Annotated in this window: 52 protein-coding genes, 4 tRNA genes and 1 pseudogene; 16 read left to right on the top strand and 41 right to left on the bottom strand. The window is 42.5% G+C overall.

The annotated features are described in order from the left end of the window. The first annotated feature begins 278 nt into the window (after positions 1 to 278). A complete protein-coding gene (locus tag ACQCVE_RS04650; protein ID WP_426843378.1) occupies positions 279 to 461 on the top strand; it encodes a hypothetical protein in 183 nt (60 codons plus the stop codon). Between the two features lie 291 nt (positions 462 to 752). Continuing rightward, positions 753 to 1,793 carry a zinc-binding dehydrogenase gene (locus ACQCVE_RS04645; RefSeq protein WP_426861844.1) on the top strand — a complete coding sequence of 347 codons (1,041 nt, stop codon included), beginning with the start codon at positions 753 to 755 and terminating at the stop codon, positions 1,791 to 1,793. A 51-nt stretch (positions 1,794 to 1,844) separates the two neighbouring features. On the opposite strand, the gene ACQCVE_RS04640 is transcribed toward ACQCVE_RS04645, so the two are convergent. From ACQCVE_RS04640 to ACQCVE_RS04625, 4 genes are all read right to left on the bottom strand, one after another. Beyond that, on the bottom strand, positions 1,845 to 2,726 hold the full coding sequence (locus ACQCVE_RS04640; protein ID WP_426861843.1) for a Cof-type HAD-IIB family hydrolase: 882 nt from the start codon (positions 2,724 to 2,726) through the stop codon (positions 1,845 to 1,847). Positions 2,727 to 2,851: 125 nt separating this feature from the next. Then, positions 2,852 to 4,414: a diguanylate cyclase gene (locus ACQCVE_RS04635; RefSeq protein ID WP_426861842.1), complete on the bottom strand. Its 1,563-nt coding sequence runs from the start codon at positions 4,412 to 4,414 to the stop codon at positions 2,852 to 2,854. Positions 4,415 to 4,525: 111 nt separating this feature from the next. Continuing rightward, the gene (locus tag ACQCVE_RS04630; RefSeq protein WP_426861840.1) at positions 4,526 to 4,768 is read right to left on the bottom strand and encodes a hypothetical protein; all 243 of its coding nucleotides are present in this window, start codon (positions 4,766 to 4,768) and stop codon (positions 4,526 to 4,528) included. A gap of 75 nt (positions 4,769 to 4,843) precedes the next feature. Next, positions 4,844 to 5,476, bottom strand: coding sequence for an HNH endonuclease family protein (locus ACQCVE_RS04625; RefSeq protein WP_426861839.1), 633 nt, complete (start codon positions 5,474 to 5,476; stop codon positions 4,844 to 4,846). A 675-nt stretch (positions 5,477 to 6,151) separates the two neighbouring features. Here ACQCVE_RS04625 and ACQCVE_RS04620 point away from each other — a divergent pair. Further along, positions 6,152 to 6,622 carry a hypothetical protein gene (locus tag ACQCVE_RS04620; RefSeq protein ID WP_426861838.1) on the top strand — a complete coding sequence of 157 codons (471 nt, stop codon included), beginning with the start codon at positions 6,152 to 6,154 and terminating at the stop codon, positions 6,620 to 6,622. A 79-nt stretch (positions 6,623 to 6,701) separates the two neighbouring features. Here the strand turns inward: ACQCVE_RS04620 and ACQCVE_RS04615 are convergent, their stop codons facing one another. From ACQCVE_RS04615 to ACQCVE_RS04590, 6 genes are all read right to left on the bottom strand, one after another. After that, on the bottom strand, positions 6,702 to 6,866 hold the full coding sequence (locus ACQCVE_RS04615) for a hypothetical protein (protein WP_426861836.1): 165 nt from the start codon (positions 6,864 to 6,866) through the stop codon (positions 6,702 to 6,704). A 212-nt stretch (positions 6,867 to 7,078) separates the two neighbouring features. Further along, positions 7,079 to 8,083 carry a FecCD family ABC transporter permease gene (locus tag ACQCVE_RS04610; RefSeq protein WP_426861834.1) on the bottom strand — a complete coding sequence of 335 codons (1,005 nt, stop codon included), beginning with the start codon at positions 8,081 to 8,083 and terminating at the stop codon, positions 7,079 to 7,081. A 15-nt stretch (positions 8,084 to 8,098) separates the two neighbouring features. Further along, entirely contained in the window at positions 8,099 to 9,088 is a 990-nt protein-coding gene (locus ACQCVE_RS04605; RefSeq protein WP_426861833.1) for a FecCD family ABC transporter permease, read from the bottom strand. 38 nt (positions 9,089 to 9,126) lie between these two features. Then, positions 9,127 to 10,059 (bottom strand): ABC transporter substrate-binding protein, encoded by a 933-nt coding sequence (locus ACQCVE_RS04600; RefSeq protein ID WP_426861832.1) that lies wholly within the window; start codon positions 10,057 to 10,059, stop codon positions 9,127 to 9,129. A gap of 672 nt (positions 10,060 to 10,731) precedes the next feature. Further along, complete coding sequence (locus ACQCVE_RS04595) at positions 10,732 to 10,896, bottom strand: hypothetical protein (protein ID WP_426861830.1); 165 nt, start codon at positions 10,894 to 10,896, stop codon at positions 10,732 to 10,734. 429 nt (positions 10,897 to 11,325) lie between these two features. Then, positions 11,326 to 11,589 (bottom strand): hypothetical protein, encoded by a 264-nt coding sequence (locus tag ACQCVE_RS04590; protein WP_426861828.1) that lies wholly within the window; start codon positions 11,587 to 11,589, stop codon positions 11,326 to 11,328. Positions 11,590 to 11,786: 197 nt separating this feature from the next. On the opposite strand from ACQCVE_RS04590, the gene ACQCVE_RS04585 reads away from it, so the two are divergent. Beyond that, positions 11,787 to 12,362 carry a hypothetical protein gene (locus tag ACQCVE_RS04585; protein ID WP_426861827.1) on the top strand — a complete coding sequence of 192 codons (576 nt, stop codon included), beginning with the start codon at positions 11,787 to 11,789 and terminating at the stop codon, positions 12,360 to 12,362. Positions 12,363 to 13,124: 762 nt separating this feature from the next. On the opposite strand, the gene yiaA is transcribed toward ACQCVE_RS04585, so the two are convergent. The 4 genes from yiaA to ACQCVE_RS04565 all read right to left on the bottom strand — a co-directional run bounded on the left by yiaA (position 13,125) and on the right by ACQCVE_RS04565 (position 16,726). Next, positions 13,125 to 13,595 carry an inner membrane protein YiaA gene (gene yiaA / locus ACQCVE_RS04580; RefSeq protein WP_426861826.1) on the bottom strand — a complete coding sequence of 157 codons (471 nt, stop codon included), beginning with the start codon at positions 13,593 to 13,595 and terminating at the stop codon, positions 13,125 to 13,127. Positions 13,596 to 13,728: 133 nt separating this feature from the next. Continuing rightward, positions 13,729 to 14,472: a TcaA NTF2-like domain-containing protein gene (locus tag ACQCVE_RS04575; RefSeq protein WP_426861825.1), complete on the bottom strand. Its 744-nt coding sequence runs from the start codon at positions 14,470 to 14,472 to the stop codon at positions 13,729 to 13,731. 93 nt (positions 14,473 to 14,565) lie between these two features. Then, positions 14,566 to 15,993, bottom strand: coding sequence for a hypothetical protein (locus ACQCVE_RS04570; RefSeq protein WP_426861823.1), 1,428 nt, complete (start codon positions 15,991 to 15,993; stop codon positions 14,566 to 14,568). Positions 15,994 to 16,465: 472 nt separating this feature from the next. Continuing rightward, positions 16,466 to 16,726 (bottom strand): hypothetical protein, encoded by a 261-nt coding sequence (locus ACQCVE_RS04565; RefSeq protein ID WP_426861822.1) that lies wholly within the window; start codon positions 16,724 to 16,726, stop codon positions 16,466 to 16,468. Between the two features lie 218 nt (positions 16,727 to 16,944). Here ACQCVE_RS04565 and ACQCVE_RS04560 point away from each other — a divergent pair, with 218 nt between their 5' ends. After that, positions 16,945 to 17,907 carry a bile acid:sodium symporter family protein gene (locus ACQCVE_RS04560; protein ID WP_426861820.1) on the top strand — a complete coding sequence of 321 codons (963 nt, stop codon included), beginning with the start codon at positions 16,945 to 16,947 and terminating at the stop codon, positions 17,905 to 17,907. A gap of 193 nt (positions 17,908 to 18,100) precedes the next feature. On the opposite strand, the gene ACQCVE_RS04555 is transcribed toward ACQCVE_RS04560, so the two are convergent. Beyond that, positions 18,101 to 19,102 carry an HNH endonuclease gene (locus ACQCVE_RS04555; RefSeq protein ID WP_426861818.1) on the bottom strand — a complete coding sequence of 334 codons (1,002 nt, stop codon included), beginning with the start codon at positions 19,100 to 19,102 and terminating at the stop codon, positions 18,101 to 18,103. Positions 19,103 to 19,437: 335 nt separating this feature from the next. Here ACQCVE_RS04555 and ACQCVE_RS04550 point away from each other — a divergent pair, with 335 nt between their 5' ends. The 5 genes from ACQCVE_RS04550 (at position 19,438) to ACQCVE_RS04530 (ending at position 22,740) form a co-directional block, all read left to right on the top strand. Continuing rightward, positions 19,438 to 19,836: a hypothetical protein gene (locus ACQCVE_RS04550; protein WP_426861816.1), complete on the top strand. Its 399-nt coding sequence runs from the start codon at positions 19,438 to 19,440 to the stop codon at positions 19,834 to 19,836. Beyond that, a complete protein-coding gene (locus ACQCVE_RS04545) occupies positions 19,829 to 20,002 on the top strand; it encodes a hypothetical protein (protein WP_426861815.1) in 174 nt (57 codons plus the stop codon). Before ACQCVE_RS04550 ends, ACQCVE_RS04545 begins: the two co-directional genes overlap by 8 nt. A gap of 57 nt (positions 20,003 to 20,059) precedes the next feature. After that, positions 20,060 to 20,959: a GIY-YIG nuclease family protein gene (locus ACQCVE_RS04540; protein WP_426861814.1), complete on the top strand. Its 900-nt coding sequence runs from the start codon at positions 20,060 to 20,062 to the stop codon at positions 20,957 to 20,959. Between the two features lie 85 nt (positions 20,960 to 21,044). Beyond that, a complete protein-coding gene (locus tag ACQCVE_RS04535) occupies positions 21,045 to 21,380 on the top strand; it encodes a hypothetical protein (protein ID WP_426861812.1) in 336 nt (111 codons plus the stop codon). Between the two features lie 223 nt (positions 21,381 to 21,603). Next, on the top strand, positions 21,604 to 22,740 hold the full coding sequence (locus tag ACQCVE_RS04530; RefSeq protein ID WP_426861811.1) for a DUF2075 domain-containing protein: 1,137 nt from the start codon (positions 21,604 to 21,606) through the stop codon (positions 22,738 to 22,740). Between the two features lie 180 nt (positions 22,741 to 22,920). Here the strand turns inward: ACQCVE_RS04530 and ACQCVE_RS04525 are convergent, their stop codons facing one another. The 26 genes and pseudogenes from ACQCVE_RS04525 to ACQCVE_RS04400 all read right to left on the bottom strand — a co-directional run bounded on the left by ACQCVE_RS04525 (position 22,921) and on the right by ACQCVE_RS04400 (position 49,288). After that, positions 22,921 to 23,088, bottom strand: a complete 168-nt coding sequence (locus ACQCVE_RS04525) for a hypothetical protein (protein ID WP_426861810.1) — start codon at positions 23,086 to 23,088, stop codon at positions 22,921 to 22,923. A 284-nt stretch (positions 23,089 to 23,372) separates the two neighbouring features. After that, positions 23,373 to 24,125, bottom strand: coding sequence for a hypothetical protein (locus ACQCVE_RS04520; RefSeq protein ID WP_426861808.1), 753 nt, complete (start codon positions 24,123 to 24,125; stop codon positions 23,373 to 23,375). Positions 24,126 to 24,264: 139 nt separating this feature from the next. Next, positions 24,265 to 25,485, bottom strand: a complete 1,221-nt coding sequence (locus tag ACQCVE_RS04515) for a hypothetical protein (RefSeq protein WP_426861807.1) — start codon at positions 25,483 to 25,485, stop codon at positions 24,265 to 24,267. Between the two features lie 2 nt (positions 25,486 to 25,487). Continuing rightward, the gene (locus ACQCVE_RS04510) at positions 25,488 to 25,901 is read right to left on the bottom strand and encodes a hypothetical protein (RefSeq protein ID WP_426861806.1); all 414 of its coding nucleotides are present in this window, start codon (positions 25,899 to 25,901) and stop codon (positions 25,488 to 25,490) included. A 320-nt stretch (positions 25,902 to 26,221) separates the two neighbouring features. Beyond that, positions 26,222 to 26,407, bottom strand: coding sequence for a hypothetical protein (locus ACQCVE_RS04505; RefSeq protein ID WP_426861804.1), 186 nt, complete (start codon positions 26,405 to 26,407; stop codon positions 26,222 to 26,224). 621 nt (positions 26,408 to 27,028) lie between these two features. Continuing rightward, positions 27,029 to 30,112 (bottom strand): type I restriction endonuclease subunit R, EcoR124 family, encoded by a 3,084-nt coding sequence (locus ACQCVE_RS04500; protein WP_426861802.1) that lies wholly within the window; start codon positions 30,110 to 30,112, stop codon positions 27,029 to 27,031. A gap of 14 nt (positions 30,113 to 30,126) precedes the next feature. After that, entirely contained in the window at positions 30,127 to 31,407 is a 1,281-nt protein-coding gene (locus ACQCVE_RS04495) for a restriction endonuclease subunit S (protein WP_426861801.1), read from the bottom strand. Beyond that, on the bottom strand, positions 31,407 to 33,968 hold the full coding sequence (locus ACQCVE_RS04490) for a type I restriction-modification system subunit M (RefSeq protein ID WP_426861799.1): 2,562 nt from the start codon (positions 33,966 to 33,968) through the stop codon (positions 31,407 to 31,409). Before ACQCVE_RS04490 ends, ACQCVE_RS04495 begins: the two co-directional genes overlap by 1 nt. Before the next feature lie 876 nt (positions 33,969 to 34,844). After that, positions 34,845 to 35,852: a hypothetical protein gene (locus ACQCVE_RS04485; RefSeq protein ID WP_426861797.1), complete on the bottom strand. Its 1,008-nt coding sequence runs from the start codon at positions 35,850 to 35,852 to the stop codon at positions 34,845 to 34,847. Positions 35,853 to 36,276: 424 nt separating this feature from the next. Then, positions 36,277 to 36,514 (bottom strand): annotated as a pseudogene (locus tag ACQCVE_RS04480) (23S rRNA (pseudouridine(1915)-N(3))-methyltransferase RlmH); the annotation flags it as partial. A 144-nt stretch (positions 36,515 to 36,658) separates the two neighbouring features. Further along, entirely contained in the window at positions 36,659 to 36,850 is a 192-nt protein-coding gene (locus ACQCVE_RS04475) for a hypothetical protein (RefSeq protein ID WP_426861795.1), read from the bottom strand. Positions 36,851 to 36,900: 50 nt separating this feature from the next. Then, on the bottom strand, positions 36,901 to 37,380 hold the full coding sequence (gene rlmH / locus ACQCVE_RS04470; RefSeq protein ID WP_426861794.1) for a 23S rRNA (pseudouridine(1915)-N(3))-methyltransferase RlmH: 480 nt from the start codon (positions 37,378 to 37,380) through the stop codon (positions 36,901 to 36,903). Positions 37,381 to 37,463: 83 nt separating this feature from the next. After that, positions 37,464 to 37,619, bottom strand: a complete 156-nt coding sequence (locus tag ACQCVE_RS04465; protein ID WP_426861793.1) for a CxxH/CxxC protein — start codon at positions 37,617 to 37,619, stop codon at positions 37,464 to 37,466. Between the two features lie 246 nt (positions 37,620 to 37,865). After that, a complete protein-coding gene (locus ACQCVE_RS04460) occupies positions 37,866 to 39,080 on the bottom strand; it encodes a S1C family serine protease (RefSeq protein WP_426861791.1) in 1,215 nt (404 codons plus the stop codon). Positions 39,081 to 39,150: 70 nt separating this feature from the next. Next, complete coding sequence (locus ACQCVE_RS04455; protein WP_426861789.1) at positions 39,151 to 39,945, bottom strand: MBL fold metallo-hydrolase; 795 nt, start codon at positions 39,943 to 39,945, stop codon at positions 39,151 to 39,153. A 17-nt stretch (positions 39,946 to 39,962) separates the two neighbouring features. Next, a complete protein-coding gene (locus ACQCVE_RS04450; protein WP_426843287.1) occupies positions 39,963 to 40,757 on the bottom strand; it encodes a two-component system regulatory protein YycI in 795 nt (264 codons plus the stop codon). Continuing rightward, complete coding sequence (locus tag ACQCVE_RS04445; RefSeq protein WP_426861787.1) at positions 40,744 to 42,096, bottom strand: YycH family regulatory protein; 1,353 nt, start codon at positions 42,094 to 42,096, stop codon at positions 40,744 to 40,746. Before ACQCVE_RS04445 ends, ACQCVE_RS04450 begins: the two co-directional genes overlap by 14 nt. After that, on the bottom strand, positions 42,093 to 43,925 hold the full coding sequence (gene walK / locus ACQCVE_RS04440) for a cell wall metabolism sensor histidine kinase WalK (RefSeq protein ID WP_426843289.1): 1,833 nt from the start codon (positions 43,923 to 43,925) through the stop codon (positions 42,093 to 42,095). Before walK ends, ACQCVE_RS04445 begins: the two co-directional genes overlap by 4 nt. 5 nt (positions 43,926 to 43,930) lie before the next feature. Further along, a complete protein-coding gene (yycF, locus tag ACQCVE_RS04435; protein ID WP_426843291.1) occupies positions 43,931 to 44,644 on the bottom strand; it encodes a response regulator YycF in 714 nt (237 codons plus the stop codon). Positions 44,645 to 44,828: 184 nt separating this feature from the next. After that, positions 44,829 to 46,250 carry a peptidoglycan DD-metalloendopeptidase family protein gene (locus ACQCVE_RS04430; RefSeq protein ID WP_426861785.1) on the bottom strand — a complete coding sequence of 474 codons (1,422 nt, stop codon included), beginning with the start codon at positions 46,248 to 46,250 and terminating at the stop codon, positions 44,829 to 44,831. 246 nt (positions 46,251 to 46,496) lie between these two features. Then, positions 46,497 to 46,569 (bottom strand) — tRNA-Phe (locus tag ACQCVE_RS04425). Between the two features lie 98 nt (positions 46,570 to 46,667). Then, a tRNA-Asp gene (locus ACQCVE_RS04420) sits at positions 46,668 to 46,744 on the bottom strand. A gap of 16 nt (positions 46,745 to 46,760) precedes the next feature. After that, positions 46,761 to 46,835: transfer RNA gene (locus ACQCVE_RS04415), tRNA-Glu, on the bottom strand. A 12-nt stretch (positions 46,836 to 46,847) separates the two neighbouring features. Beyond that, positions 46,848 to 46,920: transfer RNA gene (locus tag ACQCVE_RS04410), tRNA-Lys, on the bottom strand. 464 nt (positions 46,921 to 47,384) lie between these two features. Continuing rightward, positions 47,385 to 47,927, bottom strand: coding sequence for an N-acetyltransferase family protein (locus tag ACQCVE_RS04405; RefSeq protein ID WP_426843293.1), 543 nt, complete (start codon positions 47,925 to 47,927; stop codon positions 47,385 to 47,387). Between the two features lie 68 nt (positions 47,928 to 47,995). Then, on the bottom strand, positions 47,996 to 49,288 hold the full coding sequence (locus ACQCVE_RS04400) for an adenylosuccinate synthase (RefSeq protein WP_426843294.1): 1,293 nt from the start codon (positions 49,286 to 49,288) through the stop codon (positions 47,996 to 47,998). Between the two features lie 984 nt (positions 49,289 to 50,272). Between ACQCVE_RS04400 and ACQCVE_RS04395 the strand changes: the two genes are divergently transcribed. The 6 genes from ACQCVE_RS04395 to ACQCVE_RS04370 all read left to right on the top strand — a co-directional run bounded on the left by ACQCVE_RS04395 (position 50,273) and on the right by ACQCVE_RS04370 (position 57,416). Beyond that, complete coding sequence (locus ACQCVE_RS04395; RefSeq protein ID WP_426843296.1) at positions 50,273 to 51,283, top strand: LacI family DNA-binding transcriptional regulator; 1,011 nt, start codon at positions 50,273 to 50,275, stop codon at positions 51,281 to 51,283. 176 nt (positions 51,284 to 51,459) lie between these two features. Continuing rightward, entirely contained in the window at positions 51,460 to 52,773 is a 1,314-nt protein-coding gene (locus ACQCVE_RS04390) for an ABC transporter substrate-binding protein (protein ID WP_426843297.1), read from the top strand. A gap of 59 nt (positions 52,774 to 52,832) precedes the next feature. Continuing rightward, on the top strand, positions 52,833 to 53,738 hold the full coding sequence (locus tag ACQCVE_RS04385) for a carbohydrate ABC transporter permease (protein ID WP_426843298.1): 906 nt from the start codon (positions 52,833 to 52,835) through the stop codon (positions 53,736 to 53,738). A gap of 59 nt (positions 53,739 to 53,797) precedes the next feature. Further along, on the top strand, positions 53,798 to 54,637 hold the full coding sequence (locus ACQCVE_RS04380; RefSeq protein ID WP_426843373.1) for a carbohydrate ABC transporter permease: 840 nt from the start codon (positions 53,798 to 53,800) through the stop codon (positions 54,635 to 54,637). 14 nt (positions 54,638 to 54,651) lie between these two features. Further along, entirely contained in the window at positions 54,652 to 55,998 is a 1,347-nt protein-coding gene (locus ACQCVE_RS04375) for a GH1 family beta-glucosidase (RefSeq protein ID WP_426843299.1), read from the top strand. Between the two features lie 71 nt (positions 55,999 to 56,069). Beyond that, positions 56,070 to 57,416, top strand: a complete 1,347-nt coding sequence (locus ACQCVE_RS04370; RefSeq protein WP_426843300.1) for a glycoside hydrolase family 30 protein — start codon at positions 56,070 to 56,072, stop codon at positions 57,414 to 57,416. Positions 57,417 to 57,671 lie beyond the last annotated feature (255 nt).

The following is a 57,671-nucleotide window of genomic DNA, read 5'->3' as shown; positions in this document are numbered from 1 at the left end:
AGCAATAGGGAAATTAGAGATAGCTACCATAATAAACTATCACGATTAGATTTAATGGTTTTATTTCCATATCTCCACTGAACATACCTTTTCTTCTTGTTGTATTTTTTACAAAACGTTACAATTATCACAGTGCAAAAAAAAAGAACGACATTCATAGACATTTTATCAAGGCTTATTAGATCCGGTTATTTATTTTCCGAAAATTAGGAGTTACCCTCGTGACTCTGCCGTAACCAGAACAGTATGAAACCATATTACGAATCGAGGTGAATGAATTGAACAACATGTTGATGGGATTTATCTTTGTTTTAAGCGGTATTACATTCTTACTGTTATCCTTAACAATAAGTATGCCGTCCGTATTATGGGCCGTTTCACTCGGAACAAGCATTATCTTGAATATTTCAGGTACAGCCTTGTTTATGCAGTATATGAAAGAAGCAAAGGAGAGCTACTGATTCAAGGTGTAACCTCATATGTTGAACGTGAACGGTACCCAAGATATTAAAGGCAGGCAGATACATGTTACCCCGCTCTGCCACCGATCATAAATGATCGTACATAAAGAATGAAAAACATTGTGCTTAGCTGATGCTAAGCTTTTTTATACTTAAATTTCAGGGTTAACCCCCTTCTAAAGCTATGGTTTAAGAAGAATTTGAACATAACTAATGAGAAGAGTGCGTTATATCCCTTGTATAAGGGTATACATGCTGCATAAGAAACGTTAACTCAAAGGAGACCATCCAATGAAAGCAGTTCAAGTAACGGGCTACGGCGGTGTAGATAAGCTGGAGCTGGTGGAACAGGCCATTCCGGAACCAAAGGAGAATGAAGTACTAATTCAGGTAAAGGCTTGCGGTATGAATAATACGGAGATCTGGATGAGAGAAGGGGCTTACGGGACAGAAGCAAAGTCGGGCTGGAAGCCGAACGGCGTGCATTTCCCCCGGACTCCGGGTTCAGATACTGCAGGGGTGATTGTAAAAGCGGGAAAAGCGGTCGATGATGCTTTGATTGGCAAGGATGTGGTCCTTTTTCCTTTCACGTCGGGAGGTGAGAACGGGCTTGAGCATATTTCTGAAGATATGTCGTTCATCGGTTCAGAGTACGATGGAGGCTATGCGGAGTATGTGGTGTGGCCTGCCAGTCTATGCTTTGAAATGCCTCTTCCAAGCTATACGGAAAGTGCCGTGTTTTCGGTTAGCGGCTTAACAGCCTGGCATATGGCGGAGCAAATTAAGATTCAGCCCGGGGAAACCGTTATGGTCACAGGTGCAAACGGGGGAGTGGGTTCCTTAAACGTTCAAATCGCCTCCAGCGTCTTCGGTGCAAAGGTTATTGCCATAGTCGGCGACTTGGCATTAGAGGAAAGGATGAAAGACTTGGGGGCCGCCCATGTGCTTTCCTATAAGTCCGAGAGGCTTGCTGAAGAGATTTTAGAGGTGAATGGCGGTCCAATTGATTCTGTTCTGGACGTTGTAGGAGATTCCCTGTTCGCCATCTCCCTGCAGGTCCTGAAGAATGGCGGGAAGTTCTGTACATCCGGTTCAGCCGGGGGCCAGAAGACAGAGCTTGATTTCAGAGTGTTATATTTAAAGCACATTACCCTTTACGGCTCCGTTTTAGGGACGAGGGAGGAATTCGGACGGATGCTCCGCGCCATCAGCGAAAGGAAAATCAAGCCGGTCATTGACCGTACGTTTCCCTTAGAAGAGGCAAAGGAAGCGCAGACCTATTTTAAACAGTCTGGGAAAACCGGAAAGATTGTGCTGCTTCCCGGGAATTGAACCCAACAGAAAAACTCGTCACCATGTGACGAGTTTTTCGTTCTAAATATTCTAAACGGGCTCTTTCGCTGCTTTCTCCGAGCTTAAAACGTACTCGATTGCGAGCGCCACGCCGTGGTCATCGTTGGCTGCCGTGACATAGTCGCTTTTTTGTTTGATTTCTTCCTGTGCATTGCCCATGGCGACCGCAAAGCCGGCTGCATCGAACATGGGAAGGTCATTGAACTGATCACCGATTGCGACCGTTTCTTCCAGCGGAATCCCGAGGTACGCGGCCATGATCTTCAGGCCGTTTCCTTTATTCCCGCTGATGTTCATGACTTCGATGTTAAAGGAAGAGGAGGATGTGACATAGACGCCCTCAATGGCTTTGAGCGCCGTCTGGAGCCGCTCCTTCTGAACAGGATCCAGCACAAGCAGGAAAAACTTCTGAATCGCAAGCTCTTCGTCCTCCAGCAGTGCTTGAACATTATCAAACGCCTGCAGGCCATCGGCTTCCTCCGGAATGAACGTCATTTTGCCGAAGTTTTCATCTTCATAGTAATCGTCCGGTACAGCCCCAGAATCAAGGACATGCTTTAATCGAGCGGGCCATTCGCGGTGAAAATAAACCCCTTTGGTCGTATAGATTTTAAAGGGGACGCTTTCCCTTTCCGCTGCCTCTGCAATGGCCTGATTATGGGACTCCGGTAATGAGGTCAGCTCCAGAAGCTTTCCATCTGCAAATACCGCCGTTCCGTTGCTTCCGCCCATCGGCAGATCCAGGTCATATTGATCCAATACCTCCCGGATCGACTCTGGCGCCCGTCCTGACAAGACCATTACCTTGTGTCCAAGGCTTTGTGCTTTTTTAATCGCTTGAACGTTTTCGGGACTGATTTCATTTCTCGAAGATAATGTCGTCCCGTCCATATCCAGTGCAAATAGTTTCATTGATGTCTCTCCCTTCCGAGAAAATCCTTATTAAAGTATAACTCTTTCAGCCTATTAAAAAAATGGAATTGCTTAGCATTTTATTTTTTTGGAAAAATAAAAAGTGAAGAGGAGGACGGTCCGCTTCACTTAATGGATAAAGGCGCAGCAAAGCTTACCCGGTTTCTCCCTGCTTCTTTTGCTGCATATAGCGCTTTGTCAGCCTGGTTCAAAAGCTGGTATAGGGTTTCGCTGAAATCCGCATGTGCCACCCCGAAGCTTGCAGTGGGAGAGATGAGGCCTTCCGCCGTCTGGAGCGGCTGCCCGTCGAGCCTGCTCCGAAGCTCTTCTGCAAGCGCCGCACCTTCTGTCTCCGTAATCCCTGCTAAGCCGAGAACAAACTCTTCGCCTCCATAGCGGGCAAGCAGCCCCCGGCCGTTCAGCTGCTCTCTTAACACAGCCGCTACATGCTCCAGGACTTGATCGCCAATGGCGTGGCCATATGTATCGTTGATGCTTTTAAAATAATCAATGTCCGCCAGAATGACGGTATATGGGACCGCTTGCTGCTGCGCAGCCTCAAATGCCGCTTCCCCTTGCTCAAAAAACGCCCTCCGGTTGTAAAGGCCCGTCAGTTCGTCGTAATACGCAAAGTGCTCCAGCCTGCTCTGCAATTGCTTTAGCTCCGTAAAATCCGTAAAGATCAGCAGGATCCCTTCACGGTTGGAAGCATCACGGACCTTGGAGGTGCGGACCTGATAGGTGGACACCATTTCGCCGGAGCCGTGGATTTGGACCTCCCGCTGAACGGAATTCCGCTCCAGATCAAACCGATCAGCACCGTTCGAAAAGATTTCCCAGACCTCTGCAAAGCTCTTCCCAAACATCGACATGTCCAGAAGAGGGAACATGTTCTGGCACGCCGCATTGTATTCCACAATCCGACGCGATTCATCCAGCACCATTACCCCGTCATTGATGCTGTTAAAAATTACATCCTTCGCGATGGGCATCAGCGTAAACATGCGCGAGGTGGTGACCGACCATAAATAGAACAGCGAGGTCAGCCAGAGCACCATCGGAACCGGGTCAATGCCCCGCGGCGTGAGCCCCAGTAAATACAAAAACGCGGTGACCATTGGAATCAGCTGGCCAACGAGCAGCGAAAGCAGCTGAGGCCGGTATGAAGCTGCCGTCTCCCTCCAGCGCGATAGAACAAGCAAAAAGGCCACCAGCATACTCGCGAATGTGTAGAGACCGTTAATGATATACCAAACCCCAATCTCCTGATGCACATAAGGCGCTCCTAAAACGGGATCCAGCTCATATACCCGGTAGTGAAAGTGATGACTATCATTCGTCACCACCATCACTAGTGTAATCAGTGGAACGAGCATCAGCGATAACGAAACCTTCTTCGACAAATGGATACCCAAATACTTCATGACAAACAGCAGCCCCATCGCCGCCGAAAACGGCAGTCCCGCATACAAAACCGCCGTCCAAAACTTGATTTCCCCGAGTGTCGAGGACATTAAAACAAATACTGAACCTATGCAGTAAATTAAGCTGAAAAATGAATACAATATAAAGACAGCCGCCATACTCGTATAATGCTTCCGCTTTAGGTAAACGTACAAACACAAATACAAATTCAGCACAGCCGACGTACAAATCAGTGTAATTGATACAGTTAGTTCCGGACTCACATTTTTCTCCTTGAAAGGCTTTTCTTAAATGTAGCATACAAACGGAGGGAATGGAGGCAAAAGGGGAGATGGAACAAAAGATTTTTACCAGCTGGAGCAAACATTGCCTGCTTAAGGGCGCTCAAGGACGGAAGCAAGCAGGCGGTGGACAACCTCGTGGTCACGCGGGTCATGCAGGCGGTAAGGATCGCCGGGCAGTGTGTACCATTCCTCAGCACCAACGTAGGCAATGGCAAGCGTAAGAGATCCGTCATCCCCGCAGGCCGTGCGCAGCTCAAGCTCTCCGCTGATCACACCGACTTCAGCTGTCATGACACCGTGGGTTGCAGTGAAAATGGTTGATTTCTTTTCCATACAGGACACCTCCACATTCATTCCTGCAAGCACCCCCCAGCTCTTAAAGCCGGGAGGTCTTGCGGACACAATCGTTTAGTAGGAGCAGGCGTTAAGCATGCTTTGCAGTTCCGCCTTCTCAGACGACTGCAGGCTTAAATCCCAGCGATACTTCGTATTGATCCACCACTTCGCATATCCGCAATGGGCGCTTGTTCTCGTTGGCTTCCACGTGGAAGGATCCTGGTCACCCTTAGAGCGGTTTGAGCTGGCGGTCACTGCAATCAGCTGCGGGCCAGAAAGGTCATTGGAAAAAGATTCGCGCTTATCCGTCGACCAGCTGCTTGCGCCGGAACGCCAAGCCTCAGCCAAAGGGACAACATGATCAATGTCAAGCTCAGACGGAGAATACACCATCACTCCATCATAATAACTGTACCACGTACCGGACGTCACAGGACAATCGCCGCTGTAATAGTCCGCATCACGCTTCAGCACCACCTGACGGGTGTCGCAGCCTCCACCCTGGCTGATCCAGTGCGGGAACTTTTCCCGTGAGTAGCCAGTCATGGAACTTTCCGACTTTACCGTTAAAGCATTCAACTGAGATTGAGCTGCGGATTTAGACGGTGTTCCGGGCGGAAACGCCTGTGCAGCCGGCGCGTTAAACTGAAACGCAGCAACCGAAATAATCAGTGCAAACAAGAAATACATCGACTTCTTCAGCATCCATATGCCTCCCTATTTAGCTATTTGATTTACAAGAAAAACATCAAAAAAGAGCGTTTGCGGTCACGAGTGAGAAAGAATAAAGAATGGAGACTCCACTTGTAATCGTATGCCACCGGCAAATTTTCCAGCAAGTTAATAATTTGTAAACGGACCGAGCCTGCAGCGAACTCCCTTGCTCCTCCTGCTCCAGCATCCGCTAAAAAAAAGGAGAGAAGGAACATTAATGAATGTATGTAAAGTATTGATGAAACTATTAAGTTTTTAGAATATGAGCAGATTGGAGGAGTGCCGTTTCACCTTGCAGACGGAATAGTACAAGCATAGGGTTTTTGTGGAAGCTGACGGAGAAAAACGATGGGTTGATCAGACTGGCTGTTTTTACTATTTTTCGGAATGAAGCGAAAGAGGGAACGGCAGAAAAAGTATCCCCCCATTCTTTTGTACCGGCCTTTTTCTTTACAATTATTAATAAATTAGTTGATGAAATGTAATGAGGATTTACAATTCATCACAATCAGCAGGAAAAAAGAATTCACAGGTTCTAATTGATCTTGAAAAAATGCTAAATTACTTATTTTTAAGTAAAAAAATTACAATAAATTAACAAAATGGGCCTATTAGAGTGGTAAAATAGTACTGAACTTATCTCACTATTATAAAAGAGGTGGAAGAATGAAAGAAGTATCATTTTCAACAAGCTTGTTATTCTTTTGGGTAAAAGGAAAAGTAGAAGTTGATGGTCGATTTGTCAAAAGCAAATTATCAAACACATTATTGGGGTTTATTCCTGCCGGTAAAGACCAGCAAAACATTCCTTTAAAAAACATTTCCGGTGCAATGCTGTCGACCAAATACCTTTTAAAACCAATGCTTTTAGGAATACTGTTATTTTTTATTGGCTTAGGCTCATTAGGTAATGAGTTTTTAGTAGGTTTATTGTTTCTTGTTTTTGGTGTAGGAATTGCCGGAAGCGGTATTCAAACCATCTTAACTGTAGAGAAATCAGGAACACCTTATTTCATAAACGTCCCGTTTTTCGAAAAACAGAAAATGCAGGAATTAAATGATCTTATTCACAATGCATTGGCAGATGATACCGACAAAACAGACTTAAATATGTTTTTTGATAAAAAGGTTCAATAATAAGCAACAAACGCAGAAGGATCAGAACCCCTTCTGCGTTTTTTCATTTTATCTAGCCTCTAGTGTTCAGCTGCCGCAACTAGTAAATGATCAGCACCACATTAATAACCAGAATCGTCACAATCAGCCCCAATAAAAGCTTTTTACCCGTCCTATTCATTTTCCCGCTTCGCATTCCCCTGAAAACCAAAACACTGATCAGGAGGGTAAGGAGCAGGACGATGCTGGATGGCGCATTAGGCATTTGTCTGTTCAGCAAACTCAGAAAGAGCAGAAAAGCAGAAACCGGAAGATTTCGTAATGCCGGATTTTTGCAAAAGCTTATGCACTTTAAGCTCAAAAAAATGCTTTCAATTCAGCAGGGAGTAAATGAGGAACTTTCAGGACATAAGATTTCATTTGCTATCACAAAACAATGGGCAGCTGCCCATTGTTTTGATAAGAACAGGTGACCTGTTATGACGCAGATTTTTTACCGTTCTTCGATTCCTGATACAGCAAGTATAAGAAGTACGGTGCGCCAAGCAGTGACGTTACAATACCCGCGGGGATCTCAAGGGGCCGGATAACCGTTCTCCCGATTGTATCCGCAAAAAGCAGCAGGAAAGCCCCTACAAGAGCAGCGGTTGGCAACAGGTATCGATGCTGGCTTCCAACTAATTTCCTTGTGATGTGCGGACTGATTAATCCTAAGAAACTAATCATCCCTACAGCAGCGACACTGGCTCCCGTCAGGAGCGTACTCAATCCGAGCAGCAGGATCTTCATTTTTTCTACAGACACCCCGAGACCCGCTGCGATTTGACCGCCGAGCATTAAGGAGTCAAGGGCGCGGATAAAGAGAAGCAGGATGAGGATGACGGCAATTGTTACCGGAGCAGCGACGAATACTTGATCCCAGCTGCGTCCAAACAGACTCCCGTTCAGCCAGAGCAGAGAGGTTTGGGCGCTCGTATCCATTTTCAAAAGGGCGAGTTCCACCCCTGATCCGCATAGTGCACTCACAGAAACCCCGACCAAAGCAAGCCGGACAGGGTCTGCCCCATCCTTATAAGCCAACGTATACACGATAAACGTTGCTAATGCTCCACCGATGAACGCAATAAAACTAATAGAAAAAATTGAAATAGACGGAAATAAGCTTACAGAGATGAGCGCGGCTGCCGCAGCTCCTCCAGACACACCGAGAGTATCAGGAGCGGCTAGCGTATTGTTCAAAATCGTTTGCATAATAACTCCCGCTACCGCTAATGAACCGCCGATGAGAATGGCTAACACAATACGGGGAGCACGATAGTCGAATACGATATAGCGGTAATCTGCGTCTCCCTGGCCGATGAGCAAATTCATAATTTCAATGGGCGAGATGTAAATATCCCCTATTCCAATGTTGATTATGCCCATAAAGAGAAGTGCCGCTGCCAAAGTAATGAAAATGAGCTTTGGGTGTCGTTTTAGCATAAGCCGGTTTCCTTTCTACCGATTGGCTGTTCTGGCAAGGTAAATGAAATAAGGAGCTCCAATCAGAGCCGTTACGATCCCAACAGGGGTTTCATATGGAAATGAAATGAAGCGTGATCCGATATCAGCAAGCATCAAAAGCGTAGCTCCCATAAGGGCAGTAATCGGAAGAAATAAGGGGTTAGACGGCCCAATAAGAAACCGGACAATGTGAGGAGTGATGAGTCCGATAAATCCGATCGGCCCTGTAAAGGCTACGGATGAGCCGGCCAAAAGAACAACCAGAAAAATGATGATTCCTTTTTGCAGCCAAACCCGCTGCCCTAAGTTTCGTGCTATATCCTCACCGAGAGAGAGCACGGTTAACGCCTTCATTGTTAAAAATGAAAGCCCGATTCCAATGATCGAAACAGGTGCGAGAACAGATACATTCTCCCATGTTGAACCTGCGACGGTCCCTGTCAGCCAGATGAGGATCTGATGAATGGATTCATCATTAAAAATCATGATTGATTGTGTTGCAGCGGCGAAAAGCGATTGAATGACCACTCCCACGAGAGCAATTTTTACAATCATACGCCCACCCTGCAAAATAGCCCCCATAAAAAAGATTAGCGAAGCAGCCAATACTCCTCCCGCAAATCCTGCCGCGACCAGTGATATGCCCGTTAGTGAAGGGATAAACACAATCGAACCCACTACAAAAAAAGAAGCCCCCGCATTTATACCGAGCACACCCGGGGAGGCTAGCGGATTTTGAGTCATGCTTTGAACGAGCGCACCTGCAACAGCCAGGCTCGCGCCAACTAAGATGGTCATCAGCATCCGAGGCAGACGGACATCCTGCAAAACGAGTGCTTGATTCGATGGTTCCTTTGCAAACAGGCCGTTTATGAGCTCGCTTGCGGTAAAAGAGAAGGATCCAATTTTTAAAGAAAAAAAGGAACTGACCAGCAATAAAAGGATGCTGGTCACGATTACTGTAGAGGTCATCTTCGTGTGCATGTACTCACCTGCCGTAAGAAATGATGCTTATATTCAACCTATTTTGCAAATAGCTCCCTGAAGTCATCCAGCCGTTCATTAATGGCTGGGAGACTGCGCCGGCGGGACCAGTCATTATGGTCCAATTCGAAGACCCGATCGTTTTGAACGGCCTTTAGCTGATTCCAAAGCGCATCCCCTTTTAGCTGTTCTACTACCGATGGATCATCCGCATTCTTCGTAAGCAAAAGTGTATCCGGATTAATCTTCAGCATTTGTTCAATAGTTAAATCCTGAGAGGTTTCCTTTTTATCTTCCAATGCATATTCAAGCCCTGCTTCATTCATGAAGCTTGGCATAAAATAAGACGAAGTTGGCGTTTCAAATAAGTTACTGCTTGTATATTGGGCTTGAAGAATGGTTCCTTGCCCTTCAGATACACTTTTTTTTAGCTCTGACACGTCTGTCTTGTGTTCAGCTATCAGCTGCTTCGTTTCCTCTTCACGATCAAGAGCAGAACCAATCGTTTCCGTAGCAGCCAATACCTCCGGGTAATCCGCCGTATCGTTTACGACTCCGATGGTCGGAGCTATTTCACTTAATTCTTTATAGATCGCTTTGTGGCGATCAGAGTCGGCGATAATAAGATCCGGCTTTAAGGTGCGGATGATTTCAAGGCTGGGCTCAGATCGCGCCCCAACAGATTTATACCCCTCAATAACCTCCATCGTTGAAGCGGCAATCCGCTCCGGACGTTCATCATCCGCTACCCCAGCCGGACTGATGCCCAGAGCAGCAACTGTCTCAGTAATGCCCAATTCCAGTGTCACTACTGATTTTGGATTTTCAGGCACGGTTGTAGTTCCTAACTCGTGCTCTACAGCCTTGCCAGATTGATCCCCTTGAGAATTTTGTGACTTTCCTTCCTGTTGGGAACATCCTGCTGCGAGTGCAATAAGACCAATAACCATCCATTTATGTATTGCTTTCATTTTTTCTCCTCCTGCAACCTTCGATTGAGAATAATTATCATTATAACACATTCTGCCTTGCTCTCATATTTTTTCTGGAACCGGTACGATCATTATTTCATATGGATGAAAAATTTTAGACATAGGCTTGTAACCGGGGCAGGAGAGCTCGAATCCGAACGGTCGGCAAAAAGACCCTGCTAATAGCAGGGCCCTTCCTTTTTCATTAGCTAAACAATATGGCAAGCAGGGGCTTCGGTACGAATATATTCACCGTTACAATCAAATTGCAAATCCCCTCACAGGCATGATAAGAAGTATACAAGCCTTTACTTTTCCTTTTAACAAAAAAAACACAGCAATGATCGTTACTGTGTCTTAGAGGTCTTTTGGTTCTTTCCAGCGAAATATGCAGAACATAGGAGGAAGATTATTCCTAACCCAGCTCCCACTGTCATTGAATACTCAAGGGTATTCTTTAATGCTAACCCACCTGTAATTGATGCGGCAAAAAACATAAGAAACATGACCGTATAGTTTTTCTTCATTTTTCCATCTGCCCCCTTTACCGTTATTTTACTATTAATAATGATTGATAAAAGGGGCAATAATACGCAGGAAACGCAGAAGGATCCGAACTCCTTCTGCGTTTTTTCATTATATCTAGCCTCTAGTGTTCAGCTGCCGCAACTATTAAATGATCAGCAACACCACATTAACAACCAGAATCGTCACAATCAGCCCCAATAAAAGCTTTTTACCCGTCATATTCATTGTCCCGCTTCGCATTCCCCTGAAAACCAAAACAATGATCAGGAGGGTAAGGAGCAGGACGATGCTGGATGGCGCATTAGGCATTTGTCTGTTCACCTCTGTTCATCGTTCTTTGCTCCCGCGGGACTTTTCCCCTTCTTTAAGAAAAAGCTCATGGCGAGCAGAAAAACACCGGCTCCGAATCCAACCGGTAAGATCACACCCCTAAATTCAGCCAAAATCCCATTTTCCAACTAGATCACCTGCAGAATCAATGTTGCGATACAAACAGCAAAGGCGACCCACTGAACCGATCTTTGCGTCATTTTTTTCACAGCCTTTCACACTCTGTTGAGTTGTTCCTTCGATATTCTATGGGTGTTCAGTGTTTTAGCCTTCGAAACACCTTGTAAAAGTTTGGAGGAGCTCGGAAACCCGCTTCATAACTAAATGGGTATCGACGTTTTCTTGAGAAGATGAGCGTCTTTGTCGACGCGTATTTTAACCAATAGCTTCGTCCCGGCCGATTCTTGTTTAATAAACGCTCCAGATGGAAGGGCCCAACCTGGTTTGATCGGCAATCTCTTTTAATAACAGATTTTGCTTGTCATGCTTGAGGAAGAATGTCGTCACATTTTTCATCGCTTCCATTTGCGTGGAGTCCTCCACTTTCGACTGGCATCTTTTGCAGGCACGAAGACCGGCTGCATAGTAAAAGACAACTAACAGGATCTTGCTTTTCAGGTCTGTATTGATTCTCGCATTTATGTAAAAGTCCTCATACCCATTATAATCCATCGCTGTTAAAAGTTCACTGTGCAGCTTATCTTTCTAAATTCCGGTTTCATTTTAAACAACGAACCCCAAATGTTGATGCCGGCGGTCTTTACGACATGATTAACAATCGTAAAATATACTCTGGATTCTAGATTTGCGAAAACCAGAACTTGCACCCTGTCGATAGACATATTTGAATGAACCAAGAGCTGGGAAGTGTGGAATTATTAGTATTTTCTGAAATAAAAAAAGTGTATGATTATAATCATAGATCTTGCATTAAAAGGGGAGTTCAAATGAAAAAAATTCTGAGTTTTTTTATGTTGGCACTGATACTTGTCGGTTGTTCTGCACATGCAAAAAATGATGATCCAAAATTGAAATGGTATAAGAGCAAAGAAGAAGCAATTGCTCATGGAATTAAAGAAGAACAAATAAATAAAGAAGACATTATTGGTGAAGCAAGAGAAAACGGAGAAACTTTTATCATTTATAAAATAGAGTCCGATAAAGGTTTAGCAGTGGGAGTGTCCTATATTAGTAAAAAAGATGGGCAGTTTACTTGGTATAGGCCCGACCAAAATATTCGTATAAAAACGGATAGTGTCGAAAATAGGGAAAAATATTCTTCTCAAGTAAGCTGGGAATCTACATCTCAGTCAGGAAAAAAATTTACAATCCACATTGGAATTAATATTGACGAAAGACCCATGATAATTAAAGGAAATAGTCAGGTAAGCCCAGTAACTGACAAAAAAACCGGAATTTTTTATTACATTGAGCCTGCACAATAAGTCATATCCCCCCCTGCTCAGTGTTACAAATCTTTTTCTTGGCAGTTTTATGCTTATGTCTTATTTTTCTAGTTGCATTCGCGCCTGAGCCTAATATAGTGCCTCTTAGAACATATTATGAATACTATAAATACACCCCTAGCAACACAAGTAATGTTACCGGAAGTACTAAAAAAGTAACTGCAGACATTGGTTGCACTGCCACTACTTGTAGAATTGATAAGCAAGTTAGTGTAACAGTATCTGCTTCTTATAGCGTCTCACTGACAGCTGAAAAAGATGCAATCAAAGCAAATGCCGGTTTTACTTGGGTTAGCCAAGCTTCAGATGCTAGTACTTATTCCTTCACCCTTACAAAAGGTGATAAAGGATACATTGGCTTTAAGCCATATTCTTTCCGTTTTCTCCTTTCCCCAGAAACATTACAGACATGTTCCGCATTTTATATGGATATCACAATTGGCTATTTCTCGACATGCAATACCTTCATCATGTTGATACTAAAGGACTCCTTGTATCTATATTAGGATGCCGCTCTGTTCGACTGGGCCGAATAAAGGACAGAAACGACGGCGAGGATCTCATTCGTCAACCTAAGAGGATTAATAGGAACCATCCTTGTCCAGCATCCCAGTCCCATATGTTCTTAAGAAAATGGTCTTTTTCCATCCAACACATTCACCTCTCCAGGGATCCCTATGATTAATCCAAAAACAATAAGGGCATTCCTGCAAGCAGCAATGCCCCTAACTATTAAATCTATTAATCTCTTCCTCTCGCTGCCTGCGTATCCCTGATGTTTTTCTGAATGGTCACTGCTGAAAAGACACTAAGCACAAAAGACATCGCATAGAATCCTTTTTCACTTAATGCAATGCTTCCTGCGTTATAAAGACCAATCGCCATCAGCGCAACAGCCGTGATCAGCGCAAACCAGCTGAGCCCGTAATAGATGCCTGAAACCGGAATATCCTCGTCCTTATCCCTTACCGCCTTCTGCAGGGAAACCGCTGCATACAAGCCGAAGATCAATACAGCAAAATAATAGCCCTTCTCATTCAGCTGCATGCCTGCATTAAACAGTCCGATCAAATAGGCCGCAACGCCTACCACCAGCGCTGACCAGCTCGCCCCTTTAAAAGCCGCCGTCGGTTCGCCTTCTTTTCGTTCCGGCTTCCTCTTCGGTCTGGGCTCCTCGCCCACCATCAACGGATTTTCATTGTACTCAGACATGTGTCGCTCCCCTTTACGGTCATTTAGAATGAATGCTCATACCAAACCCATTATAGCAATTTTTTACATGTGGTGTTACTTTTGGGGGGGATTTTTGTTGTTTGGCAGAGGTTTATTGTATATGTCTACTATTTCATCTGCCTCTTATATCACTCAGCAAATATTCTCCATTTACATAATTGACTGTATATACCCATTGGAATTCTTTAATTTCTTCTTTTCCTTCTTTCTCGATCCCTATTTCTTCATAGGTTTCCACTTCAAACCGATTTATATCTGTTTTACGAACCGATTCAATGTTAAACATATATAAGTTCTCAACAATATTCTGACTGTATAGATCATCTACCAACTCACGCTGTGATCGATAGAAATTACTATCTGGCAGTAAATAGGACTCCACCATATAAAAATCCCCATTATTAATGGCTTGAATCATTTCATTTCCATAATTCACAACCAAATTGTAAACCTTTTCTTCTTCAAGCGGATCAATTACTGAATGATTCTGTTGCGGCGTTTCCACTGCCTCTTCTGATGTGAAATACGCCTCTTCTAACTCCTTCTCCTGTTCTTCAAGTTCGTTTTGAAAAGCTTCCTCTTCTAATTGAATGTTCCTTTGTATATTCCTCTCAATTTCCTCGTTGTCTTGTTTTTCACTTTCTGACATTTCGTTACGTTCCCAATAGTTTTCTTCACTGAAAGTCATTACTGCTATACCAATGACTAATAAGATAAATGATAGGCCACCTGCACCTGCAAACATGGAGGCACTGCTCCGGTTTCGATTAATGAACGCTAAGAAAGCAAATACAATAATGCCTAAACCGCCTACTATCCAAAGTAACGCACCTATTAATCCAAATAATACTGACATCTTGTTCCCCTTACTTACAGATTTTTTTATTTGCTAGTCACCTAATACCTTCTTCCTATCCATTTCGAAAAGCTCAATTATGAGAACAGCCTTTTAATGCAAATCCAGTTCTACAACATCCCCATGATTTAAGTCGGATTCGATTGAATCTACAGGAAAACCATTTATATCGGTTATTTGAGCCATCCACATGTCACTGCCTTTTGAATTCCTCTCGACCCCCTTAATAGAGAAAATACGATTATCTTTGACTACAAGCTCTAATTCATTTTTGTTGCTCTTCAAAACCTCATTCATCGTTTCACCTGTAGTAAAACGCAGATCTACTGTTAAAATTTCAGAAGCACCATAATCCTTTGTGACTATGACCGTTACAACATGGTGTTCAGGATTCTCTTCTAAATTTATCTGGTTTATTTCATCTTCATTAAGGTTCTGTTTTTCATAAAAAGGATGGATTATGTGCTTTATTTCATCTGCCATGTTAGTGATTGTTTCTTTACTGACCGGAACGGCCATAATTATAAATACACTTACTATAGGGAGCACAGCCAGCCATTTATAGGGTAAACTACGCTTATTAGACTTTTTATTCGAGCGTACATTTTCATCAAAAATCGGTGTATCAATTAATACCGAAATCTCATTCGCTAATGTTGAAACATCTTTGTTGAAAAGAATCATCCGTATGGAATGGAAAAAGCCAGTTAGCTTATTCATCTCTCCGTTCACTAAACGGTTGGCAACTTCCAATTCAAATGTTAAACTTTTGGTTTTTTTCTTGGTTAATCGGATCAATTTTTTGGATTTCTTACGGATTTCTTTAAACCGAATAATGTTTGTATCCATTTTATACATAGCCCTCTGCATTCTATGAATTGCAGACTCGATTTCCGCCATTTTCTTTTTTGCACTAAAATGACTCAAAACTCCAAGTCCTATTAGTGCCGGAATGGCTACAATTCCACCAAGTAAAGCGGTACCTGCTATCATTCCGCCACCGCCAGCTGAAAGGGCTCCGCCACCGAGCAAAGCCAATGTGGCGTTCGTTGCAGCGGCACCTGATAGCGTTGATATCGCTGTACCCGTCGAAGCCGCTCCCAATGTGGAGGCTAATCCCCAAATAGCCAAAGCACTTCCAACACCAGCAGTTCCTCCGATAGCTGCACCGGTTGCTGCTGTTAAAGCCAGGTGGCCATTTTCCAGTGTTTGGTTTATCCGTTTTGATTCTGGTAATGTAAATCTGTTTAGCTTGTACGGTGAGCCATCTATGCTGCCAGCTGAAAAATCCTTACATGTATTCAGAACTTTTATTGCTTCAATTTTCACCTGTACCACTGTTTCTAAAACAGAATCCAATTCCCTGCTTTTTGATCTCATTTTACGCAATTTTAAATCATACTGATTTTTTACCTTGTTATAATTTTTCATTGCTTCTTCGATTCGTCCATACGCACCAAAGGTCAATATGTTTTTTATTGTGCTCATTGCAGTCACCGTAGGATAAAATTTTGAATTCATGTTTATTACCTGTATAATATCGGCAATTTGCAGGATATTTGAAGGATTAAGAAGATTAAATCGAATAAGAGAATTGGACTAATCGGGGGCATTAGGGGTCTAAATAGAGGCTTTTTTGAGTGAGTGCCTCTCAAATCTGTGATAAGAAACAGGCGGAGAAAAAAAGTCCATTTTTCTCCACCTGTTCCGGTTTTTCTTTTAAAAAGCTGACGGATGACAGCTGCTGTCAGAATAGACTTCCAAAATAAGCATTTTCTTATAATCTAATGATTACAAATTACCTATCTTTATAAAAGACCTTACTTTTTTGAAGGGTCCTCTATCATTAAAATATTGCTGGACGGGTTAAACGAAAAGTTATCCTTTTTCGTTTCAAAAAGATCTTTAGCTTTCAAGTCTTTAGTTTTATTCAGTATATCCTTTTCAATCGATTGTTTGAGGTCATTAAACTGCCGCTCCAAATCCTCCATTTTTACAGCGTAAGACTCAGCTTCTCTTTTATAGAACTCAGCCTCTTTTTCTTTTCATCTGAATCACTTGATTTCTCTGCATTTTTATAAGCCTCTTCTGCTTGCTTTGCTTTTTCTTTTCCTAAGTTCTCAAACCATTTTTTAATAAAATTAAAAACCATAGCAAAAATTAAATCAGCTAATTCTTTTCCATATTTACTTAATAACTTTTTAATCTCCGGCCAAATTATTTTCAGAAAAAAATTCATTAATACTTTAAACATAGTAAAATATACCCCCTAACATGATTATGTTCACTATATTACAAATTCAAGGGGATAAGTATATTTTTTCCTTCGCTATTTCTACAGCTGTTTCCACTGCATCAGGAGAAAGGTAGATGCTAAATTTTTCGGCCTTAGATATTTATCTAAAAAATCTAAATATTTAAATTTACTAAAGTATGATATACAATCTCGCAAACAGTAAATGAGAGTGGGGGATGAGAACGCTAGAACGATTTAGTCAGTTTGTGGCAAGTACCTTTGCGTATTGGGTCATTTTGTTTGCGGCAGCCGCTTTTATGCTGCCTGCAGGATTTACGTGGATTGTACCTTTTATTACCCCGCTGCTCGGAATTATTATGTTTGGTATGGGCCTGACTCTGTCAGCAAGCGATTTTAAAGGCGTGGTAAAACGTCCATTTGAGGTACTGACAGTCGTAGCCGCACAGTTCTTGATCATGCCGCTGCTTGCCTTTGCTCTGGCAAAAGGGCTGCAATTGTCTCCAGAAGTAGCTGTCGGTGTCATTCTTGTAGGCTGCTGTCCCGGCGGAACGTCTTCTAACGTCATGACCTTCTTGGCCAAAGGGGATGTTCCCTTATCTGTAACGGCTACAGCCGTAACAACTGTACTCGCACCGATTGTGACACCTGCACTCATTCTTTTGTTCGCGAGCGAATGGATTGAAGTCAGCCCCGTCTCTCTATTTATCTCGATCGTGAATGTCGTCATCATCCCGATTGCTTTGGGACTGCTGGTGAAAAGATTCTTTAACAGACAAGCCCAAGCGAGCGTGAAAGTATTGCCACTTGTCTCAGCTGTGGCAATCATAGCCATCGTAGCAGCTGTCGTAGCCAACAGTCAGCAGCAGATCGCGCAGACCGGACTAGCCATTTTCGGTGTCGTGGTGCTGCATAATGTACTCGGCTTTCTACTCGGATTCGCCTTAGCCAAGCTTCTGCGAATGGATCTGTCTAGTATCAAAACCACTTCCATCGAAGTAGGCATGCAAAACTCAGGGTTAGGTGCTCAGCTTGCAACAGCCCACTTCTCCCCGCTGGCAGCTGTACCAAGCGCAATCTTTAGTGTCTGGCATAATATTTCAGGTTCTATTTTGGCTAATATCTTTGCGAGGATGGGAAATGTTGAAGAGGAGGGAGCTTTTAGGCAGGAGGTATCTTAATGGAAATAGCCATTCTCTTATTAGAGGATGGCTGATTTTTTGTGTAGTTAATTACTTATGATAAAGTTCTCCGTAATGTTGGATAAGGTAAATTAAATATATATAAAAGATCAGGACTAAGATAAGGGAATGTTTTATGAGCTATGCGACAAAATCCAAATTAATTTCTTTTCTCTTAATCGAAAAATATCAATTAACGATATTCACTACCACCGCCCCAAAGTTCTCGGCCACCAGTGTGTCCCGTATTGGTATGTTGTTCTTCCTCGACTAGTTGTAACACTCCAGGTTCTTCATTGTGATGCCAAGTGAATCCCTCTGGAGTATCACCATTTTTTAGAAGTTGTACATCTTCTTCATTTAATCTTAAGTCCTTGGCTAAGTTAGGATCTTCCATAACAGCAGCATAAAGTTCCTGATTCGCATAACTAAATTGAACATAATCGGATTGTAAATATAAACTTTGATCAATAATCACTCCATATTCAATATCAAAATCAGGAAATATACCTATAACAGCCTCACCATTTGGTAGCTCAATTGTTTTTTCATAAAATGCAACACCAGTTTCTGGATGATCCAATCCAGCTAAATGATCGTTGGTAGTTTCTATCTTTTCTCCATTATGCGCATTTGTGTTATCTGAATTAGCTTCTGAAGAATCATTCTCAGCAGCTTCTACCCCATTAACCCCGTCCAGTACATCTACCAATCCAACTGCTAACGCTCCTATTGCCACAGTTTTTACTATGGAGGATGCTCCACCTTTTATCCTATCGCTATCACCATCGATAAAGCCACCGATTACCTCTCCACCATTATGGATCGTATTCTTTGCTGTTACCATCACGCCTTTTGCCGTTCTAGTAACAGCACCTCCCATATCTCCTAGTCCCTTGTCTAGCTGTTTAGGGTTATCGTTAATAATCCCAGATACAGTATCAACCGCTCCTGAAGCAACTTGTCCGACGGTATCACCTGCGAATTCAGATGATTTCCTAACACCTTTTCCGATATCTTCAATTATCTCGACCCCTGTTAATTCACCGACAATTTGAATAGGTCCCCCTACTACTACCCCAGCTGCTTTCCCTGCAAATTTCCCAATCTCTCTTAGTAAACTCATAGTTTCTAATACTCCCATTTCCATTAATTTATATTGAAGTTGTTTTCCTTTTTTATTATTGGAAAACAATCAGCTCTGTCTTATTAAAAAGCTGTTTAGTTGAAAAACTCATAGCGGTTCTCATAATCTATACCTTCTGTCTTTTTAGTTAATATAAACCTAATTTATTTTACCAGATAAGTAGTTAAAAAGAACTAGTTTTTTGACATGTCACGATACATTCTTTCACAATGAGATTAGATTTTGGTTAAGTACTGATTTAATCCAGTAAGGGGGGAGTATAAGAGGAATCAGAAATAGAAGTTAGCTTCAAATACTTGGGTTAAGACAGATTTAATAATCATGGTTATCAATAATCTAATAGGGAAGTAGATTTATATACTTAAATAAAGGAGTGATTGGAAATGCGACCTCCAACTTTAAATGATGAAGTAAAGCAAAAACAGAATCCAGAAGAACTAAGTACTATTAGTACTATTAATAGTAAAAACCGTAAAAACCTTACTGAGTTTGAAAGTTATTTAGAATCTTTAGTAAAAAAAGCAGTTAAACGAGTATTAATTAAGTCTAATAATTCTAAATCTCCAGCTAAGTTAACAAAAAAAATAGTAAGTGAATATCCATTCGATGTGGATGAACTTCGAAATCACACAATAGATAAGATAAATGAAAATCCAGAAATTCCTAATATCAATCTAAAAATCTCGTTGCTTAAAAAGGTAGCAAACAACAAAAAATATAAAAAAATGGCTCAAATAGCTCAAAATATGTTAGATAAAGAGTGGTGGAAAAACAATGAATAATATTTTGTTGAAAATATTCAATTGGGTTAAGGACATTAGCTCTGCTGAATTGACTAAAGAAATATTAGAGAAAGTGTTATGGGCGGCGATAGAAATATTAATTGAATCTCTTTTACCTGAAAACAATAAAGACTTGGATAATGGTACAAAGCCAGATCCTCTATGACAATCGACATTAAGCAATTTTAAGAATCAACAATGCATCCAATAGACCAATCATATTTTGCTTAAAAAACCATCCAGGAATTATATTTCCAAGGAGGAATATCTTATCCAAAAAGACAGCACTGTACTGTTGTATTTTCCTGATTCTGCAAATGCATCTTCCTTAAAAGTCATCCAAGATCCTACTAGTCAGATTCGAGGATTCTACTTTACTAAAAGTCAGATGCAGAAGGTCGAGAGTTTAGAATACGCAAATAACTATGCTGTTTACTTTTTATTTTCGGATCTTGAAGAACCTAGCGTGTATATAGGACAATCGGTTAATGGCATCACACGAATCAAATCACACTTACGCGAAAAAGAGTTCTGGAAGTTTGGAATTCTGTTCGTCACTGACAATAATAGTTTTGATAAACTTAGTATTGATTATTTGGAGTATCAATTCATCCGGGAATTCGCAAAAACGCAGTTTAACCTGGAAAATCGTGATCTTCGCCAAGTTGAACCAAACTTAAATGTATTCAACCGGTCAACACTAAAAGCATTTGCCAAACATATTGAATTTTTATTAGAAGCACTGGGTATATCCTTTCAACCAACTGGGCTAAAGGTAAGTAATCATACCGAATATTTTCATGCTCCTGTACCTTACAAGGCTAGTATCTATTTACAAGATGGAAAGTTCATTTTGCAAAAAGGATCAATAATTAAACAGCCTATTCCCTCTTCGAAATCCTGGAGTGATGGGGGACGCTTCTATGATCGCTATATGCGCCACTTTCAAAATTTTATTGATTCAGAACAAGCTGAAATAATAAGGGATAATGAAGCTCAATTATTACACGATGTTGAATTTACCAGCCCAAGTACACCAGCGGATTTATGTTCTGGCCAATCTAATAACGGATGGAGATTTTGGATTGGACTTGAGGAAAAGCGAAAAAATTCAATTGAATAATTCCCAAATCATAAATTTTTTTGTTTTCCAGACGATATATCCTTATGTAATAAAGATATATATTTTGATTAAGGGAGATAGTGAAATGGAAGTAATTGAGTGGGACGTTAACGATCCTAGAGAAACTGTTAATTCTCTGGATGAAATGGTCTTAATGAATAACTTAGTAAATAAATTAAACAAAGATGATTTTGATACAGATGAAATCAGAACTAAAGATGCTATTGCGGTTTGCAAAATAAAGTTAATGGGGGAATATAACGCATTACTTGTGAGGAATATGGAAGAATATTTATCTGATGCAGAAGTATATGTGTTGACCTGGGATGGCGAAACTTCTGACGGAGGAAATATGTTTAGACTAAGTGCATTAGAGCTGCTCAAAATAATTGATGGGTCTATATTTAGTAATTCAATTTAATCCTGGATTAGTTAGTAACATTCAAGAAGATTCCTATGAAACTTTTTTATGATTAAATTTTTCCAGATTTAAACTGCTCATCGTATCACCTTGAAAGGCATTAAAACGGTTGTCAATTAATATTGGCGACTTTTTTTGTATTGTGATATTTTAAGCGTTCACCAAAAAACACTTCTATAATTACTTAGCGCTTTAGAGTATAAAGAACAATAAGAAGACCTTAATGGTAATCGAAGGAGGACCTGGAACCTGGAAATCCGTAATGGCTGTTAACCTTCTTGTAAATCTAATTAATGAGGGGTTAACTGCCTTATATGTCTCAAAAAATTCTGCTCCCCGAAATGTGTATGCTTCCAAATTAAAAGGAACGATGAAAAAAACGCAGATTGATAACCTATTCAAAGGATCCGGCAGTTTCTATGAATCTGAAAAAAATGAATTTGATGTACTTATTATTGATGAAGCACATCGTTTGAATGAAAAGTCAGGACTATTCAGCAATCTAGGCGAAAACCAAATCAAAGAAGTCATTCATTCATCTAAATTTACCCTGTTCTTTATCGACGAAAACCAAAAAGTGACTTTGAAAGACATCGGCAGTATCGATTTGATTAAAAAATATGCGAACGAATTAAATGCAGAATTTGCCCAGGGCAAACTATCATCTCAATTCAGATGCGACGGTTCTGATGCGTATATCGCCTGGCTGGATGATGTACTTCAAATCAGAAAAACAGCCAACGCCAATAACAGAGGCGTGGATTATGACTTCAGAGTGTACGATGACCCGAATGACATGCTGAGGGAAATAGAGGAGTTAAATAAGAAAAACAATAAAGCCCGTATGCTTGCCGGCTACTGCTGGGAATGGCCCAAAAATGGCCGCTCAAACACTCTCCACAAAGACATCCAAATCCCAGAGCACCATTTTCAAATCAGCTGGAACCTCTCCGACAGCATCTGGGCAATCGAACAGGACTCTGTCTCTGAAGCAGGCTGTATCCATACATCCCAAGGACTTGAATTTGATTACGTCGGAGTAATCATCGGTCCAGATCTTCTCTATCAGGATAACCAGGTCAAGACAGACTACACAAAACGCGCCAAAACCGACCAGTCTCTTAAAGGAATTAAAACAATGGCAAAAGAAGATCCAGCAAAAGCCCAGGCACTAGCGGATCAAATCATAAGGAATACATACCGTACGCTTATGACCAGAGGGCAGAAGGGGTGTTTTATTTTTTGTACGGATCCGGAATTGAATGGGTATTTTAGAGAGCGGTTAAATAGGTCTGTTGTTTATCAGGATTTGTCACCTCGTCAGGGGGAAGTGGCTGCGGAGGAGCGGCGTGAATATTAATAATGGTAAATGATATTTGAGGAAGAGTCTTATCTAGAAATTTTCATTAGAAAAGCAATGAAGAGGAACCGTCACCGTGCTTCAGGCTCCTTAATGGAAATGCCATTCTCCGATTGGAGAATGGCTATTTACTTTCGAGAATAACCTCCGATTTTGGACAGTTATTCTATCTAGTATTTTTTAAAAATCTTCATCTTCATTCATAAAAATAATATAACAATCTTCACAAACATTATCCTCGTTTAAATTTGCTTCACCACCACAGGCTTCACATTCACCTTTATGATCGTCTTTAAATTCATACTCTTCTTTACCAGTCCACCAATAAACGGTTTTCTTTGGAACCATTTTAAATCACTCCTTTCCTCCAAACATCACAAATAACTTCAAAACCATAAAATTTACGTAGAATTGTACCTCCAACTACAATATTCCTAAATCTTTTCTTGATTTAACGTTGATTTTACAAATGGTTGCAAATCTTCAAGACAACCTATTTCTCAGAATCCCCATTAAAGTTCATTGGTATTTCCCTGAAAGCACTTGTTTTGAAAACGCGATACGAAAAACTTTTCCTTAACAGTACCTTTATGCCTAGGTCTTATTGAATTAAACTGTCCCACCACCTTACTTCAATTCTTTAAGGGGGAGATTTTTATTTTATATTTTTCCATAAGTTCTATAATCATTTGAAAATATAATTCACCCAAGTCTTTTATATCTCTATCAGATAAGCATCCCTTTGTAATAGATACTATTTTTAAGGAATTCCCCCCAAAAAATGCAAGTGCAAAATCTAATTCTTCAAGCTTTTCTTTATAATGTTCGTAGTCATAGGCATATAACTGGCAAATAGATATTCTTCCAAGATGGTTAAATATTATTCCTAGTATATTTGAAAGATTTTTAATGCTGTCAGGATATATTCCTTTTAGAAGACTTTCTCTAACTTCTTCTACACATTTTAATATATAATCCAAGACTGTAATATCGCCAAACGGTGTTCTAATAAACTGTTCTAAAGAAAAAGTTAGTTTATTCTCTATGTTTTTTGCATTCAGCAACTTTAGTAATTCTATCTGTGCAGCATGATATTCTGTAAAACCACGATTTTTAGCATAGCTATTAGCATCTTTAGCTGAAATTTTCATAACATCATAGATGTGAGTAAACTCATGAAATAGTATGCCTTCCATTTTCGTAATATTTGGTCCTACAATTAACAAATGCCTATCATTTTTAACGTCATAATTATGTGAAGCAAAAACTTTAGTATCGTCAATCTTTAATTGAAATTCTGGCATTTTATCAATGAGCATAAAATCTTTGTAAGTCTCTAATTTTTGAGTAATGAAACTCTTAATAAGTAGATTACTTTTATTCATGAAATTGCCCTCCTTTCTATTAATCACATTTATTTAATATAAGCATAAATTACCACTATTAATTTTTGGTATCGAGTAAATTCATTTTTATAATATAAACGGAACTAAAATCAAAATATCCTAAAAAAATTCAGCTCCCTTATTTATGATTAATATTAATATATTCTGCAATACCTTTTTTGGCATCTGGTGTAGTATATGTGGATGCACTTACACTTACGGTAGTATTTTCAATACTGCTCAAGTCGAATTGTTCTTCATATTGCTTTGAATAAATTATCTTCCAATCAATATCTGTTTCAATATCAATAATTTTAAACCATCTTCTTATCGTATCAATTGCGTATATTTTTCCTGCTATTTCAACTTCTCTTGTAGATATTTGTTTTATTGCATCTTTTATTGTATGGAAAGTCCCTTCATTTAATGTAAGTTTTTTATATCCAGGAAGAGAAACTTCGATGGTGCCTTTTTTATAGTAGGGTCTTACCATAGATAACAAGTTATTCATATGCTTACGTGCATTAATCAAATTACTACTCATCATTTGCACAACGGAATGAACGTCTCCAGTTTCTGCTGTTGCTAATACTTTATATAATAATAAATAAGGTAGACTTGGTGAAGTGTCGAATAAGCTCAACTGCCCTTCATTATTTGGAGATAGCATTATCCGTATGCTTCCGGTTTTCAAATATACTGCTGGCTCTGATAAATGTTGCTTTTGTCCCTTATCTATACTATTGTATTCCTTGCTAACACCAACTATGAAAGCCCTTAATGGATTCAAGGTATTTAACAGTTCATTTAATAATATATTAGGATTTGTATCAACCCTTATCTCGAGAGGATTTTCTATGTCAACGTTTATATTTCCTCCAAAAACTTCGACTCCAAATAAACCATTTTGACTTCTAACTTTAATATTACTTTGCAATGAATGTCCATCGGATTCTGAAACAGCAGCCAATATTAGACCACTGAGGCTAGTGTATATCACTGCATTTGTATTAGTATTTTCTATTTGTCCTACTAAGCTTCTACCATTATATTCTTGAGACATTCTGACGTTAAAGAATTCTATATTTAGTTCTTTATCGACAACAATATCCCCTATTTCTAAAAATGCTTCCTTACTCTCTGAGGAAAGCTTCAAACCAATTATTGACCCATTATTAGTTGTAAAATTTAAAACTGAGATGATCTTCCAAGAACTAATTAGCATTTCATTTCTATACTGGTTAATAGTATACTCGTGCCCACTTAGTAATTTGGATTTGATCCAAGTACCTGTTACTATATATTCACCAGGGGATATTTTCATTGAATTGTCAACATAACCTGCTATTCGGTTATCCATTACTATCCCCCCAGATTTCTAAGTTTTTCCTGATAAGCTTTTAGATTTATTTCAGTCTGCTTAACTTCATCTGCAGATAATTTTATTCTTTCTTCAAAAGACCTTTCTATTAAACACATTGATACTTCAATCTCTCGCTTAAAATAATCGATAGACCCAACCTCAACATGTCCATCTCTATGATATTGCAAAGCATGTCCTAACTCTTCATAAATCATGGCTTTTCTAAAAACATCGTCATTAATTGAAATATCTACTGCTCCTGTATCAAGGTTCAATGCTGCGGCGCCCTCTGCACCAAAAAAAGATAATAGTGACCTTACTTCTGGATCTTGTGAGCTTCTATAAACATTAATATTTACATTTGGTCTCATATATTCAAAAAATTTAATTATCTTACCTATTCTATCAGTCACAGTATACCCCCAAAACTTATTGGATAATACAATCTTATACTTCTTTACCAATAAGATCCATATTAATTTTTCCTTCCTTTCATTGATTAGATAACGTTGGCAATCCATTCAATAACTATTTTAGTTCTTCTATAGGTAAAACAGTGTATAATGCTATCGGTGACAAATAAGTATCTGGTGTTACTAACGTTCTACATGGTCAGGATTACGATATGGTTATTTATCATGAATTTGACGGATTTGCTGTCCATAAATATATGGAAGCAAGCATTGATTCCATAACTACCTTCCGACCGAATCAACCTGATAAGTTGAGCTATTTATTTAGACTCTAAAATAAGTCTATAAACCTTGTTAATTGCTTCTATTTTATTAGGTGATCTATGATATTTTTTAATGTCATTTAAACAACCAAAAACTTCATAAAAATTTCCATCTTCACAAGTTAATAGAGTTATTTTAATTAAATTTCCTTTATCAGGTATTAATATTAACTCTGTTCTCATATTTATCCTCCATGTAAAGTTTATTCTCAATCAATCAATAAATATGCACCACGTTTTCTAATAGCATAGAAAATTAACAAAATAATTACTCTCGTATTAGAATCTGAATATCATTTAAAGAATGAGGTAGTCAACAAATAGTACATTTAAAGGTACAAACTTTGTACAATGGCTAATAAAACTACAACATCCTTTTGCAATAATCCTTAATTAATGTCGCTCTGGATTTGCCTTCATGGGTATCGTATAATCAGAATTCAAATTCCTATTTTATTACATAATTATTTGTTTTCTTAATACATTTATGAACATAATTTTCGATGCCAATTTCATCTCGATTTTATTAGGGCATTAATACTTTTAAGTTATGACCCCGGGTATAATTAATAGCCTGTAATTAAAAGGTGTGGCCAGTGGAAAATGTAATTTTGTCACAAAAAATGCACCTCAACTTGTTAATCTGCTGTAACAAGCGGGGTGCAATTCGAACATCTTTCATGAAGATAGCTGGGTTTTTAGAGCAAGATGGACTTAATATCACTTATGGCGAGTGCGAATTATCGAATAAAGTGACTGGCTTATGTTGAAATTTTCAAGACCCGGTATCAAAAATTTCATCACTTAATTATATTTATGCTTTATCTCAGCAATCAGCTTTGGAAGCTTTTCAGTTAATGTCATTATATGTCTTAACCTATTGCCAGCCGTTTGATTGGTTGCTTTATCAAAATCAATACTACTAATGAGCTCATTGATGTATGGTACAGTATCTGGCTGTGAAGGGGAATATGAGCTAACTGATTTTTCAAGCAGCTTGCTATCTAGTCCCCACTCCGAAGAGAAATCATTCACTACTTTTTGCATTTGATTTGCTTTCCATATTTCAAATGCCTCATCAAAATTCATACCACTGGATAAATTTCCTGGTACCAACTCAGTATCGACAAACTCCCTTAATAATTGGGCTTGTTCATTATCTCCCATATTACTTAATTCTTGAATCTGTTGATAGATGATACGGAGTGTTTCACTATCTACTGTTTGCACGCCATTTGATGAGGTGATTTTTGAATCGATTAAACTAAGAATATGATCCGCATCGATTACTTGGGTGCCTGCTAATTTTGTTTTACCGACAAGAATATTGACAGGTGACGGCAGAGGAGGAGTGCCAGGCTTCCAGGTTAAGTTTTTAAAAGCACCGACATATTGCAACCACGTATGCTCATCCATTCCAAAGGCACTATCATCCCACTTAAATTCGTAGTATTGCTCGACCAAATTCAACTGCTCAGCGGCATCTTTGAAAGCAAGTAGGAAGGCTTCCTTTTTCTTCTCATCATGTTCGATCGTTTGCCAATCTGTGGGGTCAGGTAAAGTCGGTACTAATTCAACAATTTTCATTGCAAACTTCTTTACGGATGTCTCATAGGGTTCTACAATTGCTTTGCTACTCTTGCCACCACTTCCATATAATTTTAAAGCTTGATTTACTATTTCTTCAGTAATTCGAGGGTACTGAAAGTTAATGATCGTACCGAATTCTTTAGCTGGACCAAACACACGATTTGTTCGTGAGTAGGCCTGAATTAACCCTTGAAGTTCAAGTGAACGATCAATGTAAAGCGTGTTCAGACGCTTTGAGTCATAACCTGTCAAGAGCTGGTCTGCTACTATCACGAGGTCTATATTCTTAGAATTTCGTCCACTTCCACCCCGAGTAGCCCGTTCCACAACGTCTTCAAAGTAAGCATCCTCGCCGTGTTTTTTATCCCCGGGAACAAACGAAATACCTGTAAATGCAGCGTAGTCCTTAAACATATCTTTAACAATTTTAGGGTCTAGTGGTGTAAGGTCATTTTCATTACCAAAACTAAACGTCATAGCCACATTTAATTTTTCCCCGCGCGTTGGCAGTTGTTTTTTGAATTCGTCATAATAAGATATGACACGATTTTTATAGGCAACTGTCAAAATCGCATTAAATTCCCTTCCTTGCGATTGTGATTCCCAGTTATTCAGAACCTCTTCTACAACGCGTGGAATATGTGTTTCGTCATGATATGTAAGCAACTTTCTTTTTTTCGCTTGTCTTTCTAAGTCGGCTTCGGATAATTCTTGAACTTGGCGTTCAATTTCTCTATCAGCCAAATCAGGATGTTCTTCTTTCATTTTCTCAACAAGTTGCTCTCTTAAATCTTCATAGCTTTTAAATTCACCAGTGTTGATATAGTCAACATGGAACCCTAATACGTTTTTATCTGCGATTGCTTCATCAATCGTATATTGATGCAAACTAGGTCCAAATAGCTTTTCAGTCGTATTGATCACTTCACTTTTTTCGTCTATTTTACCTTTAATCTTATTTTCATCAAATAATGGTGTGCCTGTAAAGCCATAGAAGAGACCATTTTTCTTGAAATAGCTCTTTATGGTTCCCATCATCTGACCCATTGTCGTACGGTGGGCTTCATCGATAATAAAAACAATTTTCTTATCTGCTAAACTAGCATCATGAGCTTCTTCCATTTCTTTAACTAGGGAATTCAGTTTGAATGTTGTCGTTACCACAATGCCATTTTGAGCAGACTTCAGTTTCTTCTTTAGCTGGTAGGTGTGTTTTGTATCATCAACAGACACAGATTCGTATGCTGCGTACGCTTTAAAGTTTTCACTGGTACGGTTGTCAAGCTCACGCCGATCAACAAGAAAGACAACTTTATCAAATCCAGCTCTCGTGGATAAAAACAAAGCCGTCTTAAAACTCGTAATCGTTTTTCCTGAACCTGTCGTGTGCCATACAAATCCACCGTGGGGCAATTTATCTTTATTATCCCAACCGAATGCTGCGCCTTCTACAGCCTGCAAAGCATGTACTTGATAAGGGCGCATGAGCATATGCCTTCTGTTTTCTTCCTCACGTGCTTCGTCAATGACTAAGTAATCTCCAACCATTTGATGCGCCATAGGAATCATCAAAAATTGACCGATAATTTTTTCCCAGGCATTCACAACATTGTTTTCTTTATCTGCCCAATGGAAGACAAAACTAAGGTTAAAGTCTTCAGCTGTTTTCGGTGTAGCGAAATAGCGAGTAGCGATTTCAGAAGTGATCACCATCATCTGCGAAAAAGCCATAAAGTTATGGCTGTACTCACCGTCACGATAATAGCGCATAAATTGCCCATATGCTTCATCTAGCGTTTTGTCCGTACGTTTTTGCTCAATATTGATGAGAGGTAAGCCGTTGATAAGTAAGACAATATCAAAACGGTTGTTATTTGGTGTCTCTACCTCTCTAGCAATCCGGTAGCTTGAATCTCCACCACGTACTTCAGCTTTTTTAAAGATTGTCAAAGTGATTTGTTTTCTCATGATATTGGGGTTGTCATCACGGTAAACACCGTCAATCTTGCCTTTGGATTCTTCAATGGCTAATATTTTTGCGGCCTCATAGCTGTTGCTGATTTGATTAACTTTTGACATGACTTGATTGAACTCATTATCCGTCAATTCGACACCTTCAAGCTGGTCAGCATTGATACGGTTGAGTTCTCTGCGCCAGTGTTTAACTAGGTCAGCGACGGTAACTTTCTGCTTATTGCCGTCTAAGAAATCAGGCGCTTCCCATTTATATTTTTGTAGTTCCTTAACAAAGTTCTCTTGAAACGATTTCTCAGAAGCACTTTTTGGTGCATTACTCATGATTAATCTCCCCCCTAAACAAACATCTCATGTAGATATGCTCTTTTTAGATTTTGTAGTTTTTTTACCTTTCGCTCATGTAAAGTAATAAGCTGGTCTAGTTGATTGAAAAAATTACCGATTTTAGTCTGCTCATTAATTTCTTTAGGGTATTTTATGTTCGTAGTTTTAAGAGCAGATTTTGATATTGAACTAACTTTAGTTCCTTGTATTAATGGTAATAATTGATCATGATAAGCAAAAGAATTCATATAATATCCAAGGTATCCAGATGCAAAATTTCGGTTTGGTCTACATGGAATCGTATGCAACCCTGCTAACATATCTACATCACCTAAACCTGCTATTTCACAACATTTTCCTACAGTTTCATCTTCTGCTGCGTCAGCGATAACTATATCACCATTTTTTAAAAATGAAGATTTATATTTTGCTACAACTAGCTCATTAGATATCATAGGTAATTTATTTTTTGAGACATCTAGATATTCACCAAACTTAGTTAAAATATCTCCATAATGAAGATTTAGAGCATAGCCATTCTCATAATTTAAATCAGCTCTAGAGAGAGCATTATTTTGTATATGTGAGAATATATTTTGAAACTCAGATTGTTCCCAAGCTTGAGTAAATCCTGCAAACCTCCGTTTGGGTTCGCACTCCCCTTCAGCAGGAAACATTTCCGAAAGATAAGCAGATTTTAACGCTTTTGTCTTATTCAACTTGCGTTGATGAAGGGCGATAGTCTTGTCGAGTTGTTTGAAGAAGGTTCCGATTTTTTCTTGTTCCTCTTCGCTTATAGGCGCCGAAAATGAATAATCCGAAATTTGTTTCAAGGAAATGTGTTTAATTGCATTACCCACTGATAATTTATTCATCTCGGATACAAACTTATTGCTGATAGTTATTTGGCAGACAAATTCAAGTTGCTCTGAGTTAAGTCGTCCAACTCGTTGTGCTAAAACTGCTTTTTCGTTACTATACCTACCTGTTTTCCCGATATTAACGCCATCCATCGTGACAAGAATATTGTCACCACTTAGTAAATAATTATCTAGAATAGTAGCTTCAGAAATATCGATCCTATCCCCTACTGATGTTATACCGTTTGCTTCATCCTGAATATTTTTGTTTGTGACGACTAAATATTCTCCATCATCATTGAAATCAGCACTGCTAAATGCTTTTCCCGTTCTAACTTCTGCTAAATCTCCCAACTTACGCTGTTCCCAAGCGTCAGCATTTTTGAACTCTTTAAATCGTCTTTTTGGTAATAACTTTTCATTCTCACTCATCATTCCGCCACCAATTCACTCATCAAAGATTCAAACATACTTTCCAAGTCACGACTTTCTTCATCAATCGCTGACAAAGTATCAGCATAGCGATTGTGCAACATTTGTAGCGTATTTAACTCCTTTTGTAACGGCAGTTCTATTAAACAGACCAAAGCCTTCACTGTATTGCCAAACCACTTTTCATACATCAAGTTGTCGATTTCTTCGTTCGTCAAAGTTAAGATCCGTTCTTGTACAGCTTCTTTTAGTGCTTTTTCATCTGCTTTCACTTCTTTACTGAGTGTTGATTTATCTGCATGTAACTGTTCAACATTTTTTAGATAATTATATTCACTTGTTCCATTACTCGCCTTTTTTAACTCTGTTTTGATCAACTTGTTATCAAAAGCTTCACCGGCTTCATTTAAGATATCTCCTAAAGCATTGGCTTCTTCACTGTCCTCCACTTTCGCAGCTTCAACTAAATCAGATAGCTCAATTTCAATTTCTTGAATGCGTGTTTTCTTTGTTTCAATTTCTTCTAGCTCAACACTGTATAAATGTTTAGCAATCAACTCATTTGGTACGATACTGCCGATCCAGCCGTCTTGCTCGACACGTTTTTTATTGCCAGTTCCCTTCGTTACCATATTTGGTTCACGTGTGCGTCCGGCTGTATAAAAATCACTTAATGCAATGATTTCCGTATCATGGGACAATGCATTCTTCCAGATTTCAGCGACAATTTGATAGCCATCATACACATCAATATTGTTGAACGCTGACAAAATCGCTTTTATTTCATCGAGCATGTCATTCATTAACTGGGATGATTTACTGATATTTTCTACATTTCGTAAAGCATCGAAATATTTATTAATAAAGGATGTTGCTTTTCCCTCGATTTCTTTTGATTTTTCAATAACGCGTGAATCGTTCAAGACCCTATGAGAAATTTCCTCAACCGGTTTCAATAGCTCAACATAGCCGTTACGGATTTCCTTCAAAGATCGTTCTAAAATATCTGGCACTGTAGACTGTAAAACCTTCAAATCGTCAATATTCTTTTGAGGAATCCCACCAAGTAGGTGAGCATCGACGTCTTGCGGAATTTCTTCATCAATAGCTTCAATATAACGGGGAATGTTCATATTGTATTGATTTTTGAGAACATCCTCTCGTTTTACCAATTGGCTATAACCCTTTTCTTCTCTACGTTCAACGAACGTATCTACAATTTTAGCAATATCTTTCTCTAGTAGAACATTTTGTTTCCCTACTTTAGTAAAGCTACGAGAAGCGTCAATAACAAGTACAGGCTCACCAGTTTCACGATTTTTCTTCAATATTATTATGGCTACAGGAATTCCTGTATTGGTAAATAAGCTACTTGGCAAGCCGATAATGGTATCTATGTAATTTTTCTCAAGTAAACGCTCTCGAATCTCTCCTTCTGCGGAACCTCGGAAGAGCACACCATGAGGCAATACAATCGCCATTGTTCCATTTTGTCCTAAGTGGAATAATCCATGTAAGAGGAAAGCAAAATCTCCCTTGGAGTCTGGTGGCAATGCACCAGCGACTTCGAAACGAGGATCACTGACCTTCAGCCCTGCTTTGTTCCAGTTCTTCGCAGAGTAGGGTGGGTTCATAACAACCGCATCAAACTGCACGCCTTCATTTGGACGTTCTGGATCTTCTGGCCAGTCTTGAGAAAGCGTATCACCATTCTTTATAGTCATCTTTTCTGGACGCACACCATGGAGCAATAAATTCATACGAGTTAAGTTATAGGTCGCTGTATTTTTTTCCTGTCCGTAATAACTTAAATCCTTTTGAACATCTTCATCTAAATGTTTTTTAACCGTTAAAAGTAACGAACCAGAACCGACAGTCGGGTCATAGATTGATTTTATATCAGCCGTTTTCGCTACAATTTGTGCCATAACTTCACTGACTTGTCGAGGGGTATAGAACTCCCCTGCTTTCTTCCCGGACTCCATTGCAAACTGACCAATGAGATACTCATACGCGTCACCCAGTACATCGCCTTTTTGTAATGCGACCATGTTCAAGTCTGCAAATAACAAAATTAATGCTTTAATATTTTTGCTGCGTTCGTTTAAGTTACTACCTAATGCCGTATCCGTTAAATCCAGCGTAGAACTTGAGAACAATCCTTTGAAGTCATTCGTATCACCGGACACGGCAATCGTACGTTCGAAGTTATTCAAGCTATCCGTTACTTTTTGAACTTCAAAATCTCCAGAATTGATATCTTTTAACCAAGTTTGATAGAGATACTCAGGCGAAACATAATAACCGAGCACATTTTGAATCATTTTATTTAGCTGTTCTCCGTATTCTGCTTGTGCTTTTGTATATTCCTCTACCAGTTCAGATTGAGTCATCTTCTCTAATCCACTGGTCACTTTAAATGTTTCTAAAGTTTTATCACTCAAAAACTTATAGAACATTAATCCAAGCATGTAATCTTTATAACGGCTGGCGTCCATTGAACCACGCAGTTCGTTAGCGCCGTCCCATAATCTACTTTTAATTTCTTCTGATGTAATCACTTTGTATCCCCCATTGAATCTTCATATAAATTCTTTGTATTGTGTCTATTATTCATTACCTTTAGCAATATTTCCTCTCTATTATAGCAGTCTAATGATATACCCGACTAAAGAGTTATTATAAATAAATGTAGGCAAAAAAATAAGAGCACGACCTGAAATAAAGGGGTAGAATGAATCCTGGCTTCTGCACTACAGACTGATCAGAAAGTAAAGAACGCTTTCTGTCAATCTGTACGTGTCGCTTCAGCACTAAAGAGAGCGATAACCACGGTCTGTACGGCTTAAGCCTACAGATAAGTTGATAGCTCTTCAATCAGAGGCTAGTCAATTTATGTTTATATGGAACAAAGTATAATATAAGATTTTACCAAAATGTCTTTTAGGGTAGATGCAGCCTTACCATTCTGTTTGAAGTTGAAAAAGCTTTGGGGAGCCATAAAGGTTCTGCTCATAGATTGTAAGGCTGTAAAGAACGCATCCTAACCCTCTATGGCATCTCGCTTCCCTCTAAAATCCAAGCGAACAACAGTCTGTAAGAATGATAGCCATCATTCAGCAGCCTGTTTGTTCCATTGCCTAACTTAACGAGTGAACGACTCTGTGAGATCACAATCAAAAAAAAAAAAAGAATAAAGCCAAACATGCGAGCAACCAAACATGCGAGCAGCCAATCAGCTGCTTTTTATTTTGTGTTTTTCCACCCTGTTGCGCTGCGAATCGTATAAGCTGTCCTTTTTTATTGGCATATGAGGTGTTCTATTGTACAGACCCTATTAACCCGTTCTGTAAGGCATCGACCTTACAAGTTGAGATACTGCGAGATACATAGAACGGAAATAGTGAAGCGAGAACGGCAGGGTAGGTTTATTATAGTTATTTATCCGTAAAAAGGTGATTTTTATCCCACATTTGATAATTAACTTGCTTTATACTTTTAAAGTTTTCTTGCTTTACTTTCTTTCGAAAATTATTACATTTTTGATAAATACTAATCCTATTAGACCTCTTAGGACGAGTAATTCTCTCATACTTATTCTCGCCATGAATCTCCCAATAAAGTGGGGGTTCAGCAATAATATTTAATGATGCATCAGGTTCAAACGTCAATAGATAAAAGGACCTTACCAAATCCTTTGCACCTTTTTTCTTAATTTTATAATGAAAGTGCCATCCCATATTAGAACCATGATCATCTGCATCTACCCCAAAATTCGCATTGGGTTTTGGTAGAAGTTCTTTGGATTTTCGACCATAAGATAAGATTTTAAAGAGAGGAAACCCTTCTCCTTCATTATGTATATCTTTTTTGAATCTATGTATTTCAAACACATAATTTTTCCTTATAACCTTAATGAACAAAGTGCTCTCATCTTTTACTAAATTAGTGATTTTTCCTTTAAGTATCTCAATTTCGTAACCATCTTGGTTAGTTAATCCCTTTAAAATTAATTCACCCAAAGCTTGGGTAAATTCACTTTGAGAAGTAAAAAGTGCATTAAAATTTAATTCAAATAAAACTTTTTTTTGGCTTAACTCATCAATTTCAAAAAATAGTTGTATCATTGAATAAATATTTATACTTAGTTTAATAATATATGTATTTCGATTTTCCCCCTCAACATTTTTCAATAATAATCTTAATCTCTCTTTTTTAAATTTATTCTCTATACTTTTTAATAAATCCTTATACTGCGATTTCTTTATTCCAACTAGTCTATTCTTTTTTATGTAATTTACCTTGCTTTCTTTCTCATACTCTTTAATATTAACCGCGAATAAATATAAATTTTTATTTAGGTTATCGATTGCAAAACCAGATAAATATTTATCAATAGAGCAATATTCTTTTAAATATATTTTCAAAATTAAATTCCCTCCCAATTAAGTATTCCTCCAAAGAACTATACTTACCATAAATTTATTCCAGCCGATGTTGGATAGGGTTTAAGCCCTTAACCAGTTACCCTACACTTTATCGTTGATAATTTATTATTCTACTCGGGAAAGGTAATACCTTTTTTCCTTTATATACACTTAGGTCGTAAGTGGGAATCGATGAAAGATGATAAATTAAGCATAATTTATGCTAATAGAATCTGGTGAGTTTATCTTTAAAGTTACAAACAGCTTTTTTGTCACTATCCCACTAAGGGATGGGGAGTTATTTGAATTATAAGACTTAAACAAATAAGTTTCTCAGGAATATTATATGAATTAAATAAAAACTTCCCCGACGAGAATCCTGACTTTCAACATCCCATCTCTTGGATTTGAGGCAATGTAGTGTACCGAATAAAGGACAACTTCACTTATGATACGGTTCATTCTTAAAAATCCGAAACGCCCGATAAACCTGCTCTACCAAAACCAGCCTCATCAACTGATGCGGAAACGTCAACTTACTAAAGGAAAGCGTATCATTCGCCCGTATCATTCGCCTGCTTCATCACAACATCACTCAACCCAAGCGATCCTCCAATAACAAAAGCGCCTTTGCTCTTCCTATTATAAGTCGCCAATCTATCCAAATCCGCAGCTAGCTGCGAACATAGGAGGTAATAAATAAAGGGGATCTCTAATTTGTATCGAGATCCCCTTTATTTTATATGCGTAGGAACCTGTCCAATAGGAGGCGGGAAAAACATGCCTAATCCTTACTCCAACTAGGGAGCTTGCCATTTAATTCTCTACCCTTTAGGCGAGTCGAGTGCTTGGTATGCTAGTTGATACTTTCCGCCTTCGGCAACCTCTGTATGGTACAAAGCCTTGAGAGCAAAGTTTTTCTCTAGCTGATGTTCTTCCATCAACTCTTTTAAACGTATTTGCAATTCCTTGTTTTCATTAATCAACTGTTTCATTTGAGATTTAGTAAACTTCATGATGCTCACTCCTTTCTAAACAAAAATCTATATAATAAAATCCCATTTAACTACTTATGATAAGGCTCCCCCCGCACAATCCGAAAAGCCCGATAAACCTGCTCCACCAAAATTAGCCTCATCAGCTGATGCGGAAAGGTCATCTTACTAAACGACAATGTATCATTCGCCCGCTTCATCACCGCTTCACTCAATCCAAGCGATCCCCCAATCACAAATGCCACCTTACTTTTCCCGTAAGTCGCCAGCTTGTCCAGATCTGCTGCGAGCTGTTCGGAGGATTTCATTTTTCCTTCAATAGCGAGGGCAATGACATGGGTGTCATCTGAGATCTTCCCTAGAATTCGTTCGCCTTCTTTATCTTTCACGATTTTCATGTCAAGGTCGCTTAGGTTTTCGGGTGCTTTTTCGTCGAGCAGCTCGATGATGTCCATTTTGGCATAGGCGCTGAGGCGCTTCAGGTATTCTTCGATTCCTTGCTTGAGGTATTTTTCTTTTAGTTTTCCGACCGTGATGATTGTGATATTCACAGGTTATCCCCACCTTGATGATGTGTTATGAACATGAGTTATCCACAAATGTGTATTTCCTATCCACAGATGGTGGCGAATGTTTATTCCCCTACTATATATATAGCAGGGTTTTCGCACAATTCACAGGCTGTGGATAACCTGTTTGTTTCTTCAATTTTTATTATTTCCGGAGCCAGTTCGTGCTCATCAACATACATATCTATTGCTGTTTCGACATGATCTGCGCATGCTTTCATGGTGTTCCCTCCTTATCCACAGGTGGATTCTTCTTTTATTTTACACGAAATGAACGATTTATCCACATCTTACAAGTTGAAAAGACGGCAAATAAAAACCCCGAAGTGCTTTTGCATTCCGGGGTTCCTGAGCTCACTCTATGTCAGGCTTATTGGAGGCGGGACAGGTAAGGACCACAGATGCGCAGCATGGCCGCTCACCAGCAGCCCCGCTGAAAGGGAGTCCTGAGCCGCCTCCAGACTCCTTTAGTTTCCCTGTGACTGGGATTCGCCCAGTCGCACGTCCACGGATTTCTTTTCTCCGGAGCGGTAGTAGGTGATTGATACGGTGTCACCCGGTTTGAGTTCGTACAGCACCTTCCGCAGCTGGATGATGTCTTTGATATCCTGGCCGTCCATTTTGGTGATGACGTCCATTTCCTTCAGTCCCGCTTTGCCGGCAGGGGAGAGGGGTTCGGCTTCAAAGACGACAACGCCGCGTGTAATGTCCTTCGGCAGCTTGAGCGTTTCCTGCTGGTGGTAGCTTGAGACTTCGTCAAGCGAGCGCATGCTTAAGCCGAGGTACGGTCTTCTGACCTCGCCGTATTTCTCCAAGTCTTCGATGACGGGCTTGGCGACATTGACCGGGATGGCGAGACCGATTCCTTCGACAGAGGATTCGGCGATTTTCATGGAATTGATGCCGATGACCTTGCCGTCGATGTTGATGAGGGCTCCGCCGCTGTTGCCCGGGTTGATGGCGGCATCCGTTTGCAGGACCTCGGAGTTCCAGTCGGGCTGGCCGTCTCCGTTTTCGTCAATCGGAATCGCGCGCTCCGTTCCGGAGATGATGCCCTGGGTGACGGAGCCGGCAAATTGCAGGCCGAGCGGATTGCCGATCGCGATCGAGGGCTCACCGGGCTTGACCTTGTCTGAGTTGCCGAAAGGGGCGACGTTTTTAATGTTTTCGCTGCTGACTTCAAGGACGGCGAGGTCGGTCAGCCTGTCGCTGCCGAGGATCTTCGCCTGAACCCGTGTGCCGTCAGACAGGCTGATTTCCACCTGTGAGGCGCCTTCAATGACGTGGTGATTGGTGACGACGAAGGCGCTGTTGCCGGCTTTTTTATAGATGACGCCAGAGCCGGTTCCCGCTTCGCCGCTGCCTCCATCCTCCTCCCAGAAGCCTGACTGCTGGATGTTGATGACGCCGACGACAGAGCTCGAGACCTTGCTGACGATGTTCGTGATGTCGGAGCTGACGTCAACGGAGACCTGCTTTTCCGGTCCTGCCGGTTCGGCTGCGCCGCCGTTTTCCGTATCCGGTTCAAACCGTCCGTTTACAAAATCATTGACCGCCGGTGCGCCGAAAAGGACGAGAAGCCCTCCGAGAACGGCTCCGGTTATGCCTGCTAAAAACCATCCGCCGCGGTTGCCTTTTTGCCTGCGTGGCGGCTCCTGATAATCCTGATCATAATACCCCACTGTTTCCAGCTCCTTCTTTTCGTATCCTGCTATTGCTTAGTATACTCAAGGAGGGGCGAAAAAATAATCGCTATACGGCCGTTAGCGGGGTGGGCTGTCTTGGATCGGTGTCATACAGGCTGATCTGTTCTCCTAACACAAAGCCCTTGCTCTCGAGTGTCTGCTGAACGGACATTCTGGCCAGGTCCTTCATGTTGTTGTCCTGGCTGAGGTGGGCAAGGTAAATGCGGGAGGTGTGGTCGCCGATTACGTCCGACATAGCGAGGGCTGCATCTTCATTGGACACGTGGCCGACGTCTGAGAGAATCCGGCGCTTGATGCTCCACGGATAGTGGCCCATCTGCAGCATGCTCACGTCATGGTTGCTTTCGAAGACGAAGGCATTCGCATCCTTGATCATGCCCTTCATGCGGTCGCTCACATAGCCGGTATCGGTGATGAGGGCAAGCTTCCGGCCGCCGTGGTGGAACACATAGAACATCGGCTCTGCTGCATCGTGGGAAACGCCGAAGGACTGGATGTCCAGCCCTCCGAAGGTTTTCACTGTGTCGGTTTCAAAGTGGAATTTCTGCTCGGACGGTACGTCGCCGATCAGCTTGTTCATCGCTTCCCACGTCTTGGCATTCGCGTAAACCGGCACCTTGTGCTTTCTTGCCGCGACGCCGAGCCCTTTAATATGGTCGCTGTGCTCGTGGGTGATAAAAATGCCGCTTAAGTCGTCCATGCTTTTGCCGATCTGGCCCATGAGCAGTCCGAGCTGCTTGTTGCTCAGTCCTGCGTCCACCAAAAAGGATTGGCCGTCCGCTTCTATATAAATCGCGTTCCCCGTACTCCCGCTCGCAAGTACGCTAAATTGCAAGCTCATATCTTTGTTCACTCCGTTTATTCTTGATTCGGTCTGACGATCTGCCCGTCAAACGCGTTGACAAAATAATCTTCCTTGTCGTTGATTTCAATGTACCAGTATGGCTGAAGCGATTGCTCGCTGAATTCCTGCTCGGTGTAATAGCCCAGATCGATTTTCGTGATGCTGCTCTTCGGCTTCAGATCGTTCTCGCTGTAAAGTTGGGAAACGGCTTTTGTGGCAGAAAGTGTGTCCTGCTGCTGCTCTTCGGCCGTTGCCTCGACATACGTTTGCTCATAGTTGATGATTTCGCTCTGATCGTTCAGATGCAGCTTAATGACGCCAATCGGCTGCTTCGTCAATTTCTGATAGAGGGTTTTGCCGTCCACCTGCTGAAGATAGGTGATCATACCCTTTTCCTCATCAAACGACCAGTATACATACTGATCTCCGAAAAGGAGCTTGGCGGAGACGAGCTCATCGGCTTTCTGAATGTCCTCTTTTTTCACTGGAATCGGGCTTTTCAGCTCCATCTGCAGCACAGGCTCCGGTTTTTTTTCGCTCAGGTCAAAGACCGGCTCCTGTTCTTTGAGCGCTGCAGCCTCTTCAGGCGTAAACAGGTGGCGCTTGACGGAAAGCAGGTCCACCTTTGAAACATCGGCGGGGAGAGGAGGATAGGTGATTTCCTCTGCCGACAGCTGGTCCTGGATGGATTCCACCTGAATGGAGTCGTATTCGCTCGTGACGACTTTTTGTGAATACTGCCAGGCGAGGAAGAGATCCAGAACTAGAAAAGCGAAAATAAAGATGGTTTTCGTTTTACTCCAATCCATCCTGGCTGCCTCCTCCGACAATGCTTGGGTCTTTAATAAGATGATACGTGCCGGACTTCGTCTCCGCATACCAGGCCGGGTTCACCACGACGTTCTGATCCTCTGAAAAACGGGACAGCTCATAAGCCGGAAAAACGCGCACGACGTTGCCGATGCTTAATTCGCCTGTGCTTTTCTTCAGCATATCCAGGACCTGCTGGCCGTTCTCAATCGCTACTTTTTCTCCATTTGAAGGCGTTTTGAGACCGAACGTCGGATGCACGTAGCGGATGATGTCGTTTTTCCCCCAAAGCTGAACAATCTGGGTGTTTACAAACGGCGGCTCATAGCTCGCAAAGACCGGGAGCCCGTTTTGGACCATGCGAAGCGAGACTTCATTGTTGTCGTTATGGCTGAAAAAGACGTATTTGTCTGTCCAGCCTCCATGGGAATTCAAGTATTCTATGCTCTGCTCCATCGCCTTTGAGAGGTTCGGTGCCGAAGCGGCATTTCGTTTCACATTCGTATCGGTATAGGAGAAGCTCATCTGCCGCTGATCGGACTGAACGACCATCATTCGCGATCCATCCGTATAGATGCTTTTTGATATATCCGTGCCGCTTGTGACATAGGAAGGATTGTTGAACAGCGCTTCCTTGAACTCCTCCCCGGTGTACCGTTCTGTAGAATACGAATACCGGTAATACACCGGCTTTTCTTGCGGCAGCATCAGGATCGTATCCTTATTGGCCCTCGCGTCAAAATAGCGCGGATACTCGTTTTGCGGATCGCTGAAGTACTTGCCCGCAAGCTGGAAGATGACGTCATGCTTCACTTTTACTTCCATCACCGTGTTTTTATTTGTGGAGATGAAGTACACCTTAGCGGTTTTCACTCCGGTTATCGGCATGATGACACGGTCAAAGGAATGTCCATCCGCTTCCTTGCTGTTCCAATTCAAAATTGACTGGAACGTTTTAGCAGGGACTGCCTGGCTGAATACGAGCTCAATTTTCTTCTGGCCGTCCAGTCCATGGATGAACGCCAGGAGCTTTTCCCGGTCATAGGCTTTCGAGATGTTCTTCGTTTCCCCTAAATTCCAGTCCGCCATCGATGTCCAGATCGGGTCAATCCGGGAATCGGCCCCGTAATGGTTCTTCCCTTCATGGTAAAACACTTGCTGCGGTTTGACCACTTCGCTGATTTCCCGTTTTTCGTTTGTCAGCGGCTGGTTCTCAAGGTATCTCATGTTTTCAATCGGGTCCAGTGTGGGCTGGAACGTCCAGATGCTCCACGTGAAAAAGAGACTGACTATGATTAAAAAAGCTAGCACAAGGGTTTTTACTGTTTCCCGCTTCATTCCCAATCATCCTCTTGATCCGGATTGTACGGGAGTGTGAAAAACACGGTCGTCCCCCGTCCTTCCTTACTTTCTGCCCAAATTTCTCCGGAGTGCGCCTGAACCATTTCCCGTGCGATCGCAAGCCCGAGGCCGGTACCGCCAAGCTTCCTTGTTCTCGCTTTGTCGACCCGGTAAAAGCGCTCGAAAATCTTTTTCACGCTGTCCTTTGGAATGCCGACGCCTTCGTCCTTCACGCTGATCAGAAGCTCCTCTTCCTCCACTTGGATTTCAAAGGTAATTGTTCCGCCTTCCGGAGAGTATTTCATCGCATTGGAGATAATGTTGTCCAATACCTGGGTGATTTTATCGGTGTCGATATCGACATAAAGATCCGTAGTTGGGATCCGCCGCTTAAATTTGATGTTTTTCGATTTTGTCATTTCAAAACGGTCGATGACTTTGTTCATAAAGACCGTAAAATTGATCCAGTCCGGCTTAATCCGGTAATCACGGCTGTCCATTTTCGAGAGCTGCAGGAGATCGTTGACCAGTCGGATCATCCGCTCTGTTTCAGTTTGGGTAACATTCAGAAACTGCGGGGCGATGTCCTTGTCTTCCCACGCTCCTTCTACTAATGCATCCAGGTAGCTCCGCATCGTCGTGAGCGGGGTGCGAAGCTCATGGGAGACGTTCGCCACGAATTCTCTGCGCTCTTCATCGATTTTTTCCTGCTCAGTCACGTCGTAAATAATCGCGATTAGCCCTTCGATAAAGCCGCCATGCTCCTTCACAATGACAGAAAAATTGATTCGCAGAATAAGAGGCTTGTCATCTGAGCTGAAATCAAGCAGAAGAGGCTCCTGCGATTCGATCAGCTGGTCAAATTGAACTTCTTCCTCGATATCAAGCAGGGACGTGATTTTCATAGAAAGGGCTGTTTCACGTGAAACGTTCAGCAGCTGGGCCGCCGGATCATTTACGAGAATGATTTCCCCTTTCCGGTTCGTCGCAATGACCCCGTCCGTCATGTTCGCGATGACAGATGCGAGCTTTTTGCGCTCTCCTTCTGTTTGGGAATGGGCTTCCTCCAGCTCCTCCGTCAGATGATTAAAGCTTAATGCAAGCTGGCCGATCTCATCGTTTCCATAAATCCGCACCTTGCGCAAAAAGTTCCCCTTTGCAAGCTCTAAAGCCTGCTTTCTCATGTCCGACAGCGGCCTTGTAATCGTCCGTGCCAGAAAGATTCCGACGAAAGCTGTAAAGAACAAGGAGATGCCTGTGCCCGTTGCCAAAATGTTATTGATATTTCGCATTTGTGTGAAAATTTCTTCCATCGAGGCTTCTAGATAAACGACTCCGACCGTTTCCCCGGATTCATTTTTTATCGGGGTGGCGGAAACGCGGATCCGCTTTTGGGATTCCCGGTCGAACAGGATTTGCGGAGGATTATCATCGACGATAAGCGCCCGCTTGATCATGTTGTCAGTTACTTTTTTGCCGACGATGGAGAGGTTGGCTGTATCGGAGGTAGCAAGCACTCTCATGCTCGTATCGATGACACGGACCTCTTGAATGTCCCCTTGAGAATAATCGTTCAGTACGCCGTTAATGTCCTCCTCGAGCGAATCGGGATCTTCTTTCGGACGTTTTTTTGCAAATTCGATTCCGAGGCTGTAATTGAGCAGGTTGATCTGCTTGTTGATGGAGCTGTTAAAGTTTGCTGTCAGCGATTCTTCCAGCTGCTTGACAAAGTACACCCCGATAATTTGCATCGCCAAAACGATCAGCAACACAAAGATCAGGGCAAATTTAAAATGGATGGAGCGGAAAAACCCAATTTTATTCATTCCAGTTACTCCTGTTCAGGATTACGCAAATAATACCCCACGCCTCTTCTTGTTACGATCCAGTTCGGGTGGCTTGGGTTGTCTTCTATTTTTTCACGGAGGCGGCGCACAGTGACATCCACCGTCCGGACATCGCCGAAATAATCATAGCCCCACACCGTCTGCAGCAAATGCTCGCGCGTCATAACCTGGCCGATATGCTTCGCCAAATAATGAAGCAGCTCGAACTCGCGGTGGGTCAGCTCAATCGTTTCTCCGCGCTTTGCGACGACATACGCATCCGGGTGGATGACAAGGGAGCCGACGGAAATTTCATTCGTATCTCCTGCAGGCTCCTCCGCTGTACCGGCTGTCTGCTGCCTGCGGAGATTCGCTTTCACTCTCGCCAGAAGCTCGCGGGTGCTGAACGGTTTTGTGACATAATCATCCGCACCAAGCTCAAGGCCAAGCACCTTATCAATCTCCGAATCCTTCGCGGTCAGCATGATGATCGGCATGTCATATTTCTTCCGCACCTCGCGGCATACTTCCATTCCGTCCCTGCTCGGAAGCATAATATCAAGAAGGATCAAGTCCGGCTGAAACTCCTCCACCTGCTGGATCGCATCGTTGCCGTCATAGGCGCAGTGCACCTCGTAGCCTTCTTTCTTTAAATTAAACTCTAATATATCGGCAATCGGTTTTTCATCGTCTACGACTAGTATTCTTCTGCTATCCATTCATTATCGCCCCTTTTGGCCAAGGTTTCGCGTATATATAAAGCGTTCATTTTTTATAGCTCTAAACAGACTAATTATACCGATAGTATGTCCTTTTTTCCACCATCTGAAGGGAATAAAAAAGAAGCTGACCTGATTTAATGCCTTTGTTTTCCATCCAGACACCTTTAGGTCAGCTTTCCCGTTATGGTTTTACGTAATTCAGTGGATCTTCGAGATTGCCGTTTTTATAAACCTCGAAATGGAGATGCATGCCGGTTGAGCGGCCGGTGTTGCCCATGACCCCGATTTTGCTGCCCTTCTGAACCGTCTCCCCTTCGGAGACAGAGATCGAATCCAGGTGAGCATAAATGGTTTTCATCCCATTCTGGTGATCAATCTCAATTTTATTTCCGTACGCCCCGCTGTTTCCGGCAAAAACGATTTTTCCGTTGTCGGCCGCTTTAATGGTCCGGTCCTGCACACCGGCAATATCAATTCCTTTATGCTTTCTTCCCCAGCGTACACCCTGCTTGCTCGTTATCGTACCGCCGACGGCAGGCCAGCTTAGGGTGCCTTCGCCTTTGGAGATTTCTTTCGTTCCGACTTCAATCACCTTCGTTACTGGCTCTTTGCGCACTTCATCCTTGACCGTTTCCCTCGTGATTGTTTCCCCGTTCACCTTCGTGTAAACATATTCCAGGAGGGCTTCTCCACCCGTACCGGCCTGCGTCACTTTTTCCTCGCCTTTAGGGAGGTCCGGGTTGTCCTTCCGCTCCTCGCTGTAGGGAATGTCTTCGACTTTTGAGGACTCTTCCTTAACAGTCACTTCTGTAAACGGCTTGCGGACCTTCACCTTAAGCTTATCCTCCGGCTTAATCGAAGAGCGGGGGTCCATGCCGCCGTTAAGCTCCAGCAGCTCATCCGTTGAAAGCTTGAACTCCCGGGCAATGGTCTCGAGCGTATCGCCCTCTTTAACGTGATACTCAGACTCTTCCATTGTTCCTTTTTTCAAGGCTTCAAACCCTTCGTCTTTCTTTTGCACGATGTCCGGATCCACTTTTTGTTCTTTGATTTCAGGCTGCACGGAGTACGAAAGCTCCGTAATCAGGGATTCTCCTTCTTCTATCGGCTCAAATGGCTTTCCGGTCTTTTGATGCTCTTCATAAGCTGTAAGAAGATCCTCCGGAACCATCTCATGAAGATAATCCCTCAGCATTTCCTCCGCCTCTTTCTTTGAGGCAAACGAAGCAGCCGTCTGGTCCCCAAACGTGATGGAGTAAACCTTTGCAGCTACATCAAGCTCTGACACCAGCCTCTCTTTGGCAGCATCATTATCTGCAATCGGACGGAACATCTGCTCCGGCACAATGTCGATATCCTCAACCGTCAAATTCAGCTTTTTGCCGGCATACCGGCTTCCGTCACGCTCCACCACCCGCTCCCCGGCTTCCTTTAAAACGACTTGGTTATCAATGGTCCCAAGCTTTTCCCCATCTATGTATAAATGATAAACGGTCGAAATTTGATCCTCTGCTGACGCCGTCTGTGATCCGAGCATGAAAACCGAAGCCATCACCCCGCATGCAAGCGTATACTTATATTTCAATCTATATGATTCGTTCATTGTCAATTCCCCCTGAAAACGGTTCATCCAAACTGTCGCCAAAAAGGCACCCGTCAAAGATAGCACAGACCTCTCAGGCCTCGCCCAATTTACTTCCAATTGTCATCGGATTGTAGTCATTTTGTCATAAAAAGGGAAGCTGCTGTAACAATCCGGGAATTATTTAACAGGTTTGGCAAGAGCTCTTTCCCCGGGAAATGTGAACAAAGTAAAAAAGACACATTCCACCGGGAACATGTCTTTGGATGGCTTGGGACGGAATCGAACCGCCGACACATGGATTTTCAGTCCATTGCTCTACCGACTGAGCTACCAAGCCATTATAAAATTTTCGTTAGAGCCTATGGTATCACTTGCACACTCTCGCTTATTGAAACCCTCTTACGTTTTAATTAATCTATGTATAAAGAACTAAAATGGCGGTCCGGACGGGACTCGAACCCGCGACCTCCTGCGTGACAGGCAGGCATTCTAACCAACTGAACTACCGGACCAGGAAACGATGTAAAATGGTGACCCGTACGGGATTCGAACCCGTGTTACCGCCGTGAAAGGGCGGTGTCTTAACCGCTTGACCAACGGGCCAATCTTTAAAGATGAGCCATGAAGGACTCGAACCTTCGACCCTCTGATTAAAAGTCAGATGCTCTACCGACTGAGCTAATGGCTCCTTGTTTTACCTACACCCAGAGCATGTAAGACGCCCAAATCTCAGAAAGCTTATTCAAGCAGCAGCTCCATTTGGGCGCTGATGTTTCGCTTCGAAGATCACTCGATCGTGCTCTGCCGACTGAGCTAATGGCTCCTTGTTTTACCTACACCCAGAGCATGTAAGACGCCCAAATCTCAGAAAGCTTATTCAAGCAGCAGCTCCATTTGGGCGCTGATGTTTCGCTTCGAAGATCACTCGATCGTGCTCTGCCGACTGAGCTAATGGCTCCTTGTTTTATCCTTAGCTGTCACCTTAAACTCTGTTGTGGAGCGTCTCAGCGACGTTTCTAATAATAGCATGTGATGCTAGAGAAAGACAATAGTTTTTTTACAAAAATGAAAGAATATTTTTGTAGTGTTTGTTTAAGCATGCAAAGTTCATTATGCTTTCTAATCAGACGGAAGTCTATCATTTTTTCCGGATTACGCATCCGGTGTATTCACCCGCCCCATCACAATCGTACTGTAACAACGCCCGTCAGAGAGAATTTTGTCGCACTCCAATACCCCTTCTACTTTAAATCCATGTTTTTCATAGAGCCTAATGGCTTTCTGATTGGTTTCCAGGACGTTCAGAGTCATTTTTTTCAGCCCTGCTGCATCTGCCCACGCGATGGATGCAGATAATAGCTTCCTGCCGATTCCAAAACCCCAGTATTCTTTTAAAATACCTATCCCGAACTCCGCCTTATGCGAAAAACGTTTAAGCGTGTTTCCCTCGCACCTTGAAAACCCGACAATTTGTCCGCGGGCTTCTGCGACCAGAAACAAGTTCACCGGGCTTACTGCATCCTTGTTGATGAGTTGTTCAAAACGATTTTGATCAATAAACGCCTCTCCGGGTTCCCGGTCTAAATTCTCGGTTTCCCCGTCGATCTGCAGACGCAGGCTGGACATTTCCGCGGCATCCTTTTCAGTTGCCTGACGGACTATATAGGTTAAACCCTTAACATGATATGTTTTCATTTAATGACCTCCTCCTCCATCATAACAAAAAGAGGAAGCCGTCCAGCTCCCTCTTTTTTTAAATTTATTTAATTCGCGCGGTATACACTCCGCAGCACATTCGTCTGTGAACGGTCTGGTCCGACAGAGAAGATGGAAAGCGGAATTCCTGTCAGCTGGGAGACGCGCTCAAGATAATGGCGGGCATTCTCAGGCAGGTCCTCAAGCGTTTTCGCACCGGTAATATCTTCTGTCCAGCCCGGAAGCTCTTCGTAAACCGGTTCGCATTCGGCCAGCTCTTTAAGGCTTGCCGGGAATTGCTCCATCACTTCGCCTCTGAAGCGGTAAGCTACGCAGATTTTGAGCGTTTCGATTCCAGTCAGCACGTCGATTGAGTTTAGCGACAGATCAGTAATTCCGCTGACACGGCGGGCATGGCGGACAACAACACTGTCAAACCAGCCGACGCGGCGCGGACGGCCGGTTGTCGTACCGTATTCGCGGCCGACCTCGCGAATTCTGTCTCCGGTCTCATTTGTTAATTCTGTAGGGAAAGGTCCATCTCCTACACGGGTTGTGTAGGCCTTTGAAACTCCGACCACATGATTGATTTTCGTCGGACCGACGCCAGAACCGATGGTTACTCCGCCCGCTACCGGGTTTGAAGACGTAACAAACGGATACGTCCCCTGATCAATATCAAGCATAACGCCCTGCGCCCCTTCAAAAAGAACGCGGCGGCCTTCGTCCAGTGCATCATTCAATACGACAGATGTATCGCAAACGTATTTTTTTATCTGCTGTCCATACTCAAAATATTCGTCAAGAATATCCTCTATTTTAAAGCCTTCGACCTCATACATTTTTTCAAACAGGCGGTTCTTCTCATCCAGGTTGCGGGCAAGCTTTTCTTCAAAGGACTCACGATCCAGAAGATCAGCGATGCGGATTCCGATTCTAGCCGCTTTATCCATGTAGGCAGGACCGATTCCCTTTTTCGTGGTTCCGATTTTATTCGCGCCTTTGCGGTCTTCTTCCACTGCATCCAATTTTAAATGATACGGAAGAATGACATGTGCACGATTGCTGATTCTCAGGTTGTCCGTGCTGACGCCCTTATCGTGAAGGTACGCAAGCTCCTGAACGATTGCCTTTGGATCCACAACCATTCCGTTTCCGATCACGCAAATTTTATCACTGTAAAAAATTCCGGATGGAATAAGGTGAAGCTTATACGTAACACCATCAAATTTAATCGTATGTCCTGCATTATTGCCGCCTTGATAACGCGCAATCACTTCTGCATTTTCAGAGAGAAAATCTGTAATTTTCCCTTTTCCTTCGTCTCCCCATTGGGTTCCCACTACTACTGCTGAAGACATATCCCTGCACCTCCGAATGCTGTTTAAACGTGCTTTTTTTCTAGTTTTTATATACTAAATCCATCCAATATTGTACCAATTCAGCGAGGCAAAGTCAATTGGTTTTCCGAACATTAGACGGAGTTTGGTAATGTTTTGTTCGTATATAGGCAGGTGGGAGTTTGCTCACAGAACAGTGCGCCTGGCCCGCTCTGCTTAAAGTGTGGGGGTCAAACGCTGGCCAGCCAACTCTTTAGGGAGCATCTCAGTTTTTGTCGAAAAGTCGATATCTTGTAATTTTGGTCGATATATCGGGATCTTGGTCGATATATCTGAATCTTGGTCGATATATCTGAATCTTGGTCGATATATCTGAATCTTGGTCGATATACTGAAATTTCGGTCGATATGCTGGATTTTGAGCGGATCTATTAAAATCTCGGATGATATCCGCTATCAAGGTACAGATTCCCACCCTCTGACTGCACACTCGCCTGAGAAAAAACCAAATTTTCGTGCAAAACATAGCCCTTACGGCAAGACTTTGCCAGCTTTTAGGGCTCCATACAGGTATTCGGTTGGCGCGCCTGGCCCGCTCCCCTTTAAAGCATGTGGGGTCAGAGGAGCTTATAGCTGATCGATTGCTGCATAAGGCGTCACTGAGGACGGTGCCGGAGCTTTCATCCTTTAGCGAATGTGGGGTCAGGCGCGGTGCCTGGCCCGCTCCCCTTTAAAGCATGTGGGGTCAGAGAACCACCCTCGCCAACCCCAGACCGCTCTAAGGCTGCAGGCTTCGGTGCTGAAGCACCCTGTAAGCCGTATTCAAGCACCACAACCTAAGCCATTCTGAAACACCCGGTAACCCATTCTGAAGCACCCGGTAAGCCGGGATAAACCACCTCCCCCAAAAACAAAATAAGAACTCTGAAAATTCTTCTTGCCTAATCCATTCCCCGCGCTTATAATTCAATTTAACGAAAGCGCTTTCGATAAGAGGAGATTCACATGACGACTATTTATGATGTTGCCAGGAAAGCTGGCGTATCCAGCACAACTGTATCAAAAGCACTGAATAATTATCCGGATGTCAGCGAAAAAACAAAGAATGCGATATTAACAGTGGCAGCGGAAATGGGGTATTTGCCTAACTCGCATGCTCAATCGCTTTCTACGAAGAAGAGCTGGTCAATCGGGGTCATGTTTACAGAGGATAATGAAGTCGGGATGAAGCATCCTTTCTTTAACGCGGTCATTGAGAGTTTTCGGAAGCATGCAGAGAATGAAGGATATGATCTGATTTTTCCTTCCAGGAATCTCCGCAACCGGAACACCAGCTATCTGGAGCATTTTCAGTACCGGGGTGTAGATGGCATTATCATTATTTGTTCTGATCAAAACGACCCTCTGGTGCTCGAAATTCTGGACAGTCCGATTCCAATTGTGGTCATCGATATGAATAAAGTGAACAGCAGTGTGATCCATTCTGATAATGTCACTGGCGGAGAAAACGCGGTGGATTATCTTTTGAAGCTTGGTCATACGAAGATTGCGCATATTGCCGGGTCATCGTCTACTTTTTCGGGGAAAGCAAGAATTCAGGGATATCGGAATGCGATGAACAACGCAAACCTTCCGATTCCTGATGGATATTTGATAGACGGCGGCATGTTTTCCATTCAGGAGGGCCGTGCGGGGATGGAGAAGCTGCTGGAGCTGCAGGACCAGCCGACTGCGGTGTTTGTTGCGGGTGATCAGATGGCCATTGGGGCTATGGAAGCGATTAAAGAGAAAGGCCTCGCTGTTCCTGGGGATATTTCCATTATCGGGTTCGATGATATCGAGATGGCGATGTATGTGTCGCCCAAACTGACAACCATTAAACAGGATACGGATGCAATTGGAAAACAGGCAGCCCTGCTGCTCGTAAGCCAGATGATTCATAAAAAGAAATCCATCCGCACCGAAATGATTCCCGTTCAATTGATTGAACGAGAGTCGTGCAAAGAACTGACTTAATTTTTTTACCGGTTTTCGAAACCGCTTTCGTTCAGGTTTATGAAACCGCCTTCAAATTCAGCTATTTTTTTGATGCAAATCGAAACCGCTTTCGGGCATTGGGGTATGATTAAGCTGTAACTTCTCTTTGAAGCTTGCGGGGCTTACACAGAATGATAAGAAAAGGGGCTATTAAGATGAGGAAAACAGGAAGTATTTTGCTATCACTGGTTTTATTAATTGGGATTCTCGCCGGCTGTTCGGGCGCGAATAGCGCGAACGGATCAAAAGACGGAAAAGATATTGATTTACGGGTTTGGTCCTTTACGGATGAATTGAAAAAACCGATTACAAAATTTGAAGAAAAGAACGGCATTAAGGTAGAGCTGACGATTGTACCGATCGCAGATTATCCGACAAAGCTGAAGCCGGTTCTTGAGAGCGGCGTGGGAGCGCCTGATGTATTTACGGGTGAGCTTGCTTTTATCAAGCAGTGGGTTGATGCGGGCTACTGGGAGGATCTGTCCAAAGCTCCTTACAACGTGGAAGAGCTGGCAGACCAATATACTCCATATGTATTCGATATGGGAAAAGATAAAGACGGCAACGTAAGAGCACTCTCATGGCAGACTACTCCGGGAGGCGTGTACTATAAGCGCAGCATGGCAAAAGAAGTGCTTGGAACGGATGATCCGGCAGAGGTCGGAGAAATGATGTCCACTATGGATGGTGTGTTTGAGACAGCGGAAAAAATGAAAGCGAAGGGCTACCGCATGTTCCCGGATGAAGGAGCGATCCGCTGGTTTGCACAAGGGGAATCTCCTGAACCGTGGGTAAACGACAAGAAAGAGCTGCAGCTTTCTGATAGAAAAATTGAGTTTATGGATTATGCAAAAGAATTGAAAGAAAATGGCTATACCGCCAATGCAGCAGAGTGGTCTCCGTCTTGGTTTGAGTCCATGGATAAAGCTGTAAACGTGAAAGAAGGCGGCAAATCAGTGGAGACGAAAGTCTTCTCCTATGTTCTTCCTACGTGGGGATTACATAGTGTCCTGAAAACGAATGTGAAAAAATCCTCTGGCGACTGGGCTGTAACGAGCGGGCCAAGCCCGTATTTCTGGGGCGGTTCATGGCTTGGCGTATACAGCAAGTCCAAAAATAAGGAGCTTGCGTACGATTTCGTTAAAATGATGACTCAGGATAAAGAATTCCTTAGTGAATGGGCGAAAGAAACTGGCGATGTCCTGTCTTACCTTCCGGTTACAGAGGAAATCAAAGGTGATTTTAAAGACGAGTTCCTTGGCGGACAGAATAACTATCAATTCTTCCTGGAGCAGTCCGAAAGCATTAAGCCGGGAATCGTCACGAAATATGACCAGCAGCTTGATACCCTTTACGGAAACGCCGTTAAGCAGTATACAGACGGCAAGAAGTCAAAGGATGACGCTATCAAAGAGTTTTATATGAAAGCAAAGAATGCGTATCCGGATCTGACTGTACCAAGCAATTAATGACCTTTGGGCGGCATAACGGCGTTATGCCGCCTGCTATTTGAAAGAGAGGGAGAAAGGTGAAAAATTTAAATCGGTATGGGTACTTTTTTATCGCACCGTTTTGGCTCGTCTTCTTAGTATTCAGTATCTATCCTGTAGCATTAACCTTCTATTACAGCTTTACAAGCTATACCGGAAGCGGTACGGCGGAGGTTATCGGATTTACGAACTACATCCGTCTTTTTACAGACACGTTCTTTGTACAGGCCTTTTTCAATACATTGAAGATTTGGGGGATCAATTTTGCCTTGCAGATGGGTCTCGCTTTGATTCTGGCCGCGATTTTTTCTGACATGAGATTGAAAATGAAGGGCCAGTCGTTTTTCAGGGCAATTTTTTACCTTCCGAATCTGATAACCGTCAGTTCAGTAGCCTTGCTGTTTGGTATTTTGCTTGATTGGCAGCACGGTTCCCTAAATATCGTTCTTATGAATCTTGGAATCATTTCCGATCCAATCAACTGGCTGAATGAACCGGCAACAGCTCAGATATCGGTTTCTCTCATCTTGACGTGGATGTGGTTCGGCCATTCCTTTATCGTCATCATGGCAGGGATTTCCGGCATCTCCAAGGATTATTTCGAAGCAGCCCTGATTGATGGAGCCAATCGCTGGCAAACGCTCACCAGCATTACTCTCCCTCTTTTAAAGCCCATTCTGCTTTATATCATGATTACGTCCCTGATCGGAGGCCTGCAATTATTTGACCTCCCGATGCTGATTACAGACGGAATCGGTTCTCCTGATGGATCCCTGAACACTATGGTTCTGTATTTGTATAATCAGGCCTTTAAGTACAACAATTATGGCTATGCATCCGCAGTGGCCTATGGATTGTTCTTGATCACCGTCATTTTTTCTGCCGTCGTCTTTAAATCGATGTATGGCAGTGAGAAAAAACAAGCAAAGCAGGTGCAGCCATGATATCCAGGCCTGAAACGAACCAGACTCTTCATACAGAACGCACAACGAAGCCGGTTGTGATGGAGCCGAAAAAGGGGAAAGACCGCATCATCAAAGTCATTCTCTATACAGGCATGACCGCGCTGGCCATTGCCTGCTTCATTCCTTTCCTGATGATGCTCATCAACGCAACCCGTTCGAATGAGGCCATCCTGACAGGATTTACGCTTGTTCCCGGTACTTCTTTAGCCGAAAACTATCAGACGATGATGGATTATGTGAATGTATGGACCGGTTTTAAAAACAGTCTGTTCATCTCCGTTCTTGTCACATTGCTGACCGGCTATTTTTCCGCCCTGACCGCTTATGGATTTGCTTTTTACCAATTTAAAGGAAAAAATTTTCTGTTCGTATTTATGCTTGTGATGATGATGGTTCCGGGTCAGCTCGGTCTGATCGGATTCTATGAATTATCGAAAACGCTGGGAATTTTGGATACGTATATTCCCCTGATTGTACCTGCCGTCGCGAGTCCGTTCGTCGTGTTCTTCTTGCGGCAGTATATTTTAACGACGCTGCATCCGAGTCTAATTGAGGCCGCAAGAATCGACGGAGCGAGTGAGATTAAGATTTTCCATATTGTCGCGCTTCCAATCATGATGCCGGCAATTGCGACCATGTCCATTTTTACCTTCATCGGCTCCTGGAATAACTATATTATGCCGCTTGTCCTGATTTTCTCGCCGGAAAAATATACGCTGCCTGTTTTGATGGGCTTTTTGAAAGGCTCCCAAGTCGCTCAAAATCTCGGTTCCATGTATTTGGGGATCGCCATTTCCGTTGTCCCGATCATGATCGCGTTTCTTTTCTTATCTAAATACATCATTAACAGCATCTCGGCTGGAGCCATTAAAGAATAAAGGAGTGGAATGAAGTGAATTTTTCTAAAGATTTTATTTTCGGCACCGCAACCTCATCCTATCAGATAGAAGGAGCCCACCAGGAAGGCGGACGCACCCCTTCCATTTGGGATGCATTCTGCTCGGAGCCCGGAAAGGTTTATGAGCAGCATAACGGAGATATCGCATGCGATCATTACCACCGCTATGAAGAAGACATTCAGATCATTAAAGATTTAGGGGTAGACTCCTACCGTTTCTCCATTGCCTGGCCGCGGATTTTTCCAAGAAAGGGAGAATTCAACCGGGAGGGGATGGAATTTTACAAAAACCTTGCCACGCGCTTGCGGGAAGAAGGCATTAAGCCCGCCATTACCATTTATCATTGGGACCTGCCGCTTTGGGCTCATGAAGAAGGCGGCTGGGTGAACCGCGAGTCCGTCCAGTGGTATCTCGATTTCGCAGAGGTTTGCTTTAGAGAGCTTGATTATTTAGCCGATTCCTGGATTACGCATAATGAGCCTTGGTGTGCAGGGTTCCTTGGCTATCATCAAGGGGTCCATGCTCCGGGCCATACGAACCTGGAGGAAGCGGTCAAAGCCGTCCATCACATGCTCCTCTCTCATGGAGAAGCCGTAAACATGCTGAAAAATACGTTCTCGTCTTCAACGGCGATCGGGATTACACTTAACCTTTCCCCTGTCTATGCGAAAACCGATTCAGTAAACGATCAGCTGGCCGCCAACAACTCTGACGGTTACTCCAACCGCTGGTTCCTGGACCCTATTTTCAAAGGCCATTACCCAGCCGATATGATGAATTTGTTTTCTAAATATGTCCATTCCTATGACTTTATTAAGCCGGGAGATTTAGAAACGATTTCCACAGCCTGCGATTTCTTCGGCATTAATTACTATAGCCGCGGCATCGTTGAATTCAGTGCTGCCAATGATTTTATGACCAGAGGTGCGTATTCCTCCTATGATAAAACCGGAATGGGCTGGGACATTGCTCCTGTTGAGTTCAAGGATTTAATCATCCGTCTCCGCCGGGAATATACGGATTTGCCAATCTTTATTACCGAAAACGGAGCTGCCTATGACGATGAGGTGGTTAATGGACGAGTTCACGATTCGCTTCGGACAGCGTATATCGAAAAGCATCTTCAGGCCGTATCGGACTTAAACCTTCTTGGGATGAACATACAAGGCTATTATTTATGGTCGCTTCTCGACAACTTTGAATGGAGCTTCGGCTACGATAAGCGCTTCGGCATGATCTATGTCGATTTTGATACACAGGAACGCATTTGGAAGGACAGCGCCTATCGTTATGCGGAAATCATTAAGCAGAGGGAGCCTTCCTTGCAGATTGGTTCCTGAAAGAAGCCCGTAGAGGCACTCCGAACGCGAATCTGGATTGGATGAACTTTCAAAAGACAGGAGAAAAGGGTATGACCACAACGAGCAAAACGATTAAACTCATTCAGACAGCAAAACACTCGAACGACCGATTAACAGTGAAAGAGCCGGTTTCCTTCGGCTCTCCGCTGTTTTCAAATCCTATTTATGTGGAGTTGAACCCGGCTCAGACGTTTCAAACCTTCCTGGGCTTCGGCGGTGCTTTTACGGAAGCGGCAGCCCATACCCTTTCTCTGATCAGTCCGGAAAAAAGAACCCGGGTGATCGCCGATTATTTTAACCCTGAAGAGGGGCTCGGATACCGGTTCGGCCGCACACATATTAACAGCTGCGATTTCTCGCTTGGGAACTATACGTATGTTCCGGACCAGGCCGATACATTAGACCATTTTTCCATAGAAAGAGAACGGGAGCTTGTGCTTCCATTAATCAAAGATGCCGTGAAGGCTGCGGGACAAAGCCTGAAAATTGTTTCCTCCCCCTGGAGTCCGCCCGCCTGGTATAAAAGCAACGGAGAAATGAACAACGGGGGCAGGCTGCTTCCCGAATACAGACAGCTCTGGGCGGACTATTACATACGCTATATAGAAGAGATGGAAAAAGAGGGCATCCCGATCTGGGGCATCACCATTCAAAATGAACCCGAAGCCAGCCAGGTATGGGATTCCTGTCTGTACACTGGAGAAGAAGAAAGAGATTTTATCAAACATTATTTGGGACCTGCCTTGAAGAAAAACGGATTGGACGATCTTAACGTCATCATCTGGGATCACAACCGCGACCGTATTTATGAGCGGGCCAAAGCGGTCCTAAGCGACCCTGAAGCTGCCCAATACGTTTGGGGGACAGGCGTTCACTGGTATGTATCAGAGGAATTTGAAAACCTGGCCAAGGTTCATGAGCAATTCCCGGACAAACACCTCATCTTTACCGAGGGCTGCATCGAAGGCGGAGTAAAACCTGGTGCGTGGCACACCGGTGAACGGTATGGCCGGAACATCATCGGTGATCTAAACAACCACCTCGAGGCCTGGATTGACTGGAACCTGGTTTTAAACGAACAGGGCGGGCCTAACCATGTCGGGAATTATTGTGATGCCCCCGTCATTGCGGATACAGTCAGCGATGAGATTCATGTGAACAGCTCCTATTATTACATCGGGCATTTCAGTAAATATATAAAGCCCGGCGCAAAGCGGATTGGCTGTTCGGTTTCGAATAACGCCCTGCTCGCAACAGCCTTCCAAAATCCAAACGGAGAAATCGCCGTCATTGTCATGAACCCTTCTGATGCAGAGCAGGAAGTCTGTCTGCAGCTCGAGGACAGGACAGCAGCGTCTATGCTCCCTCCGCATTCGATTTCTACATTGATCTACTGAAGCTTTAGACCCCGCCTTGAGCGGGGTTTTTTTATGGGGATGAAGGATGTCGAAGGGGGCGTAGCGGATTTTGTCGAAAAGTCGATATGCTGCAATTTCGGCCGATATATCGGAATAATATCCTATATCTCTCAGGCCCCCTAACTAGTTTGGACACCTCCTCTCATTCTAAATATAATGAGGGCAGAGGAGATGAGGCCAAGATGAAAAGAAAGAATGGTCCGATTGAGGACGTAAAGAAGAAATATGTCAGAA

The organism is Metabacillus sp. 113a, assembly GCF_050107635.1.
Lineage (GTDB): Bacteria > Bacillota > Bacilli > Bacillales > Bacillaceae > Metabacillus_B.
Note: the sequence above shows the minus strand (reverse complement) of the source record. Positions and strands in the feature narration are given on the sequence as shown.

Bases quoted from the DNA above. Each gene is read 5' to 3' on its own strand.
- ACQCVE_RS04615 (WP_426861836.1), bottom strand. From the start codon at position 6,866: ATGCCTAATGCGCCATCCAGCATCGTCCTGCTCCTTACCCTCCTGATC.
- ACQCVE_RS04445 (WP_426861787.1), bottom strand. From the start codon at position 42,096: ATGAAGCGGGAAACAGTAAAAACCCTTGTGCTAGCTTTTTTAATCATA.
- ACQCVE_RS04545 (WP_426861815.1), top strand. From the start codon at position 19,829: ATGAATAATATTTTGTTGAAAATATTCAATTGGGTTAAGGACATTAGC.
- ACQCVE_RS04475 (WP_426861795.1), bottom strand. From the start codon at position 36,850: ATGAAGTTTACTAAATCTCAAATGAAACAGTTGATTAATGAAAACAAG.
- ACQCVE_RS04400 (WP_426843294.1), bottom strand. From the start codon at position 49,288: ATGTCTTCAGCAGTAGTAGTGGGAACCCAATGGGGAGACGAAGGAAAA.
- ACQCVE_RS04380 (WP_426843373.1), top strand. From the start codon at position 53,798: ATGGAGCCGAAAAAGGGGAAAGACCGCATCATCAAAGTCATTCTCTAT.
- ACQCVE_RS04535 (WP_426861812.1), top strand. From the start codon at position 21,045: ATGGAAGTAATTGAGTGGGACGTTAACGATCCTAGAGAAACTGTTAAT.
- ACQCVE_RS04520 (WP_426861808.1), bottom strand. From the start codon at position 24,125: ATGAATAAAAGTAATCTACTTATTAAGAGTTTCATTACTCAAAAATTA.
- ACQCVE_RS04600 (WP_426861832.1), bottom strand. From the start codon at position 10,059: ATGAAAGCAATACATAAATGGATGGTTATTGGTCTTATTGCACTCGCA.
- ACQCVE_RS04525 (WP_426861810.1), bottom strand. From the start codon at position 23,088: ATGGTTCCAAAGAAAACCGTTTATTGGTGGACTGGTAAAGAAGAGTAT.
- yycF (WP_426843291.1), bottom strand. From the start codon at position 44,644: ATGGATAGCAGAAGAATACTAGTCGTAGACGATGAAAAACCGATTGCC.
- ACQCVE_RS04560 (WP_426861820.1), top strand. From the start codon at position 16,945: ATGAGAACGCTAGAACGATTTAGTCAGTTTGTGGCAAGTACCTTTGCG.
- ACQCVE_RS04610 (WP_426861834.1), bottom strand. From the start codon at position 8,083: ATGCTAAAACGACACCCAAAGCTCATTTTCATTACTTTGGCAGCGGCA.
- ACQCVE_RS04595 (WP_426861830.1), bottom strand. From the start codon at position 10,896: ATGCCTAATGCGCCATCCAGCATCGTCCTGCTCCTTACCCTCCTGATC.
- ACQCVE_RS04455 (WP_426861789.1), bottom strand. From the start codon at position 39,945: ATGAGCTTGCAATTTAGCGTACTTGCGAGCGGGAGTACGGGGAACGCG.
- ACQCVE_RS04630 (WP_426861840.1), bottom strand. From the start codon at position 4,768: ATGGAAAAGAAATCAACCATTTTCACTGCAACCCACGGTGTCATGACA.
- ACQCVE_RS04495 (WP_426861801.1), bottom strand. From the start codon at position 31,407: ATGAGTGAGAATGAAAAGTTATTACCAAAAAGACGATTTAAAGAGTTC.
- ACQCVE_RS04590 (WP_426861828.1), bottom strand. From the start codon at position 11,589: ATGGATTATAATGGGTATGAGGACTTTTACATAAATGCGAGAATCAAT.
- ACQCVE_RS04500 (WP_426861802.1), bottom strand. From the start codon at position 30,112: ATGAGTAATGCACCAAAAAGTGCTTCTGAGAAATCGTTTCAAGAGAAC.
- ACQCVE_RS04450 (WP_426843287.1), bottom strand. From the start codon at position 40,757: ATGGATTGGAGTAAAACGAAAACCATCTTTATTTTCGCTTTTCTAGTT.
- ACQCVE_RS04625 (WP_426861839.1), bottom strand. From the start codon at position 5,476: ATGCTGAAGAAGTCGATGTATTTCTTGTTTGCACTGATTATTTCGGTT.
- ACQCVE_RS04515 (WP_426861807.1), bottom strand. From the start codon at position 25,485: ATGGATAACCGAATAGCAGGTTATGTTGACAATTCAATGAAAATATCC.
- yiaA (WP_426861826.1), bottom strand. From the start codon at position 13,595: ATGTCTGAGTACAATGAAAATCCGTTGATGGTGGGCGAGGAGCCCAGA.
- ACQCVE_RS04430 (WP_426861785.1), bottom strand. From the start codon at position 46,250: ATGAACGAATCATATAGATTGAAATATAAGTATACGCTTGCATGCGGG.
- ACQCVE_RS04370 (WP_426843300.1), top strand. From the start codon at position 56,070: ATGACCACAACGAGCAAAACGATTAAACTCATTCAGACAGCAAAACAC.
- ACQCVE_RS04570 (WP_426861823.1), bottom strand. From the start codon at position 15,993: ATGAATTCAAAATTTTATCCTACGGTGACTGCAATGAGCACAATAAAA.
- ACQCVE_RS04575 (WP_426861825.1), bottom strand. From the start codon at position 14,472: ATGTCAGTATTATTTGGATTAATAGGTGCGTTACTTTGGATAGTAGGC.
- ACQCVE_RS04550 (WP_426861816.1), top strand. From the start codon at position 19,438: ATGCGACCTCCAACTTTAAATGATGAAGTAAAGCAAAAACAGAATCCA.
- ACQCVE_RS04390 (WP_426843297.1), top strand. From the start codon at position 51,460: ATGAGGAAAACAGGAAGTATTTTGCTATCACTGGTTTTATTAATTGGG.
- ACQCVE_RS04565 (WP_426861822.1), bottom strand. From the start codon at position 16,726: ATGTTTAAAGTATTAATGAATTTTTTTCTGAAAATAATTTGGCCGGAG.
- ACQCVE_RS04645 (WP_426861844.1), top strand. From the start codon at position 753: ATGAAAGCAGTTCAAGTAACGGGCTACGGCGGTGTAGATAAGCTGGAG.
- walK (WP_426843289.1), bottom strand. From the start codon at position 43,925: ATGAATAAAATTGGGTTTTTCCGCTCCATCCATTTTAAATTTGCCCTG.
- ACQCVE_RS04505 (WP_426861804.1), bottom strand. From the start codon at position 26,407: ATGAGAACAGAGTTAATATTAATACCTGATAAAGGAAATTTAATTAAA.
- ACQCVE_RS04605 (WP_426861833.1), bottom strand. From the start codon at position 9,088: ATGCACACGAAGATGACCTCTACAGTAATCGTGACCAGCATCCTTTTA.
- ACQCVE_RS04530 (WP_426861811.1), top strand. From the start codon at position 21,604: ATGGTAATCGAAGGAGGACCTGGAACCTGGAAATCCGTAATGGCTGTT.
- ACQCVE_RS04640 (WP_426861843.1), bottom strand. From the start codon at position 2,726: ATGAAACTATTTGCACTGGATATGGACGGGACGACATTATCTTCGAGA.
- ACQCVE_RS04620 (WP_426861838.1), top strand. From the start codon at position 6,152: ATGAAAGAAGTATCATTTTCAACAAGCTTGTTATTCTTTTGGGTAAAA.
- ACQCVE_RS04405 (WP_426843293.1), bottom strand. From the start codon at position 47,927: ATGAAAACATATCATGTTAAGGGTTTAACCTATATAGTCCGTCAGGCA.
- ACQCVE_RS04465 (WP_426861793.1), bottom strand. From the start codon at position 37,619: ATGAAAGCATGCGCAGATCATGTCGAAACAGCAATAGATATGTATGTT.
- ACQCVE_RS04395 (WP_426843296.1), top strand. From the start codon at position 50,273: ATGACGACTATTTATGATGTTGCCAGGAAAGCTGGCGTATCCAGCACA.